Below are 52806 nucleotides of genomic sequence, written 5' to 3' on the forward strand. Positions count from 1 at the left end.
CGTACCACCGGTGTTGAGCGCAACGGGAGCAAACACCAACGGAATCGCGGCCGAGGCACAGACGTGATCCACGGTCATCGTGGCCCGGCAGGGCGATCCGCCGGCTCTTGTGCCAGAGCGGATGATGCGCCCGGCCTTCGATAAAGGTATAGGACTTGCCCGAGTGATAGCCGGTCGCGGTAATGGCCAGCGCATAGAGACGACGCTGGGCGATTGCGCGCCGAATACCCGCCAGCGGCAGCTCACGCTCGAGCAGGGCTTTCAAAGGCGTGGCATCGAGCAACGATTGCATGCGGCCGGCGCCCAGCCACGGTCGTAGCGCCGCATCGCGAAACAGTCGGCCTGCATTGGTGGCCAGCGCTCGCATATCGGTGCGATACACCTGAGCTGCAGTCAGACCCGACCAGAGAGCGGCTAAATGAGACGTGGCATCGTGCAGCCGTTCGCCGCGGGCCGCGATCGCGGCCCCGTTGATCGCGCCCGCCGACGCCCCGGCGATGATATCGAACGGCGCAGGCGCGCCGCGCAAAGCAGGCATTTCGCCGATACGCTTGAGCACACCGGCCTGATACGCGCCGCGTGCACCGCCCGCGGTCAACGCCAGCGCGGTGAGATTGGACGGCACGCCGGGATGGCGAATCACGCGCGCGTTCATGCCGGCCTCGGCAATAAATCGTCATACCCGCACATCGACAACCACACTCCTGCTGTTCACGCCGAACCAGCGCCACGGCATTGGGCCCTTTCGGTCATCAAGCAAGTTGGGTGCCAGTTATGCTGCAGCGCGACAAAACAAATGCCTGCGCGGCGCGCAACTTCGCTGGGGGGTGCCGCGCTAATCGGCCAGGCGTTTGTACATTACCAGCGCATCGACTTCGCCTTCGGTCGGGTGACGAAACGCGCCCGGCAAGCGGCCAGCGATCTCGAAGCCGTGGCGCTGCCAGAGCCGTATCGCACCGGTATTGGTGGCCACGACCAGGTTGTACTGCATGGCACGAAACCCCAGCGCGATCGCTTCACGCTGCGAATGCTCGCAAAGCGCGCTGGCCACGCCCCGTCCACGGGCGTCCCGATCAACGATATAACCGCAGTTGCAGACATGATTGCCGCCGCCGGGCTGGTTGAACTTGAGAAAATAGCTGCCGACTACGGCGCCGTCGGCCGCATTCACGGCGACGAACGTAGCCACCGGCTTGTCCAGCCAGAGCGCGCGTGCGTCCGCTTCTTCGATATCGACCGCGACGGCATAGGTTTCGCCAGCACGAAAGACCGGTTCGATGATCGACCATAGCGCAGGCCAGTCATCGGCCTTGGCGCGGCGTATCGCAATCATGGCGAGATCCCGTTGCCGGCGTGATCGATCACGACATCCGGCGCGCCCTGTTCGAAGCGCTCGCGCAAGTCGTCGGGAATGGGCGTCTTGGCCAGCGGCTCGCCGCTCATCAGCACGTACACGGCCTCGGCACGGCACAAGGGCGTGGCGTCGTCGGCGCGTACGATCGTGTATTCGATGGTGAACGACGTGCGTCCGAGCTTGACCACTTCGACCCGCGCTTCCAGCACGTCGTCGAAATGCGCCGGCCCCTGCCATTCCAGCGTGAGCTTGACCACCTGGTTGTCCAGACCGCGCGCGAGCAACGCGAGATAGTCGCGCCCGAGCGCGCGCATGAACTCGGTCATGGCAAGGTCGACATAATCCGCATAGCGGGCATTGAAGACCACGCGCTGTGCGTCGCATTCGTTGTAGCGCACGCGAAATCGGTAACGAAACGGCATCGAAGACATGGCAATCTGGGCTTTGACGTGGACATAAGCGCTTGAGCGCCGTGCGTACCGGTCGCAGACTCGATGCGACTGAAACCGGCGTGCGCACGTTAGCAGGCCACGCCGGTCGTCGCAGGTTACCCACGAGCGCTCGCTGCCATGAATGATATCGACCCGACATCACCGACACCGGCCCCGCCGTCCGACGCACCCGAGCGGCTTAGTTTCGAAGACGACGGCCGAACGCCCAACAGCCGATATCCGGTGCTGTGCTACCGGGGGCTGAAAACGGCACAGGAATCATCTGCCGAAGCGCTCGAAGCCCTGTTCGAGCGCAATGGCTGGCCGCCCCAATGGCGCGGCGGCGTATTCGACTATCACCACTATCACGCCCGCGCCCACGAAACCCTGGGCGTGGCCACTGGCACGGCAACGCTGATTCTGGGCGGCGAAGACGGGCGTGACATCGACATCCGCGCTGGCGATGTATTGATCCTGCCGGCAGGTACGGGCCATTGCCGCCGCAGCGCCAGCGATGATTTCCAGCTGGTGGCGGCGTATCCGCCCAGCCAGCAGAATTGGGATCTGTGCCGGCCCGGCGAAACGGATATCGCCACGGCGCGAGCCACTATCGAGGCCCTCGCCAACCCGGACAGCGATCCGGTCGGCGGCCCCGGCGGCGCGTTGACGGCCTACTGGCGCGACTAACGCACGCCTTACGCCCGTGATTCATCGAAGGAGCAGCACATGAGTTGGCAGACCGAGCTAACCACGCGACTGGGTATCAAGCATCCGATCATTCAGGCGCCCATGGCCGGCGGCACGACCACCCCGGCGCTGGTGGCTGCAGTCTCCAATGCCGGCGGCCTGGGTTCGATCGGCGCGGGCTATATGGCGCCCGACGATCTGGCGGGGGCCATTGCCGAGACCATGCGTATGACGAGCAAGCCCTTCGCGGTCAATCTGTTCATCCCGCAGCCGTTCCAGATCGACGAAGAGCGTATCGAACAGGCCAATGCGCGACTCGATGTATTCCGACAAGAACTGAATATCGAGCGCCCGGCGCCACCCAAGCACTATGCACAGCCGTTCGAGGACCAGTTTGAAACTGTGCTCGAAGCCGGGGTTGCCGTGTTCAGCTCAACGTTCGGCCAGCTGGATGCGGGCCGTATCAAGGCGTTGCAGGATCATGGTACCTGCGTAATCGGTACCGCCACGACGGTCGACGAAGCGCGTGCACTTGCCGAAGACGGCGTCGACATGATCGTGGCCCAGGGCAGTGATGCCGGCGGCCACCGTGGCACTTTCATGGGCAGCGCCGAACAGGCGATGATCGGCACGCTGTCGCTGGTGCCACAAATCGTCGATGCCGTGGATATACCCGTCATCGCTTCAGGCGGCATCATGGACGGACGCGGCATGGCCGCCTGCCGCATGTTGGGCGCGGCCGGTGTGCAAATGGGCAGCGCGTTTCTCACCTGTACCGAAAGCGGTGCCAAACCGGCCCATAAGACAGCCCTGGTCGAATCCCAGGGCCGAGCGACCACGGTCACCCGGGCATTTTCCGGCAAGGCAGCCCGCGGCCTCACGAACCGCTTCATTCAGCATATGGCGCCGATCGAGGCCACCCTGCCGGACTATCCGGTACAAAATGGCTGGACCAAGGATATACGGGCCGCGGCCGGCAAGGCCGATCGGGACGAATTCATGTCGCTCTGGGCCGGGCAAGCCGCGAGCCTGGCGCGCTCCATGGACGCCGCCGAACTGATCGACACGCTCGTGCGTGAATACGACGCCTGCGTCGAACAGTAACGAACCAGAGCCGATGTTTCATGAGAAACGCCGCTTTAACAACATTTTAAAAAGGGCCCGCCATGATCGACGCGCACGAACGCCCCTATCTCGAGCGCTGCTTAGCGCTCGCCGAACACGCGTTGGCGGCCGGTGACGAACCGTTTGGCTCGGTGCTGGTCGACGGCGAGGGCCGGGTACGCGCCGAAGACCGCAACCGTATTGCCGAAGGCGCTGGCGATGCGACACGTCATCCCGAATTCGCCCTCGCGCGTTGGTCGGCTGAGCATATGAGCGCGGCCGAACGCGCCGCGAGCACGGTCTATACGTCGGGCGAACATTGCCCGATGTGTGCCGCCGCCCATGCCTGGGTTGGGCTGGGGCGTATCGTCTATGCCAGCGGCTCCGAGCAGCTGGTTGCCTGGTTGGACGAACTGGGCGCGTCGCAGCCGCCGGTCACACCCCGCCCGATTCACGACATCGCACCCGACGTAATCGTGGAAGGGCCCGTGCCCGATCTCGCGGAACGCGTACGCGCGCTGCACGCACACCGACATAGCCGCTAGCGCGCGTTACCGGCCGAACAACCAGAACAGCACGGACAGCACCGCGCTGACCAGAATCATCGTGGCCAGTGGAAAATAAAACACGAAGCCGTCGCGGCGAACGACGATATCGCCCGGCAACTGGCCAAGCCCGAGCCGGCCAAGGACGGGCCAGAGCAGACCCGTGACGACCAGCACAACGCCGAGAATAATGAGCGTGCGCGCCATGCGTCAGGCGAATGCGTTCAGCTTTTTTCGTTGAACATCTGGATACGGCCGCCGTCGACGACCAGATCGTGACCGTTGACGAACCCGGCCTCGTCGCTGGCCAGAAACACGGCCGCATTGGCGATATCCACCGCATAGCCGGCACGCGGTAGCGGTGTGGCTTGCGCCAGGTTGCTGGTGAGCTTGTCGAGTTTGGCAGCGTTCTCTTCATCGGATAGCGTTTGCGCACGCGCCGACCCGCCCCAGAAGATGGGCGTGGCGATCGCGCCCGGCGAAATCGCGTTCACGCGAATGCCGTACTCGCCCAGTTCCACGCTGGCGATACGGGTGAAATGCGCCGCTGCAGCCTTGGCACCGGAATACAGATAGCCGCCCTGATTGAGCCGGTGCCCGGCAATGCTGGCATTGTTGATGATGCTGCCGCTGCCCTGATCCTTCATTACGCGCGCGGCGTGTTTGATGCCAAAGGCGACACTGCCGGCCAGCAGGCGCATGAAATGATCGAAACTGGCCTCGTCGATCGTCTCGGCCGTGCTGCGTTCGCCGGCGCCGGCGTTGTTGAACAGACAATCCAGCCGGCCGAAGCGCTCGACCGTGGCATCGACGAGCGCGGCCATTTCATCTTCGTTGCTGACGTCGGTACGCGTGAAGGCGGCGTTGTCGCCAAGCGCCTTGGCCAGCGCTTCGCCCTTGTCCACGCTGCGCGCGGCGAGCATGAGGCTCGCGCCTTCTTCGGCAAACCGGCGCGCCGTGGCTTCACCGATACCGCTGGTGGCGCCGGTGATGATGGCAATCTTGTTTTCGAGTCGTGCTGTCATGTCGGGGCCTCTCTCTCTTCAACGACGAAGCGCCCGCCCAGGCGCGGCCGGGCGGACGCATTTCGCTTTCGGTCGGACTTATTCCTGCTCGAGCTCGGCGAGCGCTTTCTCTCGACGTTCGCTCCACAGGTCGGCGAACTCGTCTTCACCCAGGTCCGAGTTTTCGGCCACCATGTCGCTCCAGGCGGCGCGCAGCGCGTTCAAACGCGCAAGGCGTGCCTCATTCCACTGTTGGGAGGCATCGTCCCAGACGCCGATTTCCTTGAGATAGCGAATCGCGCCCGGATGGAACGGCGCATCGATCGGCGGCACCGCGGCATCCTTGATCGCGTAGCGCGGCGCGGTCGCCGTCGCGTTCTTGTAGATGCCGTAGGTTTCATCGAGCGCCTTGGTCACGGCATAGGCGGTGTCGTCCTTCATGTCCGCACGCACGGTCAGCACCGGATAGCGATAGGCCATGAGTTGCGCCGGGCTCTGTTCCGATAGGCCAGCGCCCTGAGTTTCGGATACCGGTTTGAACAGCGGTGCGACATTGTTCAGACGCTCCCAGCCGGCTTCGTCATTGGCGTCGAGATCGAGCCACTTGATGCCGCGAGACTCGGCGAGCTCGTACATCTGGCCGGTCGCGGTCACCGTGCAGGTCACATCCGCCTTGTTCTCGGACAACGATGCCATGGTGGCGGCATAGGTCGGAAAGGTCACGACTTCGACATCGTCCCGGGTGAGGCCGGCGAAGGCGAGCATGGCATCGCACTTGAGGCTGCTCGAGGGATTGGCGGCCGGATAAGCCACGCGCCTGCCTTCCACGTCCGCAACGGAGTCGATACCCGCATCAGCCGCGACGGCCATGCCGAAGGAATTGACCTTGCCCATGAGCACACGCAGATTCTGCGGGCCGAAGCGCGGCGTGGCGAAATCGAATAATCCTTCGGTGGCAAAGAATGTCTCGTTGCCGAGAAAGCCGATGTCGGCACGGCCGTTGAAAATAGGCTGTAGACGGCCAATCGCCGAACCCGACGGCTGAATACGCACCCGCATGCCGTACTCGCGACCAAACGCATCCGCGATGGCCGAGGCTTCGGCGTAGCCGGACGCGCCCAGATCATAGGCCGTCCATACCATGGTGCGGGGCATGGCATCGGACTGCGCCAAAGCCGAGGTGCTCGAAATCGTCGTCAGGGCCAGGCCCACCATTAGGCAACGCGCCATTGATCGCAGCATCGGTTCTCCTCCGTTCGCTGTAGCTTGTTTTATTGGAATAGCGTTTCGCGAACCTTTACACGAACCTGGCGCGCATGCAATTGCCCTGCCGCAATCACGGCGCCGCTGGTACGTATGCAGTGGTTCGATGAACACTCACGAGCTACTGCTTCATCGCTGCGGCGTGAGTAAGCAACGCTCGATACGTTGCCAAACAGGCACCGTTTTTTTTCCACCCTGGCGCGGCGATAACACGCGCCCCTATTCTGCTTAAGCGCGGACGTCGGGCTCGCTCGGTGCAAGCAACACCCATGTCTGGGCATGAATGCCTGGAAACAGTTTGATGCGTTTAAGAATACGCAGACCGGCTTGTTCCACTTCGGACTCGAATGCGGCACGCGGAATCATCTTGACACGCACTTTCTTGCCTTTGAGCCACATCGCAGCACGCTTGGTCCAGTAGTGCAGCGAGCCATCGTCGTAATAAGTCATCACGATCTGGCGGCCTTCGCCGGCCAGCGTTTGCAACGCGCGCACCCGCAAGTCGGAATGATGCAGGTGCTGAAACAGCCGCACGCATAGCGCACGCGTTGCCGGCTGGGCCCGCACGGGCAGGGGTTGGAGCACGTCTGCACGCTCAGCGTGATCCACCGCGCCGAAACGCTCGTGACCGCTATAGATATCGACCATCGCCTGCGACTGATCCATGGCGCTGACTTTAAGGTTCATCTGCTTGAGCAACGGATAGAAACGCCCGTACCCGCAGGGCAGATCCACAATATGGCCGTTACAACGCTCATAGGGATGCGCCAGCAAACGTGCTGCCAGACGCTGTTCGCGCCAGGCGACGAGCCGTTGAAAAATTCCACGATAACGCCGCTGCGCATAGCGCCGGCCGGCATCAGGATTTTGAAAAGGGCGGGTGGATTCGGCTTGTCGCACGGTGTGTCTCGGTAAGATCCCCAACTCGAGACTACTCGATCGCACACGCACCCACATCAATACTTATTGCGCCATAAAAAGACAGCGATAACCACGCACAACCAATGCCACCGCAGAACCCACAACGCTTTGTTACGAAATATATTTTTATAAACTTTATGGAAAAATTAATAACAATGCCGAGGCCATTATTATGCATGCTTACTATATTTTTTAACATTTATTTAACGCATTCTGCGCAAGCTACACCCGATCTTGGTTTGAACCGCAAATTTCGCATTCGGCGCGCCAACGATTGTTCTTTTCGCCGGACGAATTCGGCCTATCCGATCCACGCGATGGTTACGTCGCACTCGGGCCCAGAATCAGGCCGATGCTAGTTGGTCGGGAATGTCGCTTCGAATCGATCATCAACCCTTATCACGGCGCACGCTCTCCAGCTGTCGACACAGCGTGGTCGCGCCGTCGAGCACACGCATCGTCGCGCGCTGGATGATGTCGGGGGCCACGAAGAAGAGATGGTCGTTCTCGACCGCCTGCAGACCGGGCCAGTCGCGCCAGTCGTCGAGCCAGTCCGGACGCTCGTCGCCCATCCCGCTGGCCACGATCGCCTGCGGATCGCGTTCCAGCACCGACTCGATCCCCACTTTCGGCGCCAGCGATACCGCATCGGCGAAGATATTGCGGCCACCGCACAGGCGAATGACCTGGCCGACGAACTGCTCGCCGGCCAGTGTCTGCAGCGGGTCGTCCCAGACCTGGTAGAACACGCTCACCGGCGAGCGCGTGCTGTAGCGCTCACGAAGCGAAGAGAGCCGACGTTCAAAGCGTGAGGCGGCCGCATCGGCTACCTCGCGGGTATCACCGAGCACGCCCAGATCGCGAATGGCGCGGGCGATATCCTCAAGTTGGCGCGGTCGATCAACATAGACCGGAATACCCAGCGCTTCGAAGCGCGCGAGCGTGGCCGGATCGCCGCCCTGGCCGGATGCCCAGGCCACCACCAGGTCGGGGTCTTTGGAAACGACCGCTTCAAGGCTGATATTGGTATAGCCGCCGACTTCCGGAATTGCACGCGCTGCCGGCGGATAATCGCTATACGACACCGCGCCAACAATGCGATCGCCGAGGCCTGCGCTGTAAAGATTTTCCACCAGATGCGGCGCCAAAGCGACGATACGGGTTGCCGGCGCATCGAGCCGTAGGGTCTCACCGCGAAAATCGGTTATTTCTACGCCGGCCGCCATGCTCGAGACCGGACACAGCAGGCCAACCAGCGCGATGAGCGCGATCGACATCGCTTTACCCGCAGAACGCGTTCGTCGATACACACGCATCAGCACCGTCCTTGTTCGACAACGACATCCAGAGCGGTCACAAGGCGTGTCGCGGCCGGCGCATCGCCGGGCAAACCGAAACGCAGCCAACGCCGATTATCTCCGAGCCGGGTAAGCACGGCCTGGTCCGCGAGCGCCTCGTGAACAGCCGTCGCTTGCTCGGCATCATCGAAAAAAACGGTCACGAAAAGCCCCATCGTGACGATACGCTGTCGCGAGAAATACGCGTCCAGCAGCGTTGTCAGCGAGTGCGCGCCGTCTGCGATACGGCGTTGCTGTTCCGCCTGCCAATCAAGATCGAGCAACGCCCGCCGGCCGATCCAACGCGCCGGATGACTCACGCCCCAGGGCTGCAACTGCGCGCCTACGGCGGCGATCGCCGGCCCGCGGCCCATCATGAAACCCAGCCGCAACCCGGCCAGACCAAAGAATTTGCCCAGCGAACGCAAGACAATGGTGTTGGCCGGCAATCCGTCCATGGCCAGCTCCCCGTGGCAATCCGCGAACGCCGCGTCGACCAGCAAGAGCCCGTCACGCCGTGCCAGCTTGTCCGCCAACACGATCAACGTATCGATCGCGGCCTGTTCGCCGGTCGGGTTGTTGGGGCTGATGACCACGGCATGATCGAGCGTATCGACCAGCGCAAGCAGCTGTGCCAGATCGTCATAGGCCACGACCGCATGACCGGCCGCGGCCCAGGCCCGGGCATGTTCGGCATAGCCCACGGCCGGCACGCCCACGCGGGCCGGGCCGGATGGCGCTGCCACCGCCCATGGCAACTCGCGAATCGCGAACTGGCTGCCTGGCAAGGCGGTGATATTGGCCGCGGCGACGCCGTAGTACTCGGCCGCGGCGGCGCTCAGACCATCGTCGGCTTCCGGTAATCGCGCCCAGACGTGTATGGGCACCTCGGGCACCGGGTACGACCAGGGCGCAATGCCGGTCGATAGGTCCAGCCAATCGCCTGGGGCGATGCCATAGCGCCGACTCGCCTCGGTCAAACGGCCGCCGTGGATCAACGCCATGCCCAATCCACCACTACGATGAGGAACAGCCAGAGCCAGAGCGTGCGGCCGACGAGCGCAATCGTCCGTTCGATATCACCGATCCGTGGTGGACCGCCACAGCCGAAGACCGGTCGCTGCTCATACACGCCGTGGTAGTAGGCGCCACCGCCCAGTTGCAATCGCAAGGCGCCGGCGCCGGCGCACATCACCGGTCCGGCGTTGGGGCTGGGTAGCGCTGCGGCCTGGCAACGCCAGCAGCGCAGGGCCGAGCAGCCATCGCCCACAAGCGCAAACGAGACGGCAGTCAGGCGCGCGCTCGGCCAATTGGCCAGATCGTCGGCCCGTGCGGCCGCCCAGCCGAAACGCTCATAACGCGGTATACGATAGCCCCACATGGCATCGAGCGTATTGATCGCGCGATGGGCGAGTACCGCGGCTACGGCCGCCCCCGGCCCGCCGATCAGGCCAGCGACGACAAACCAGAACAAGGTCGCATGCACGCCGTCGCCGGTGTTTTCCAGCAGCGATTCGAGCCCCGCCCGGCGAATAGCGGCGCCATCCATGGTTTGGGTATCGCGGCTCACCAGCCGACCGACCGCAGCGCGGGCATCGACCATATCGCCACCCTCTAGCGCCGTGGCCACCGCACGCGTATGTGCCTTGAGACTGTGCCAGGCGATACAAAGCCATAGAACGAATGCGCTCACCGCCCAGCCCGCAACCAACGGCAACGCCCAAACCAGCGCGCCCGCCAATACCGCCAGCGGCACGACCAGCGTCAGCCAGGCCACCACGCCGGCCCATCGGCGGCGTGGCAGGCGACGCTCGAGCGCGTCGGCCAGGCGACCGAAACCCACCAGCGGATGCCAGGCCCGTGGTTCGCCTAGCAACGCGTCCAGTGCGATACCGGCAATCACCGCCACGCTCAGGCCCATGCGGCCATCGCAAGCGCCGCGACAACCAGCGCTACGGTTTCCACGAGTTCGATCAGCGCACCGACCACATCACCGGTATAGCCGCCGATACGGCGTTGCCATAGCCCACGCCAGAATAGACCGACCGCCAGAGCGGCGAGCGATACGGCAAGACCGCATGCCGCCCCCGCGAACGCCAGCGTGAGCACCACGGTGATCGCTGTAACCACGCCGGCATCGCGTCGCGACAGGTTCAATGCCAGCGCGCTGGCCAGCCCCTCGCGGCGACGATAGCGCGTGGTCGCCATGAGCAGCGTCGCGGCCGCGCGCGCAATCAGCGGCACAACCAGCAACACGGGGCCGAGCTGCGGCCAGAGGGCGATCAAGGCCGCACTCTTGAGCGCGAGCAGCAAGACAAGCGCGACTACTGCCATCGGCCCTGCGGCCGGATCCTTCATCACCGCCAGCGTGCGCGCCGGGTCGGCGCGGCCATGGCCGGCGAACAGCGCATCCACGCAATCCGCGAGCCCGTCGAGATGCAGCGCCCCGGTCATCAAAACCCACAGTGCGATGACCAACGCCGCGCCAAGTACGGCATCCACGCCCTGCAGCGCCGCGGCCGCGCTTGCGAGCACGGTACCGATTAACAGACCTACTACCGGATAGCACAGCACCGACCGGCCCGAATCGGCCGCAGAAACGGGCGTGGCAATCAGGCGACCCATTGGCAGCGTCGTGAGCAGACCAAGGGCCAGCCAAAGCGGCTGAAAAAACGCGATCAGGCGCTGCATGCGTGGGCGGCTCCGAAGTCGATATTGTGCGCGACCAGCTGTGTGCTGTGCCGCCTGCCATCGCGCACCACACGCAGCCGCGTCAGACAGGCATAAGGCACCTCGATCCGGTGCATGGCCGCCCCCGGCATATCCAGCAGATCAGCCAGCAGCGCACGCATCAGACCGCCGTGAGTGACCAGCAGGACATGACGGCCAGCATGGGTATTAACCGCATCGTTGAATGCCGCGCGGGCACGCGAACGCAAGTCGGTTAGTGGCTCGCCACCCGGCGGGCCGTTGCGCTCGGGGTCGTTGAACCAGGCCTGGGCGGCACTGGCGTCGTCGGCCCAGACGTCGGCGACCGACCGACCTTCCCAACGGCCGAAATGGGTTTCGCGCAGTCGGTCGTCAATATCGATCGCCAGCCCCCGCGCTGCGGCCAGTTGGTCGGCAAAGAAGCGACACCGGCGCAACGGCGACGCGATGATGTGCTGCCAATCCGGCTGCGTATCGGCCTGGGCCTGCATACGGGCCCGGCCGTGCTCGGCAAGCGCCACATCGAGGCTGCCGCGAAAGATCGCGCCGCCTTCGCATTCGCCGTGGCGCAACAGATCCACCACCGTCGAAATGCTTTCAGGCATTGGCGCCACCACTTGTAACCCCGGCCTCGGCGAACGTTGCCATGCCGGCATGCAGCGCAAGCGCATCGCCGATCACACCCAATGCCAGCGCTGCGCCGCTGCCTTCGCCAAGGCGCATGCCCAGGTCCAGCAACGGTTTTGCATCCAGCGTTTCAAGCAGATACCGGTGGCCGGCTTCGGCCGAGCAATGCCCGAACAACTGCCAGCGCCCACAATCGGGCGCGATCTCCCGCGCGCACAGCGCAGCGACGCTGGCAATAAAACCGTCCATCAACACAGGCACGCCGGCCTGTGCCGCGGCCACGAAAGCGCCCGTGAGCCCGGCGATTTCGAACCCGCCGACACAGCGCAACACCGCGAGTGCCTTCGCTGGGCCGTCGAGGCCATCCCAGCTTGGGCGATGACGATCCAGCCCGGCTGCTACCACGGCCTGCTTGCGTGCCAGTCCGCCGGAATCGATACCTGTGCCACGGCCTACGACTTCTGCCGGCGCAGCGCCGGTCAACCCTGCCAGGATAGCTGCCGCAGCCGTGGTGTTGCCGATACCCATCTCGCCGCCGATGAACAACTGCGCCGACGACGACACCCGTTCGCGGCCCGCCTGCAATGCCTGTTCGAGTTCACCCACCTGCATCGCAGGGCTTTCAGTGAAGTCGGCGGTGCCGGCGGCAATACGGGCATCGATCACGCCCGCATAGTTCGCGGGCGGGGCGACTGCGCCGAGATCGACAATCGACAGCCGGGCATCACGACGTTGCGCCAGCACACAGATCGCGGCGCCGCCGGCCGCAAAGTTGGCGATCATCTGGCCGGTCACGGCCGGATCGAACGCCGAGACACCGCGTGCGGCCACGCCATGGTCGGCAGCGAAGACGACGATATCGATATCAGAAAGCGCCGGAACAACACGGCCCTGCCAGCCGGCAAACGCCTCGGCCAGCTGTTCCAGCCGGCCCAACGAGCCGGGCGGCTTGGTCAGTACCCCCTGGCGGGCACGCGCGGCCACCCGTGCCTCGTCATCGATCGCAGCAATCGGCTGTTGCAGCCAGTCGGTCATGACTTTTTATCCTTGAGCGTGAGCGGCAAGCCCGCCACCACCAGCATGACCCGGTCGCAGCGTTCGGCGAGCGCCTGATGCAGGCGCCCGGCCTCGTCGGCAAACCGCCGCGACAGCGCGCCCAATGGCACGATGCCGGAGCCGACTTCATTGGAGACGAAGATCAGCGTGGCACGGCTGTCATCGACGGCGGCGAGCAGGGCCTCGCGTTCCTCGGCCCATCGCTGCGCCTCGTCGCCGAGACAGTTACTCAGCCACAGCGTCAGACAATCCACGAGGATGCAGGTATCCGGCGCGTCCAGACGGCGCAGGCAATCGCCCAGCGCCTGTGGCGCTTCCACGGTCTGCCAGCGTGCATCCCGCTGCTCGCGATGATGCTGGATGCGCGCCGCCATTTCGTCGTCGCCGGCCTGGGCTGTGGCCACATAAACCCAACGTGAGACGGAAAGCGACAACGCCTGCGCTTCGGCATAGCCGCTCTTGCCGCTACGCGTACCGCCGAGCACGAGCTCCTTCATGTTTCACTCCGCTGGCGGAGAAATCGCTCAGCCATGTAGCACCACCGGCGTATGCGTATCCGGATGGGTGATCACCCGGGTTTCGGTATCGAACAGGCATTGCATGCGCTCGGCCGTCACGACCTCGGCCGGCGTGCCGGCGGCAATCGTCTGGCCGTCTCGTAGTGCCAGCATACGATCGGCATAGCGCGCGGCCAGGCTGATGTCGTGGAGCACGCTCACGACAGCCACGCCCTGGTCGGCCAGCGCCGCGACCTGACGCATCACCAGCCGCTGATGGCCGAGATCGAGCGCGGCCACCGGTTCGTCGAGCAGTAGCAGCCGGTCGCCCGCATCCTCGGCCCGCCAGATCTGACTCATCACCCGTGCGAGCTGCACGCGCTGCTTTTCGCCACCAGACAGGCGCGTATAGGGCCGGTCACGCAAATGAGCGATATCAGAGGCGGCCAGCGTTTCGGTCACGATGTCGCGATCGGCAACGGTGCCCGACGCATGCGGGCCACGCCCGAGACGCACCACCTCGGCCACGGTGAACGGGAAATTCAACGCGCTGGCCTGCGGTAGCAGCGCAACGCGACAGGCGCGCTCGCGCACCGGCCAGTCGGCCAAGGCGCGCCCGGCCAGCCGTATCGAGCCGGCGGTGGGAACCAGGTCGCCGATCAGGGCATGAATCAACGTGGATTTGCCGGCGCCATTGGGGCCGATCACGGCCAGATGTTCGCCCGCGGCCAGCGTAAAATCCACGGTCTCGACCACGGCACGGCCGCCCGCGCTGAGTGTCAGCCCCTCGACTTGAAGCATCGGCGCCCTCACAGGCCGTACTCGCGGCGACGCCGCAACAAGGAGATGAAAAACGGCGCGCCGAGCAGTGCCGTGAGCAGCCCCACCGGCAGTTCGGTGGGCGCAACGACAATCCGCGCCAGCGTATCGGCCACCAGCAACAGAATCGCGCCGGCCAGCGCCGAGGCCGGCAACAGCCAGCGATGATCGGGACCAATGAGCATGCGCACGATATGCGGCACGACCAGGCCCACGAAGGTGATCGCGCCGGCAACGGCAACCGATACCCCCACGCCGGCCGCGGTGAGCAATACCAGCCGGCGCTTGATGCGATCCACGGCAATGCCCAGATGTCGGGCCTCGGACTCGCCCAGCAACAAGGCATTGAGCGCATCGGCCTGGCGCGGCAGCACGAAGAATATGACCGCACTCACGCCCGCCACGATCGCCACCCGCGGCCAGTTGGCGCCGTCGAGTCCGCCCATGCGCCAGAGGCTGATCCGCCGCAGCATTTCATTATCGGCATAGAATTCCAGCAGCGAGCCCACGCTGCCGGCCAGCGCGCCGATGGCGATACCCGCCAGCAACATGGTCGCCACCGATGTGCCGCCCGGCCCGGTGGCCAGCCGATACACCAGCAGCACCGCCGCCGTACCGCCGGCAAACGCACCCAGCGACACCAGCGACAGGCCCACGAAGCCGGCCACGCCACCGGCAAAAACAATCACCAGACTGGCGCCCACCGACGCCCCCGCGGTGACCCCAATCAAGGACGGATCGGCCAACGGATTACGAAACAGTCCCTGCATGGCCGCGCCACAGATCGCCAGCAGCGCGCCCACCAGTGCGGTAAGCAAGGCCCGTGGCAGACGCAACTGACGCACGATCAGCGCCAGCCGGTCCATGCCGTCGGCGCGGCCGACGAGTACCGCCAACACATCCAGGGCCGGCAGGCGGACCGCGCCCAGCATCACCGCCGCCAGCAGACACACGGGCAAAGCCACAGCAAGCAGCCACAGCAGGCGTCGCGGACTCATGGTAACGCCTCGATATCGATCGCGGCTTCTACCGCATCGGCCAGACGTTCGAACTGGCGCTCGCGTACGTCGGCCACGTCTTCGGTGACCGCGTTCTGCAAACCGGCCCAGGCGAGCAGCGCCGCACAGCCGGCCGCGCTATCGAACAGGCCATGCAGATAGGTGCCGGCGACCTGGCCATCGGCGCTGGTCGCGCCGTCCGCGCCGGTTTCGAGTTCAACAAACGGGCGGACCCGGTCGGCGCCTTGGGTGACACCGCAATGAATCCGGTAGCCGGCAACCGCCGCGTGCGTATCCGAAGCGCCCGCGGCGACAAGCCGGCCGGCCACGTTCTCGAGATGTTTTTCGGGCCGAATCTCGGTGGTGATATCGAGCAGACCCAGGCCCTCGACCGAACCCGGCGTATCTTCGACGCCGTACGGATCGTCGATCACGCGTCCCAGCATCTGATAGCCACCACAAATGCCGAGCACGCGCCCGCCGTAGCGCAGATGACGCGCGATATGGCTATCCCAACCGTTGGCCGTGAGCCATTGCCGGTCGGCACGCACGTTCTTCGAGCCCGGCAAGACGATGAGATCGGCGCCGCCCGGACGCTGACCGGGCCCGACCCATTGCAGATCCACGCCCGGCTGCAGGCGCAACGCGTCGAGATCGGTATGGTTGGAAATACGCGGCAACGCCGGCACCTGCACCACGAAGCGGGCATCCTCATCCAGGCGTTGGTCGCGGGCGATGGCATCCTCGGCTTCGAGATAAAGCCCGTCCAGCCAGGGCAGCACGCCGAACACCGGCTTGCCGGTTTCGCGTTCGAGCCATTCCAGGCCGGGTTCGAGCAGGGCGATATCGCCGCGAAACCGATTGATGACAAAGCCGGCAATACGCGCCCGCTCGGATTCGGACACCAGCGCAAGCGTGCCCACGATCTGGGCAAAGACGCCGCCCTTGTCGATATCCGCCACCAGCACCACCGGGCAATCCACGGCCTCGGCAAAGCCCATATTGGCGATATCGTTCTCGCGCAGATTGATCTCGGCCGGGCTGCCCGCGCCTTCGACGAGCACACGCTCGTACTGGCTGATCAGGCGCGCATGCGAAGCCCGCACCGCGGCCATCGCGGTCGGCTTGTAGTGGTGATAGTCGCTGGCCGACATGCCGGCCACGGCCTTGCCGTGAATGATCACCTGGGCGTTGCGATCGCTGGACGGCTTGAGCAGCACCGGGCTCATGTCGATGGTCGGCGCCAGTCCGCAGGCAGCGGCCTGCACCGCCTGGGCGCGAGCGATTTCGCCGCCGTCGCACGATACGGCGCTGTTCAACGCCATATTCTGCGGCTTGAACGGGGCGACCGATACACCGCGCCGATACCAGGCCCGGCCCAGCCCGGCGACCAGCGTCGATTTGCCGGCATCGGTCGCCGTGCCCTGAATCATGAGCGTTCTAGCAGCCATCGGCCCAACGCGCGTCCGGCTGAATGGCATCGGTGAGCGCGTCGATGACCAGACGCGCCGCATATTCTCCGAAAAGAGTGTGTTTTCCCGTGTATGGCAGTGGTTCCCCGTCGCCGGCACAGAACACGGCCGTGGCATCGGTGCCGGTCCCCGTCGCAACCTGATCCGAAACAGGGCTGCGTATATCCAGCGCTTGCAACGCCGCGGCCTTGGCCTCGGTGAGCATCGCCAGGGTTTCGACCTGTGCCGCCGATGTAAGCGACAGCGTGGTCGCCAAGGCGAGATTGATGGTGCCCGGATCGCAAGGGCCGGGCCGCAACGCATCGCAGTCCGCCGCATCGCCCGCACGGCGGGCATTGGATAGCCCCGCAGTCACGAATACACACAAACGCTCGTTTTCAATATCGACGGCCGCTACACGCAGGCTGCGCATCGAGGCCGCGGTGAGCATGCCAACATGGTTCGCTGCCAGCCCGCGCCCGCTCGCGAACTCGGCGGCAAGCCCGGCCGGCGTATTCAGGGCGGCGCGATCGGAATCGCCGACATGGCGGTTGGCAAAGCCTTGCGGTTCGGCCCAGCCGCCACCGACGACGGCCGAACTCAAGCAGCACATGGGCCGATCGAACCCGATCGCCAGACCGCTATCGGCCACGCCAGCCTGCCAGCCCGGCGGCAGCAGCGCCGCCGGAATCGCCTGCACGGCAGACGAGGGCAGACATTGGCGTGCAGACCAGCGCAGCCATGCACCCTGGCTCTGCGCGGTCACGGCCATGACTAGTAATCGACGCCCTTGCGCGCCTTGATGCCGGCCTTGAAGGCGTGCTTGATGTCCTTGATCTCGGAGACCGTATCCGCCAGTTCACGCAGGGCCGAGCCACCGCCGCGGCCGGTGACCACCACCGACTGTTCGCGTGGGCGATTGGCCAGCGCATCCAGCACTTTCTGTTCGTCGAGATAGCTGTAGCCGATCATGTAGGTCAGCTCGTCGAGAACCACCAGATCGAAGCTGGGGTCGGTAAGCATCGGCTCGACCTTCGCCCAGGTCGCCTCGGCAGCGGCGATATCGCCGCTGCGATCCTGGGTGTTCCAGGTAAAGCCGGTGCCCATCTGGTGAAAGGCCACCTGCGGGCAATGATCACGAACATAGATCTCTTCACCGGAGAGCTGCTGGCCCTTGATGAACTGCACCACGCCGACACGATGACCATAGCCCAGCGCACGCATGACCATGCCGAACGCCGAGGATGACTTGCCCTTGCCGTTGCCGGTGAGCAGCAACAGTACACCGCGTTCGGTGTCGGCGGCTTCGATGGCGGCGTCCACACGGGCTTTTTGTTTCTGCATCGTTGCCTTGTGGCGCTCGGCCTTGGCATCGTCGCTGCGGGTATCGTCGCTCATGAGGACTCCGTTGGTAGCGCGGCCCGAGTGTGGGCCGCGCGGGTTAAGGCTACTGCGGCTGGTAGCGCAGCGTGAAGAAGACGTTGCGGTCAGCCTGATTGTAGAACCGCGCGGTCTGGTACTCCTCGTCGAAGACGTTGTTCAACGTGGCCTGTACCAGCCAGTCGCGCGCCACCTGCATCGAGGCCCGCAGGTCGACGAGCTGATAGCTGTCCAGTTCGTTGTCGTTGGCGGCATCGTCGTAGCTCGAATCCGCGATGGTCAGGCTCGCCCCCGCACTGTAGCGCCCGAAGGCACGATCGACATCGAACTGGGCCGAATGCGAGGGCCGGCGTGGCAGGTCGTTGCCCTTATTCGGCCCCGAAGTGCGGTTCTCGGCTTTGAGCCAGGTGAACTGGGCATTGAGCTGCCAGTCCGCCAGCACGGTGCCAGCACTGGCTTCCACGCCGCGGATACGAGTGTCCTCGATATTGGCCGGCGCGAAGGTGGCCGAATCATAGGCAATCAGGTCGTCGATTTCGGTCTGGTAAGCATGCAACGACCAGCGGCCCCAGCCGTGATCGCCGTCGAGGCCCACTTCAACGCTGTCCGACTCTTCCGGATCCAGCTCGGGATTGCCGTAGTTGGGAAAATACAGCTCGTTGAAGGTCGGTGCCTTGAACGCGGTGCCGTAGGAAATGCTGGCGGTATAGTTTTCGGCGAAGTCGATGCCGTAGGCCGCGCTGCCGGTGGCATGCTCGCCGAATTGTTCGTTATCGTCGCCACGGCCTGAAAGCTGGACATGATGGCGGCCCCAGTCGCCCAGGTACTGTACGAACACGCCTTTGTTATCGCGGCTGTCCTCGCGCCCCGCGCCGCCGAAATCGTTGCGACGATCGCCGTTGTTATCGCCGTCGACACTTTCATGCTTGTAGTCGAGGCCGAGCGTGAACAGATCGTCGTTGGGCAGGGTGATGTCGTTCTGCCAGCTCAGCTGATGGCGCTGGGTTTCGAAGGCTGTAACGTATTGGCCGTCCAGAAAGTTATCCGAATCGTCCCGGCTGTTGCCGTAGGCGAGTTTGGTACGCCAGGTTTCGATCGGTCGCCAACTCAGCGACGTGCCAATGATCTGCTGGATCGCGTCGCTCGAATTCTGGGCCGTACCGTCGAAGTCGACGCTGCTTTCGGCACGCAGAAAATTCAGCTCCCATGCGACGCCGTTGTCGAAGATGTGACCGTAGTTGAAGGCCACCGAGACGCGGTCGTAGCCGTCGTCGTCCGGCTCGTCGGTAAAACAGCCGCCGGTGCCGGCGGCATCGGCCGTACAGGCATCGAAGCCGTCGGTACGCTGGCCGCTCACGCTCAGGTTGTAGTGTGAATTGTCGTCGCTGCCGGACAGGCCGACCTGGCCTTCATACGTGCTATCGCTGCCGGCGCCGATCTGGAAATATGGCCGGGTGCCGCTCACGCCGCGTCCGTTGCGGGTGAATATCTGAATCACGCCGCCTATCGCATCCGAGCCATAGAGCGACGACCGTGGACCGCGTACGATCTCGATGCGCTCGATCTGCTCGACCGGCAGATCCTCGATCGCCGCTTGCCCAGCGGTGGCCGAGCGGTATTCCACCCCATCGACCAACACCAGCGTGTGGTCGGATTCGGTACCACGCAGAAAGATCGACGTGGATTTACCAGGCCCACCGTTGTTGGTAACAGTCAGACCCGGCGTACGCCGTAGCAGATCGCGTACCGAGCGCGCCTGCAGGCGCTCGATGTCGTCACGGTCGATGACCGTCGTCGCAGCGAGTGTATTGCTCACGCGCTGCGGGGTCCGTGTTGCGGTAACCTGAATATCGTCGAGGCGGGCCGCACTGGCTGTACTCGTGGAATCGAAATTGCTGCCTTGGGCAGAGGTTTGGGCCGCTGTCTGCGCGGCAGCGGGCCCGGCCACAAATGCCGCGCACAGCAATACGGCACGCACTGGCACGCCGGTAAAAAGACGATTAATGAACATGGTTCCCCCAGGAATCCCTAGACGCACACGCCCGTGCGCCGCGATAGAAGCGGCCACGACAGCGTGTCGAAAAGAGAAACGGGGGCGTCGACGCGCCAGAACACACGCATCGCCGATTTGCCGTCTCATCGCCCGCCGCGATGTCGTTGCCTCGTATCGCAGGCCGGTCTCCGGACTTGCGAGCGCCCTTGCAGGCCATTCGACACGCCTTCCCGGGCCAAACGCCCAGTGGCCGATGTGTCGAACCCAACTCGCTTACCGTTGCGGGGGCAGTGCCGGCCTTGTCGACACGATTTCTCGTGGCAACGCACCGGCTTCCCGTTTCACCCAGGCGCTTGCACGCCTGGACACCTGCGATAGCGCGAAGCCTAGCAGGCCGGCCCCTGCCGTCAAGCGCCACAAGACCCCAGCACCGGTTTGAAGGCGTAACCAGGCGAGCGCCGGGTTCCTGTCTATCCGGATAAACGGATATACTGCGCCCCTATACACACATTCAAGGTATCCATGAGCGATCTGATAGACGCGCTGGCCGAGCGCATCCTGGTACTCGACGGCGCCATGGGCACGATGATCCAGAACCACGACCCGAACGAAGCCGACTATCGCGGCGAGCGTTTTGCGGACTGGGAAAGTGATCTCAAGGGCAACAACGACCTGCTCACGCTCACCAAGCCCGAGCTTATTCGCGATATCACGGCGCAATATGCCGCCGCCGGGTCGGACATCCTCACGACCAATACCTTCTCGGCCACGACCATCGCGCAGGCCGATTACCACATGGAAGACCTGGCGGTGGAGCTCAATATCGAAGCCGCGAAGATCGCGCGCAGCGTGGCCGAGGAATACGCCACCGCCGACAAGCCGCGCTGGGTAGCCGGCGTAATCGGGCCGACCAACCGTACCGCCTCGATCTCGCCGGACGTCAACGACCCCGGCAAGCGCAATACCGACTTCGACGAACTGGCCAAGGCCTATGGCGAAGCGGCCGAAGCGTTGCTGGAGGGTGGGGTCGATATCATTTTGATGGAAACCATCTTCGACACGCTCAATGCCAAGGCTGCGATCTATGCCTATCGCAAGATCCTGCGCGAGCGAAACATCGACGTCCCCCTGATGATCTCGGGCACCATCACCGACGCGTCCGGTCGCACCCTGTCCGGCCAGACCACCGAGGCCTTCTACAACTCGGTGGTCCATGCGCGCCCGCTCACCGTGGGCCTGAACTGCGCGCTGGGCCCGGACGCACTGCGTACCTACGTGGCCGAAATGTCGCGCATCGCGCCATGCTATGTGCATGCCTACCCGAACGCGGGTCTGCCCAACGAGTTCGGCGAGTACGACCTCACGCCCGACGAAATGGCCGAACATATCGGCGAATGGGCGGATTCCGGGCTGCTCAACATGGCCGGCGGTTGCTGTGGCTCCACGCCTGAGCATATCGGTGCGATTGCCCAGGCCGTTGAGGGCAAGGCACCGCGCCAGCGCCCCGACATCAAGCGTGCGATGCGTTTGTCCGGACTCGAGCCGTTTACGGCATCGGCCTGATGAACGGCGCTCTGGATACCCGCAACTCGGTCGGCGTCTCGCATGGATGATCGCGATCCCGAAACCTACGCCATTATCGGCGCCGCCATGGAAGTGCATCGCACGCTCGGCAATGGTTATCCGGAAGGCGTCTATCTGGAGGCGCTCGCACTCGAATTCGGCGAACGCGATATCCCGTGCGCGCGCGATGTCGCGCTGCCCGTGCGCTATAAGGGCCGCGATCTGAACTGTGACTACGGCGCCGATTTCATTTGCTACGAGAACGTGATTGTCGAACTGCGGTCGGTTGCCGATCTGGCCAAGCACGAAAAGGCGCAGACCATTCATTATCTGAAGGCGTCCGACGCCTCGGTGGGCCTGCTTCTGAACTTTGGCCAGACCACCCTGCAATACCGACGCTTCATCCGATCGAGCGACTGACCGCTTTTTTCAAATCTGCGAAATCTGCGTAATACGCGGATAGAACCGACTTATGACCTCAGCAATCAACTTCATCAATATCGGCGAGCGTACGAACGTCACCGGCAGTGCGCGTTTCAAACGGCTGATCAAGGAAGAAGATTACGACACCGCGCTCTCGGTCGCCCGCGAGCAGGTCGAAAACGGCGCCCAGATCATCGATATCAACATGGACGAGGGCATGCTCGACTCGGTCGAGGCCATGCGCAAGTTCCTGAACCTGATCGCCGGCGAACCGGATATCGCCAAGGTGCCGGTCATGGTCGACTCCTCGAAATGGGAGGTCATCGAAGCCGGGCTGAAATGCATCCAGGGCAAGGGGATGGTCAACTCCATCTCGCTCAAGGAAGGCGAAGACAAGTTCCTGGAACAGGCCCAGGCCTGTCTGGACTACGGCGCCGCCGTGGTGGTCATGGCCTTCGACGAAGCCGGCCAGGCGGATACCGAAGACCGCAAGGTCGAGATTGCCGAGCGCGGCTACGCCTTGCTTGTGGACAAGCTCGACTTCCCGCCCGAAGACATCATCTTCGATCTCAATATCTTCGCGATCGCCACCGGTATCGAAGAACACAACAACTACGCCGTGGATTTCATCAACGCGACGAAGCGCGTACGTGAATCCTGCCCCGGCTGTCACGTCTCCGGCGGTCTGTCGAACGTATCGTTTTCCTTTCGCGGCAACGAAACCGTGCGCCAGGCCATGCATTCGGTATTTCTCTACCACGCCATTCCAGCGGGGCTGGACATGGCGATCGTCAACGCCGGCCAGCTGGAAGTCTATGACGACATTCCGGACAAGCTGCGCGAGGCCTGCGAGGACGTCGTGCTCAACCGGCGCGACGACGCCACCGAACGTCTGCTGGATCTGGCCGAGGAATATAAAGGCAAGGGCAAGAAAAAGGATTCCAAAGAAGACCTGGCCTGGCGCGAATTCGAAGTCAATAAGCGTCTCGAGCACGCGCTGGTCAAGGGCATCGACAGCTATGTGACCGAAGACACCGAAGAAGCCCGCCAGAAGGCCAGCCGGCCGCTGGATGTCATCGAAGGCCCGCTCATGGACGGCATGAACGTAGTGGGCGATCTGTTCGGCGCCGGCAAGATGTTCCTGCCGCAGGTGGTGAAATCCGCGCGCGTGATGAAAAAGGCCGTGGCCTACCTGCTGCCGTTCATCGAAGAAGAAAAGGAAGAGGCCGACAAGGGCTCCAACAACGGCACCATCATCATGGCAACGGTGAAGGGCGACGTACATGATATCGGCAAGAACATCGTCGGCGTGGTGCTCCAGTGCAACAACTTCGAGGTGATCGATCTCGGTGTGATGGTGCCGATGAACGACATTCTCGACGCCGCCGAAAAACACAACGCCCATGTCATCGGCCTGTCCGGCCTGATCACACCCTCGCTCGACGAAATGGTGAACGTGGCCGCCGAAATGCAGCGTCGCGGCATGAACACGCCGCTGCTCATCGGCGGCGCGACCACCTCACGCGCCCATACCGCGGTCAAGATCGACCCGGCCTACAACGGCGCGGTCATGTGGGTAAAGGATGCCAGCCGCTCGGTGCCGGTGGCCTCGCGCATGGTCAGCAAGGATGCGCGCGCCAAACTCGAAGCCGAACTCAAGGACGACTACGACAAGCTGCGCGAGCGCCATTCCAACAAGAAGAAGGACAAGTTCCTGACCCTGGCCCAGGCCCGCGCGAACGGCGTAGCACTCGATTGGGACAACTACGAGCCGCCGCGGCCGAAGCTGCCCGAGACCACCGAATATGCCCTGCGCGAAGCCCCGCCTTATATCAGCGGCGAAGCCAGCGACGAGTCCGGCATCTATGTGTTCGAGGATTTCCCGCTCGAGCAGCTCGTGGATACGATCGACTGGACGCCGTTCTTTTTGTCATGGGAGATGAAGGGGCGCTATCCCAATATCCTCAACGATCCGAACAAGGGCCCGGAAGCACGCAAGCTCTTCGACGAAGCCCAGGCCATGCTCAAGCAGATCGTGGACGAGAAATGGCTTACCGCGAAGGGCGTTGCAGGGATTTTCCCCGCTCAGCGTGTGGGCGACGATATCCATGTTTTGAACGACGATCGCAGCGAAACCGTGCACGTTATGCACAACCTGCGCCAGCAGAGCGAGCATCGCGAAGGCGTGCCCAACCGCTCGCTGGCCGATTTCATCGCGCCCGAGGATGCCGGCAAACCCGACTGGGTAGGCGCGTTTGCGGTCACCGCCGGACTCGGCTCGAAAGACATCGTCGAACGCTACAAGGCTCAGAACGACGACTACAACGCCATTCTGGTCGAAGCGCTCGCGGACCGGCTGGCCGAGTCATTCGCCGAATGGTTGCACAAGTTCGTGCGTACCGAACTCTGGGGTCATGCCGCAGACGAAACGCTGGCCAACGAAGATCTTATCGGCGAGAAGTACAAGGGTATCCGGCCCGCGCCGGGCTACCCAGCCTGCCCGGAACATACCGAGAAGGACACGCTCTGGGAGATGCTCGACGTGGAGGCACGAACCGGTATCGAACTGACCGAATCGCGTGCAATGTGGCCGGGTGCGGCGGTATCCGGCTGGTATTTCAGCCACCCGGAATCGCGCTATTTCGTGGTCGGGCGCGTGGCCAAGGATCAGGTCAAGGACTACGCCAAGCGCAAGGGCTGGGATATCGCCACCGCCGAAAAATGGATCGGCCCCAACCTCGGCTACGAACCGGGCGGCGGCGAGGAATAGCGCCGCCCGGCTGTTGCATTGCCGCGCGTCACCCGTCTGACGCGTCTTCGCTCAGACGTTTACGTACGTCGGCCGGCAGATTATCCGGTTCATAGTCGGGGCGCCGTTGCAGGCGTTCGCCGACTGACCGATGGAACGCGTCGTCGCGTTTCGGGCGACGCACATAGCGACCGAGCACACGCCAGAGGCCGTCGTAGGAGTCATGCAGCTTGCCGGCGGGATCGCCTTGCAGCCGGTCGAATGCCTCCGGCTTCAGTTCCAGGCCCTGTGCCTTGGCTTGTTCCAGCATCCAGCCTAGAGTGAGATCGGCCAGACCACGCTCTTCATAGCCGCCGCCGACATCGCTGTGCACGCCCGCGAACCAGAGCTGGCGGGCATGCTGGCCCGGTTTGAGCTCTTGCTCGTTCCAGGGCGTGGGTTCGAACTTGCGCCGCTGTTCGTCGATCGCCAGTGCGTGGACCGCATGGCATACACCGGGGCTGAGCTTGTTATTGCGAAAGCGACGCAACCGAATCAGAACGCCCAGTGCGCCAACGGTTTCCCAGACACCAACGAAATGCGGCGCACAGCGCGTCAACGGCTGCTGGTAGCGCTCTACGGCCGACGTGTCGCCATCGAGCCAGGCTTTGATGGTTTCCCGGGCACGATCGCGATCGCCCGGCTCGAGTATGCCCACCTGGTCGATGAGTGCCGCCAGCGTGCGCGCCGCGAACGCACCCCGGCTGAAGCCAAACAGGAACACACGATCACCGGGTGCGTAGGTGTCGATAAGAAAACGATAGGCGCGTTCCAGATTCTGGGTGATGCCATAGCCGAACGCCGCGCCCAGCCCCTTGCCCAGGGTCTTGCCGACGTTCAGGCCAAAGAACTTGGCGCCAAAGGTACCCACGCCCGGTTCATAGAACGCACGTTGATCCGGCGCGTCCGTCACGAGCGCCTTGTAGAGATGAACGACATTGGTGTTCGAGCCACCAAACTGGCTGTTCGTGCCGTCACAGCATACGACGATGTTCTTGGCCATGGGGCGATCGCCCGAGGGGAAATAGGACGGCCACGGTCACAGCGATTACCACTCACTACAATCCGGATGTGTGCCTACACCGCCAGCCTGCGGCCGGTCGAAAGCGCGCCGGGCGGGCGCTAGAATAGCGCCCGCCGTCAGCCGTAGACGCTTGAACGCGTTCGCCCACCGCGACACACGCCGCAACACGCCGCAACGATGTTCGACCTGCCGAAATTATCCGTGTTTGTTCCCACCTTCATGCTGGTCTCGCTGACCCCCGGCATGTGCATGATGCTGTCGCTGAGCCTGGGCATGAGCATCGGCGTGCGCCGCACGCTTTGGATGATGGCCGGCGAGCTGGTGGGCGTGGGGCTGGTGGCCATTTCCGCGGTCATCGGCGCCGCGACGCTGATGTTGAGTTATCCGATGCTGTTCACGGCACTCAAGCTCGTCGGCGGCGCCTATCTGGTGTATCTGGGTATCGCGATGTGGCGCGCCAGCGGCGAATCGGCCTTGCCGGCCGCCAACCGGAACGGCGACACACTACGCCCGGCCGGGCTGATCACCCAGGGCTTTGTCACGGCCATTGCAAACCCCAAGGGCTGGGCTTTCTTCATCGCTTTACTGCCGCCGTTTCTCGACCGCGACAACGCCCTGGCGCCCCAGCTTCTGGTGCTGGTCGGCGCGATTCTGACCATCGAATTCTGTTCGTTGCTGGTCTATGCCAGCGGCGGCCATGCCGTGCGTAGCTTCCTGCGCGAGCCGCGAAACGTGGTGCGCCTCAACCGCGTGGCCGGCAGCCTGATGATGGCCGTCGGCGTGTGGCTGGCGCTGGACTGAAACCCGCCTGCGGCGCGCAGACAGCGGGCTCAATCCGACGGCATGCGCGTAATCAACCAGATGGCGATCGTCTGAACGACCAGCCCTGCGGCCAGCAGCAGCCATGCCGACGAAACCACCATCGAGGCGATATAGAGCAGCCCGGCCACGGCCGCCGGCACCAGCGCATAGGGAATCTGCGTACGCACGTGGGCGATATGATCCGATCCCGCGAAGATCGACGACATGACCGTGGTATCCGAAATCGGCGAGCAGTGATCGCCAAAGATCGAGCCCGAGAAGATCGCGCCGATTGCCATGTGCACGAGCGTAATATCGCCGATGTTGTAGGCCAGTGGTACCGCGACCGGCGTGAGAATGGCCATTGCGCCCCATGAGCTCCCGGTCGCAAACGAGATGACCATCGCGATCGCGAAGATCAGCACCGGCAAGAGCCCGGGCGAGAGCCAGTCGCGCGTTGCTTCGATCACGTGCTCGCCCGTATCCAGCGCGCCGGTGACGGTGCCGATGGTCCACGCCAGCACCATGATCACCAGCGCGGGCAGCATGGTACGAAAACCGGCCAGCAGGGTTTGTTCACAGGCTTCGAGCGTATGCCGTTGCAGCAGGGCCAGGCCCAAGGCTGTGCACACCATGGCAAACGCGGCCCAGGACAGCGACACGGCCACATCGGTATCAGCCAGTGCATCCATGAGCGGCTTGCCCTCGGCGCCGCCGCCGGTATACCACAGCGCCCAGCAGGCCACGCCAAGCAGTACGCCCAGCGGCAACAGGAAGTGATATAGCCGCCCGTTTTCGGTATCCGCTTCGCCGAGATCGTTTTCGATCGACGATAGCGGCGTATCGCCCGGCGCCACCAGATCGCCGTCGTCATCGGCACGTTTTTCCGCAGCACGCATGGGCCCGAAGTCCCCGAGGAGGATGATCGTCGGCACCGCCACCAGACACAGCAGCGCATAGAAATTCCAGGGAATCGACTGCAGGAAAGCCATATAGGGTTTTTCCGTAGTCAGGCTTAACGCCGTGAACGCAGCCGCGATCAAAGACACCTGATAGCCGATCCAGTCCGATACCGGGCCCAGCGTAGCCATGGGCGCTGAGGTCGAATCCAGCAGATAAGCCAGTTTTTCACGCGAGACGCGATGTTCGCCGGTCAGATCCCGTGTCGCGTTACCCACGATCACCGAATTGACGTAATCGTTGAAAAAGATAACCAGCCCCAGCAGCCAGGTCAGCAGCTGAGCGCTGCGCCCGGTGGAGATACGCCGCGACAGCCAGCGCGATACCGCGTGCGAACCGCCGGTGCGATACATGAACGCCGCCCCGGCGCCCAGCAACGAGACCAGCACCAGAAAACGGGCGTTCCATTCGTCGGTCATCACCTCGGCGAACCAGTCGAAGGTCTGGCCGACCGCAGCTACCGGGTTGCCGGCCACGAACCAGCCGCCGATCCAGATGGCAAGGAACAACGAGATATTGACGCGACGCGTCGCGAGCGCCAGCAGCACCGCCGCCAGCGGCGGCGTGAGAGAAATGATCAGATCCATGCAATAACTGCCCCGCGGCGCTCGTTGCGCAGGCGCCCCTCCAGAATGTCTTTATTCAGGTTGGCATTATTTTTATGCATGTTGAAGGCATACGTCGGTGATCCGCGCGACAGCGGCGACTGTGTTTTAATCGACCTCAGGTGTTCCCGCCGTCTTTCGACACGAGTGCCCCATGCTGCAAAGGCTCCAGCAATTCGGCCCCGGACTTCTGGTGGCTGCGGCCTTCATCGGCCCCGGCACGGTTACCACGGCGAGCGTGGCCGGCGCCGAGACCGGCTATGCGCTGCTCTGGGCGCTGGTGTTCTCGATCTTCGCCACGCTCGTGCTACAGGAAATGAGTGCGCGGCTGGGTATCGTCGCGCGGCTAGGCCTGGGTGAAGCGTTGCGCCAGAGCTTCGACTCTCCATTGCTGCGTTGGGCTGTGATCGTACTCGTGGTCGTGGCGATCGGCTTCGGCACGGCGGCGTTCGAGACCGGCAATATCACCGGCGCCGCGCTGGGCCTGGAGACCATCGCCGGCCTATCCACACGCGTCTGGGCGCTGATCGTCGGCGCCGCGGCATTGGCGTTGCTCGCCACCGGCCACTACAAACTCATCGAACGGGTACTCGTCGCACTCGTACTGACCATGAGCGTGGTGTTCATCCTGACCGCCATTATCGTGCGGCCCGATATCGGCGCCATACTCGCCGGCATTTTCACGCCCAGCCTGCCGCAAGGCTCGGTGCTGACCCTGATCGCACTCGTTGGCACCACGGTGGTCACCTACAACTTCTTCCTGCATTCGGCTGCGGTGCAGGACAAATGGCCGCGCGATGTGTCCACCGAACGCGCCTTGACCGAATCACGCCTGGACAGCGGCCTATCGATCGCACTGGGCGGGCTGATTACGCTGGCCATCGTGATCACGGCAGCCGCGGCGTTTTTTAACAGCGAGACGGCGATCGAGGACGCCGGCCAGATGGCCAGCCAGCTTGAGCCGCTGCTCGGCCCGGCAGCGAAATGGTTCTTTGCGATTGGCCTGTTTGCGGCCGGCATGACCAGCTCGGTGACTGCACCCCTGGCCGCGGCCTACGCGGTGTCTGGCGCGCTCGGCGTCAAACCCGATCTGGCCAGTCATCGCTTTCGCGCGATCTGGGCCGCAATTATCGTCATCGGCATGGGTTTCGCCTGGTTCGGCACGAAGCCGGTTCAGGCGATCGTGATCGCCCAGGCCGCCAACGGCATATTGCTGCCGCTGATCGCGGTATTCCTGCTCGTGGTCATGAACCGCCGCGACCTGCTTGGCGAACACCGCAACGGGCTCGTCGGCAATCTGCTGGGCGCATTCGTCGTGGTCGTCGCTACCGGCCTCGGTCTGTATACGCTACTGAGCGTGTTCGGCGTGGTTTCCAGCTAGCGGGTTGCCGTCGCCGCCACGGCTGGCCACAATCGAGCGCCTGACATTTGTTTCAGGACATTGTGATGGCGCTGTCACCTTTTCATTTGGCCATTCCGGTTCATGATCTGCCCGCCGCGCGTCGTTTTTATGGCGAAACGTTCGGCCTGAGCGAAGGCCGCTCGAGCGATCAGTGGGTGGATTTCGATTTCTATGGCCATCAGCTGGTCATTCACGAACACCCGAAAACGCCGTCCCAGGACAATGCCCATACCAATCCGGTCGACGGCCACGACGTGCCGATTCCCCATTTCGGCATCGTGCTCGAATGGGCTGAATGGGAAACGCTGGCCGATCGCCTGCGCGAACGCGGTACCGATTTCGTGATCGAGCCGCATATTCGTTTTCAGGGTCAGCCCGGCGAACAGGCCACGATGTTTCTACTCGACCCCTGCGGCAACGCGCTCGAATTCAAGGCGTTTGCCGACCGCGCCCAGCTGTTCGCCAAGTAAGCTCACAACCGATCGATCTCCATGCCTGATTTACACATTCGCACGGCCGAACGCGCCGACGTGCCCTTGATTCTGCGCTTCGTGCGCGAACTGGCCATCTACGAAAAAGCCCTCGACGAAGTAGTAGCCACCGAGGCCACGGTCGAACAATCGCTGTTCGATGACGGCGCGCGGGCCTTTGCCTTCATTTGCGAAGACGCGGGCGATCCGGTCGGTTTTGCGGTGTGCTTCTACAGCTATTCCACCTGGCTCGCCCGCAACGGCCTCTATCTCGAAGACCTCTACGTGACGCCCGAAGCCCGCGGTCGCGGTGCCGGCAAGGCGCTGCTGCAATATCTGGCCCGCCTGGCGGTCGACCAAGGCTGCGGGCGCTTCGAATGGAGCGTGCTGGACTGGAACACGCCCGCGATCGATTTCTACGAATCGGTGGGCGCACGGCCGCAGTCGGAATGGACCACCTATCGGCTGGCCGGCGACGCACTCGCCCGCTTCGCGGCCGGCTGAGCGTTTTTTCGCGAACCGCTTCAGGCGCCCGTGATCGCCCAGTGCCCGGTGCGGGTACGCCAGACCACCGCTACCATGCGGGTAACCAGAAACATCGTCAGCCCGACCCAGATCCCGGCCAGCCCCCAGCCGAACGCCCAGGACAGCCAGATCAACGGCAAAAAGGCGCCCAGGGCACAGGCCAGCGTGGTGGTTCGCAGAAAACGCGTATCCGCGGCCCCGAGCAGCACGCCGTCGAGCGCGAATACGATGCCGGCCACCGGCTGTTGGGCCACGAACAGCCACCAGGCATGGGGAATCTGGGCGAGTACGGCCGCGTCGTTGGTGAACAGGCGCGGCAGCACACCGGCGAGGGCGGCGAACAGCACGGCGAGACACACGCCCAGGCCGAACGAATAACGGGTGATCTGCCAGGCCACTGCCTTGGCCCGATCGACGCGGGCTGCGCCCAGTTCGGCGCCAATCAGCGCCTGGGCCGCGATCGCAAGCGAATCCAGAATGAGCGATAGAAACACCCAGAGCTGATAGACGATCTGGTGCGCGCCCAGCGCTGCGGCGGATTTGCGTGCAGCCACCGCCGCAGCCGATAGAAAACAGATCTGAAACGATGCGCTACGCAGAATCAGATCGCGGCCAAGCACCATCTGCGCTTTCATGATCGCCCAGCGCGGGCGCACCATCGCGCGCTCGACCCGCAGCGCCCGCAAGAACAGCGAGGCCGCAGTGTATTGGGCCAGTACGTTGGCCATGGCCGAGCCTTCCAACCCGAACCCCAGCGGATAAACCAGTACGGGGCAGGCGATGGCCGATAAAATATTGCCGGCAAGAATGTAATAGAGCGGTCGGACCGTATCCTGCACGCCGCGCATCCAGCCATTACCGGCAAGCGTGATCAGAATCGCCGGCGCGCCGATCAACGCGATCCGCAGCCAGGACGCGGCCGCATCCGCCACATCGGGATTGCCGGCCAGGGCCGACAACATGGAATGGGCGAACAGCTGACCGAGCGCCAGCACCGTCAAACCAACGAAAATCGCAAGCCAAGTCGCCTGTCCGCCTTCGGCGACCGCCTCGGCGCGACGCCCTGCGCCATAAAGACGGGCGGTGCGTGCCGTCGTGCCATAGGAAAGAAACGTCAGCTGGCTGGTAAGCACCGACAACACGGTGCCGCCGAGCGCCAGCCCGGCCAACGGCTTTGCACCCAGATGGCCCACCACGGCCGTATCCACCAGTACATAAAGCGGCTCGGCTGCGAGCACGCCCAGCGCCGGGATCGCCAGCGCAAGAATCCGGCGGGCGGTGACCGGGGCCTGTGTATCGGTGCCTGTCATGGCGCGACCTGTCGATGCGAAATGGCGGGGGCGCTTAACGCCGCGCGTGCCGGGGCCGCGCAATTTATCATCTCGTGCGACACGCGCTGAGCGTCACGCATTGAATTCGCGGCGCGCCGCACGCATTTTGTCGGTTGATCCGAGGAGAACACCAATGTCCGCCATGCCCACCGATCGACTGCAGCGCTTTATTTTCGACGATACCCAGGTTCGCGGCGAGATCGCACAGCTGCAAGACACCTATCAGCATGCGATCGCCGACCACGGCTATCCGCTGGCCGTGGAACGCCTGCTGGGTGAGTTGCTGGCAGCCTGCGCGCTGCTGACTGCGACGATCAAGTTCGATGGCACGCTGAGTATCGAATTTCGCGGCAAGGGCGCGTTGAAACTGCTCATGGCCGAATCGAACCCCGGCGTGGGCGAGCGCGCCCAGCGCCTGCGCGGCGTCGCCCGCTTCGACGACGACGCGCTGGCCACGATCGAAGAACCCACGCTGCAGGCGCTGGCCCAAGGCGGACACGTCGTGATTACGCTCGACCCCGAAGAGGGCCAGCGTTATCAGGGTATCGTCGCGCTCGATAAACCGAGCATTGCCGGGTGCCTGGAAGCGTATTTTGCCCAGTCCGAACAACTTCCGACCCGGCTATGGCTGGCCACCGATGCCGAGCGCGCGGCCGGCCTGCTCATTCAGAAGCTACCGGAAGACAACCCGCAAGCGCAGGGCGAACGCGACGACGACGCCTGGGATCGCATCAATCATCTGGCGGATACGATCACCGGCGACGAGTTGACCGGCCTCGGCGCGGAACAGGTGTTGCACCGGTTGTTCCACGAGGAACACGCGCGGGTGTTCGATCCGGCGCCCGTGAAGTTCAGCTGTACCTGTACACGCGAGCGCTTTGGCCGCGCGTTGCATCAACTTGGCGCCGACGAACTACGCAGCGTGCTGGAAGAACAGGGCCAGATCGAAACGCAGTGCCATTTCTGCAACACGGTTTATGTATTCACGCCGGCCGACGTCGAAGCGCTGATCGACAACCCCGACGCCGAACCGCCGACAGTGCACTAGATACGGTTTTGGCCAAAGCGGGCTCGCGCGCCACGCTAGCCATGGCCGACCACGCAATTGCGGCCAGCCCGCTTCGCCGCGTACAAGCGCTCATCGGCAGCAGCGATCACCGCCTGGATATCCTCGTCGGCGCCGGGCATTTTAACCCCGGCGCTGAAGCTCGATGTAAAAGACTCGCTGCCGGCACTGAATTGAAACTGCGAAAACGATTCTCGCAGCTCGTCGATGATTTCCACGGCCTTGGCTTCGCCGCAATCGGGCAGTGCCACGACGAACTCTTCGCCACCGTAGCGGCCGAGCATATCGGACACGCGCAGACGACGACGCAACAGATTGGCCAGCGCACGGATGACTTCGTCACCGACCAGATGGCCGTAGGTATCGTTGACGCGCTTGAAGAAATCGATATCGAGCATGACCACGGCAATCGGTTCGTCACGGCGACGCGCTTGCGCCAGCGCGGTGGCCATACGCTCCTTGATATCGGCATGCTTGAGTAGGCCGGTCAGACTGTCGCGCGAGAGTGCCGCCGACAGCTCGCGGGCGCGCCGCGCGCGCGCCTGAACGGAGGCGACGAACGCATTGGGCGTGATCGGCTTGATCAGGAAATCGTCGCCGGCCTTGGTCATGGCCTCGAGCTGGGCGTTGGCATCCTCGATTGCCGATAAGTACATGATCGGAACCTGCAACCAGCGCGGCTGGTAACGCACCATCTGTGCAAGCTCGGGCCCGCTGCAGCGGGGCATGCGCACGTCGAGCACGAGCACGTCCGGATTGAAGTGCTCCATGACCGCGAGCGTGGCATCCGGCTCGCTGAGCGTCTTCACCGTGAAGCCGGCACTTTCCAACACAAGCCGATGATAATCGAGCATGGCCTTGTCGTCGTCGACCATGAGCACGCGTAGCGGAGCGGCGCGGTGCGCACGCATATGGCTTTCGAGCAGGGCCGTCACCCGAATCGGGTCCAGCGGCTGCGCCAGAAAACCGACCACGCCTGCCCGCACCGCGCGCAGCTGTGTTTCGAAATCGGTGGACTGTTCACTGGCAAACATCGGCAGCGGCTTGTCCATCCCTGCCTGAATGGACTCGCCGACTTCCAGACCGCCGATGTCATCCGCGCCGGTGAAGTGCAGATCCAGAATCAGCGCGTCCGGTCGCTGCGTGCGACACGTGGCGCGCAAGGCACGGCTATCGTCGAACAATCGTACGCGATAATCGAAGCTCTCCAGAATCTGGCTCAGGTGCGCGCCGGTTTCAGGCTCGTCTTCGAGAACATAGATCAGAGGTTCCTCGACATCCCCTGCCGCGCCACCCAGGGATTCAACGACCTCGTATTCGCCGTCCGGGCCGACCTCGGCGCCAGCAAGCAGCTCCGGCAGAGCGGCCAAACGTTCGATGATACCGTCGTAAACGGCGGGCGCGCGGCCACCGAGAATCGCGTCCAGCTCACGCTCGCAGACGCGACAACTCTGACCGACCTCGATAAAACCGAAGGTCGATGAACCTCCCGCGATCTTGTGCACACGATCGCGCACGGCCTGCCACTCGGACGCACTGTCGCACCGGCTCGCAGCCGTCTGCGCCCACGTCGAGAGTTCGGCCAGCTCCTGACGCAGGCCAACACCATAGTCCCGGCGCATCTGCGCCAGCTGTTGTGCGACATCAATCGAGGGCGTCGGCATCAAACTTGTCCCATATTTCCTTGAGCTGTTCGCCGAGTTTCAGCGGATCGAACGGTTTGACGATAACCGCCGCAGCCCCCAACGCATAGTAGCTCGCATGATCTGCAGGCTGCGTCTTTGCGGTCATGAACACAACCGGGATGCGATCGAGATCGATTACATCGGCAAGGGCGACCAATGTAGTCGGCCCGTCCATACCCGGCATCATTACATCGAGCAGGAGAAGCTCGGGATCGAACGCCGGCGCCTGTTCGAGCGCATCGTTGCCGTTGCTGCAACTAAGCACTGTCAGCCCGCCCAACGTCTCCAAGGCTACACGCGCGATCGCGATGATTGATTCATCGTCCTCGACATGCAATACCCGTTGTAAAGCCACGATTACCTCGCCTGTCACTGCCGTGATCCTCGTTTGCTTTTAAATCTTGTTTTGAAGCGGCAAGTTCACGCGGAATGTGGTACCTACGCCTTCCACGCTTTCGAAATCGATCTGGCCGTGCATGTATTCGACCAGTTGTTTGGTGATCGCGAGTCCGAGACCGGTCCCGCCCTGGCGCCGCGTATTGCCGCTTTCCGCCTGCGCAAACAGCTGGAAGACGTTCGACTGGAACGCGGCCGGTATGCCCGAGCCGTTATCAGCGACGGTAACCACGGCGCACTCGGCTCCTTGCCCATAGGTAACCGTGACTTGCTCGCCCGCCGGCGAGAACTTGATCGCATTGGACAGGAGATTGGCCATCACCTGGCCGAAACGCAACGCATCGACAGTGACGCAAACGGATTCGTCGCCGTCCAATACGACGCGCACATCAAAGCTACCGGCATAACCGCTGTTGCTGATCACCGCTTCTTCAAGCAAGCCGCGCAGATCGTGGGGTTGTAGATCGAATGCCACCTTGTCTGCCGCCAGCTTTTCCCAGTCCAGCAGATCGTTGACCAGAAGCCCCAACCGATCGGCGTTACGTTCGGCGACCGACATCATTTCCTGGAAACCAGCCGGCATCGCGCCGAGCGCGCCCGAGTTGATCAACCCCAACGCGCCCTTGATGGAGGTAATCGGCGTACGTAGCTCATGGCTGACCACCGCCACGAACTCGCTTTTCATGCGATCGAGCTGGCGCTCGGCCGTAATATCCTCGATCTGGGCAACGAAGTTCATCGGCCTGCCGCGGCTGTCGCGCGTGAGCGATACCGAAAGCCGCGCCCACACCACATCGCCGTTGCTGGCGAAATAACGCTTGGCCAGCTGATAGGAGCTGATTTCCCCCTTGATGAGGCGATGCACGTGATGGAGATCATTATGAAGATCGTCGGGGTGGGTCAGCGTCTGGAAATCCGTCGCCAATACCTGTTCGCGCGTACAGCCCCACATTTCGCACAGCGATTGGTTGACCTCAATGAATTTTCCTGTGAGCGAAACCAGCGCCATACCCTGCGGAGCACTGTCGAAGGCGGCACGAAAGCGCGCTTCGCTGCTGTGCAACGCCTGCTCCATGGCCAGCAGTTGACTCCGATCGATGGCGATGCCGAGAAATCCTATTACGCCATTGGTATGATCGCGAATGGCACTGAGCACAAGCCGCAACACGCGGCGGCTCGCATCGGCGCAGAGAAAGTGCCAGTCGCGGCTTTCAATCTGGCCGCGCAAGGGTCGGGCCGTGATCGCCTCGAGCGGTGTGAGTGCCCGCCCGGTTTCGAGCTCCACTTCGGCCACAAACGCGGCCAGTTCATCCGGAGCGTGAAGGTCGATCAGGTTCATATGGCCGACCGCATCGGCCCAGCTGTAACCCAGCAGCCGTTCCGCGCCGGGGTTGAATAGGGTGATAAGCCCCTCGTTATCAAGAGCCATGATGGCGACTTCGGTCGAGGCATCGACCACTGCCTGCAGGTACAGGCGTACCTGGGCGATCTCCCGCGCATGCGCCTTGCGGGCCGTGATATCGAACATGGCCGCTACAGCACCGAGCAGATTGCCCTGAGAGTCGAAAAAAGGCTGGCCGCTGCAAAGGACATCGCGCGGCGCCAGTCCGCTGGCCTTGATACACATTTCGAGATCACGCACATGCTCACCCGCCAACGCACGCACCAAAGGCACGCCTTCGGACCGGAATAGTGTTTCACCATCGGCTTCATACAGATCGAAGTGCTCGGCCCACTGTTCCTGCGGTATCTGCATCGGATCGCTTTGGTGCCACTTGCGCGCTCGCGAGTTGAACAGCGTAAGTTCACCTTCGGCGTCGCAGGCGACCACGCCACCGGGCAACGCTTCGAGCAGGCTGCCGAGCATGGCTTCGCGCGTTTCTGCAGCGCGCCGGGCCACGCGCCGCTCGATCAGGGCGACGGCCAGTTCTGCAAGGTCCTCCATCCCCGCACGCTGGTAATCGGACATTGGCCCGGCATTGGAGTCGAATACGCACAGCGAGCCCAACCGATGACCGCCTTCGACCTTGAGAATAATGGTGCAGTAAAAACGCACATGCGGCGCGTCGGTCACCATCGGGTTCTCTGCGAACCGCGGGTCACCGCTGGCGTCCGGGATCTCAATCAGCCCGTCTTCGCCAAGCAATTGAGCACACATCGAAATCTCACGCGGCGCTTCAATTGTCTCGACGCCGTAGCGGCTCTTGAACCACTGGCGTTCGGAATCGATGAACGTGATCAGCGCATGCGGCACATTGCACAGCCGCGCGGCCAGGCGCGTGATGGCATCGAACTCGGGTTCCTGTTCGCTATCGATCAGCGCGTACTTATCGAGTACACGTAGCCGCTGTGCTTCGTCGATCATCGTCGCATCCGACATCTCGTTTGCAGGTACAGCCATTGCTCATCACGCCGTGTTTTTCGACCCCGGCGCTCAATATCGGCGGTTTTATCGATATTCTGTAGAAAGACGCGCATCCCGAGCTGCATTGTTAGCGCGCGCAGACTTTCCCGGCAACGGCATGGCGGGTCAGCAGTTGCGCCGATGTGCGGCTCCTATCGGCAGGGTCGCGTCAAATCGCATCGTGTGCGTGGCTCGCGGCCGCTTAGCGATCGGGCGCATCACTGCATGGCCTGCGCTCCACAGCGAATATCGGGACGGGACGCAGGCGGCAGCCGCGTATTTCGCTGGCCTGGGCTATAAGGCGTAAAAAAACCAGCGCGCTAGTATTCACGCGCGTTTTCCAGCCCGCCCTCGTAAACCGGTGTACCGCCGGTATCGTGAATCAACGCTTCGGCCATAGGCCTTACGCTGTCGTCGTTGACCGTGTAGGGCACCTCGAAATCGGCCGATTCGACCATCGCGGGCGTCGGAAAACTGTGGGCACTGTTGAGGTTGAAGGCACGAATGAAGCGAGTGCCCTCGAACAAGCGTGCGGAGTAGATGGCTTCGCCCACCGCCTCCGCTTTTGTTGCGATCTTGCCATCGCGATGCTCGAAGGCATTATCCACATCGACTAGCACCTTGTTCTTCATCGCCACTGCGTGCGCCCTGGCGATCGCCGGCTCGGCGGCATACGGCACCGCGAGCACGATTATGCCCGCCTGCTCGATCGCGTCGGCCACCGTGGCGGCGCGGGCGCCATGCCCAGCGCGCTCGACCACATCACCCAGCGTGTCCGGATGACGCGTAGCGAAAATCACGCGATAACCGGCGGCAGCCCACAGATTACCCAGCGCTTGCCCCATATCACCCGCACCGATCACGGCGATGGTGCTCGAGATCGGCGCCTTTTCAGCGGCCGGGGCGGCCTGTACGGCCGTACTCACGAGCACCACCCCGAGCAGGAGCATGCTCAGCCAGCGCAGCGACCGGCAGACTCGGGCGGATTGGGCTCGTCGGCTATACGGCGTGGTCATGGCAGGCTCATCGCGAAATTGAAGGTGCGCCTTGAGTCTACGCATAGCCAGCGTTCAGCGGCGAACCCGTGCGTTTTTCCTGCGTTTTACACGCGCCATGCACAGGTGAGCGGCGGTCTGAAACACCGCCGGCGGCCGCCTGGCAGGGCCCTTAATGGCCGCCACTTTCGCGCAGACAAAATATCTTTTCAGATCAGCGCATTAGACGATAGTTTCCGGATACAACGATTACCTCACGAAAACAGGTGCTTCCGGGGCACTCATCGTCGAACGTGGCCTATTTGCACAAAAATGCTGCATAGGCGCAAACCAATCCCTAGACTTTCCGCCTTTCCAGCCCCCAGCACAAGAGCAGTCGATGAGCAAGAAAGCAATCAGTATCACTACGGTCGTGATACTGCTGATACTGGTCGCGGTCGTTGCACCCTATTTCATCGGCGCCAAGGTCGAGACCGAGTTCCGTGAGGGCATTGCCCAAGCGAAGACCGAGTACGGCTACCCCATCGAGCTCACGGATTACGAGCGCGGCTGGCTGCATTCGCATGCCGTCACCCGGGTACAGATCGAGGACACGACGTTCGATGTCGAGCACGAGATCACCCACGGTCCGCTCTTCGTATTCGGCTGGGCACGTATCCATAGCGCGTTGCCCAACGATATCTCGCCCGAGATGGCCCACTTCTTCGACGAGTCGCCGTTGGTGGCAAACACCAAGCTCGGTTTTGGCGGCGGCTACCGTATCGGCATTCAATCGCCGGCGTTCGACAAGGACTTGCCCGACGAGCCCGGCGTTCACCTGACCTGGCAGGGTCTGAAAGGCTATTACGCCCGCCATGACAACGAGGTGGATCTACAGCTCAACGGTGGCGGCCTGAAGCTGGACGCAGAAAACCGTCATCTTGTTGTCGATGATATTCAGGTAAGCGGCGATGGCAGCGCCATGGAGAATATCGAAGAAGCCGATGCGAAGCTGGACTGGGACAGCCGGTTCGAAGCCAAGTTGGGCCACTACCGCATGTATGACGATGCCGGCGCGTTCGACCTCGCCTACGGCATGCGGCTGCACGCCAACACCGCCAATGGTGACAACGATACCGTCGAATTCCACGCCGGCTACGACATCACCGATCTGCAGCTCAAGGCGAAACCCGACGATGGCGACCCCATCGATGTGTCGGTCGACCAGGCTGCCATCAAACTGGGCCTGACCGGTCTGAAGGCTGGCCCACTGCAAGAGGCCGTCGTGGCCCTGCGTGAAATCGACCCGTCGCAGCATTCGCCCGAGCGCGTGCAAGCGTTGTCGGCGCGTGTATTCACCGAACTCGCGCCGGAAATCCTGGCCGGCACACCCAAGCTGAGCGTGACGATTCCCCCCGTCGAGACCGGCCACGGCGAGGCCCAGGGCAAGGTGAGTGCGGGCCTGATTTCAAACGACGAGCTACCGCCGGAAGTCGCCGACATGCGCCGCCGCATGCCCATGCTCGCGATGGCACAGCGTTTGACGCTCGACGCCGATGTGTTTGTCGACGAGCAGCTGATCGACTGGGTGACCAAGAATCTCGCCAGCGAAAACCCGGCCATGGCGCGCGAGCTGCCGATGCAGATCACCGGCATGGTTCGACAGGGCTTTCTCATGCGTGAAGACGACGCGGTGGGCGTGCGCCTGCATGCGGGCAAGGATGAGGTCGTACTCAACGGCCAGACCATTCCGGCACGCCAGCTGCAACCGCTATTCGAAAGCCTGATGCGCTAATCCGGCAGGCACGGCGCGCTGTACCGACGATGAGTTCGTACAGCGCGCCTGTGCTGGCGTGTGCTGCTCAAGCGGCCCGGCAGGGGCAAGCACGCACCGGCGATTGACGGCCCGAGCCGACGCCCGGGCGTTCGCGAGCCCTTACATGAACGCCCTGGCCCAATCGGCCAGGCGCAGGTCCGGCATCGACCACCATTGAATCGGCACCGCGGCGTTTTCGACACCGCACCGGCTCAAAGGGGCTAGGGTGAGCGCAACGCATCCGCGCTGTTGCGCGCCACGTAGCCCAAACATGAACGAACACCCGATATCCGATCGCGCGCGATACCTCGCTCGCGGCATTCTGCTGGTCGCGCTGAGTATGGGCACGCTCAGTGGCTGCGCAGTCGTCAGCGGCCAGAACGACAAAGCGCAAACGGCCAACGATGCCGAAAGCCGGACAACGCGCGGCGAGCTCAATGCCGGCTACAGCGATCTCTATTCCAGTGCGAGCGGCCTATCGGAAGTCGACAAGATCTTTTATGTGAAGGTGGAATCCGACGATGTCGAGAAAGTCGTCACCGACGTGACCGACTACTGCGGCCAGCTCGCCACGCGCCTGAAAGAACTCACGGCGGACTACCCCGCGCTGGCTATCAACCGTGAAATCGACCCGCCGATCATCAAGGCCGCGCGCGACGCGCAGAAGAAAGCCACGCTCAAGCGCTTCGCCCCGGTCGTGGGCGATTCGGGTACCGCATTCGAGCGCGGGCTGCTTATTCGCCTGCTCGGCGCGGTCGATCAGCAGCACTACATGGCGGCCACGCTGGCCGAGCGCGAACCCAATCCCGCGCTATCGAAGATCATGGCCAACGCCGCGGATCGTTTTGCCGGTTTCTATGACGAAATCGACACGCTGCTCAAGGCGCGTTTCTATCGCTGAGCGCGACTCAGGGCGTCGTGGTCAGTGCCCGCGGCGCAGCGGCGCCAGCAACGACTTCAGGCCGTTGTGGTCGATCTCGTGCATGAGCGCCAACAGACGTCCGACCTCACCGGACGGAAAGCCGCTACGAGCAAACCAATTGAGATAGTGGCCCGGCAGATCGGCAATCAGTCGGCCTTCGTACTTGCCGAAGGGCATCGTGCGCGTTACCAGCTTTTGCAGATCCGCACTATCCATCGGCAATTGTCAGGCGGTTCCAAGCGCGCGTTCGACAGACCAGGGCATATGCTCTAGTGGCGCGCGTCGAGCGTGTCGAGAAAGCGATCATAGCCCGCGACGAACGCGTCAAGCTGCTGAAAATGCGGCAGGGCGCCCGTGTCGAACGACACCACGGTCGACGCGGTGTGCTGTTCGACGATATCGCGCGCGGCGGCGTCGGAAAAATCGCTGCGCGTGCCGTAGGCCAGCCATACCGGCTGGCTCAGGCGCCGATACAGACCGGCCGCGTCCGCACTGAACAGATACCCGGATAAGAACGACCACGGCGCATGACGCGCACCCGGCTGGTGGGCACTGCGGTAGGCATAATCCACGAGCCCTTGATCGACGTCCTTGCCGCCAAAGGTCTTTTCCAGAAAGTAGCGAATGCTCCGCCGGCTGGCGAGCCCGGCGAACAGCGTTTTGGATACGGCCGTCGAGCCGGTAATCGCGCGATACAGCCACGGCTTGCCGCGCGTGGCTTCGGCATTTTGTCCGGCCTGGGCGTCAGAGTCGACGCCGGCCGGGCTGAGCAAACCAACACTGCGATAGCGCTCGGGACGTTCTTCGGCCGCCCGGGCCAGATACTGGCAAGCGACCGAACAAGCCACGGCGTCTACCTGACCCGCGCCGGTCTCGGCTGCGATCTGTTCGATCCATGCATGGATCGCATCGGTCATGATGCGCGGCGTATAACGTATCGCGCGGCGCGTGCTGAAACCGTAGCCGGGCAGATCGATCGCGGCGACCGGCCGCGCACCGCGGTAGTGATCGTAAATCGGTTTCACTTCGTATGCCGAAGCCGCCGCGTTAATGCTGTGAATAAGCACCAGCGGAACACCGCTACCGCATGTGCGGTCGACATAATAGCTGATCGTACCGCTATCGGTATCGAACGTGCGGCGCTCACCTTTCAACGCTATGGGCAATGTACTGGTTGTGGTCATGGCGACTCGTCAATCCTGGCAGCGGCCGGCTTCGGGTAGGCCTGCATGCTACGCCACAGCCGGGCTACGGATGCACGCTAGCTACAAACGCGCGAGCAGCACCTGTTTCTTGGCAGCGAATTCGGCCTCGGTGAGCACGCCCTGACGCTGGAGTTCACCCAGACGCTCCAGCGCATCGAGAATATCGCTGCTCGACGAACCAGCAGGCGCCGCCGATTCAGCCTCCGTGTTCGACGGAACCTGCGCCAATTCAGCCAGGGCGACTTCGCCGATCTGACTGGTGAACACCACGTCGCTCGCGTCTTCATACTGCGATTGCGCTACGCCGGTTATGCGATGTGTGCCCGTCTCGTAGAGCGTCACCCGCTTGCCGCGGCGGATCGCAAGCCGCCGGGCCGCATCGAAATAGGCATAGGCCAATTGGTTCTGTTCGCCAACGGCCGCAGGCTCGCCCAGTTCGGCCGGCCACCAGTTTTCGCGTTCGACGGCCACCGTGTCCCATGCCCGCGCATGGGCGTTGATCCTTCGATGGCCGGGCTGGGCCGCATCGCCACGCTCTCGATACAGGCGAGACAACTCGTTACACAACGCATCGATGCGGTTCTTGAGCACATGATTGCCGGGCTCGGTGATCATGATCAGGCCGCCGCGCATCCACTGCCCCGGCCCGGCGAACTCGGGGTGGTCGAACATCGCCATATCGCCGCCGCCCTGGGCCACCGTCTCCCAGAGATGCTGCACGGCCGGGAGGTTGAAGCCGAACCGTTCGGCATAGTCGTCCAGAAGGCCGTTTGCATAAGAATCGATCATGGTGCGTCACCAGCCGAATGAGTTATTGCGTTCATTCTAGAGCCGAAGCGGGGTCGTCAGCTTTCGTTAGATCGCGCGATTTAAGACATGCGACATACTATCGCGCGCAATCGAACATATTACGCATCCCGGCGATTCATTTTGGCGAACAATTCCGATGTAGAGGCCTGCTTCACCCGCGTCAACAGCGCGCTCGGCTACGAACTGGACAACGACACTGCACGCGCCGTCGCGCAGACATTGTGTGAAGCGGACTGGCACCCGCACTACATCGCGGGCATCGTGGATCAGGTAAACGACCTCGATGCAGACAACCTATTCGTGCGCAAGCTCGGCGCGGCTCTCAAGCGCGACCCGGTCGACAACGAAATCGAATACGCGAAAAAACGCCGTCAGGAAGGCGCAGACCCGGACGCAGTCGCCACCGAAGTCCGCGAAGACGATGAAGCCATCGCCGTACGCAACCCGCCGCGCGCATCGCCCTGAGTCGACGGTTAGCCCAAAGCGGCCGCCGTGCCAAACGGTGCCGCGGCTCGGTTCAAGCGGTGTGCGCAACGGCATGCGGGTTCCGCGCTTTTGAATCCGGTATGTGACGCGCGGGCAGCTATGATGGAATACGCGCATCGGTCCATCGCCGTGCAACACACGGCACCGGACTACTCTCGGGAGCTTTCATGCGCTTTCGCATGCCGTACGCGACGATCGATAGCCCGTATGAGGTCACGCTCGAAGTTAAAAAAAGCCAGTTCATCGGCTGGTGTGCGGCCATCGACAGCGTGGACGACGCCCAGCAGTTGATTGCCTTGGCACGCGAGCGCTATCCCGATGCCTCGCATCATTGTTCGGCCTATATTGCCGGCCCGCCGGGCGAGGATCAGGCGATCGGCTTTGCCGACGACGGCGAGCCGGGCGGCACAGCCGGCCGGCCGATGTATCAGGTGCTCGAAGGCAGCGGTCTGGGTCGGATCGCCTGCGTGGTCACGCGCTATTTCGGCGGCACCAAGCTCGGCACCGGCGGCCTCGCGCGGGCCTATTCACAAACAGTGAGCGCGCTACTGGCCGATCTGCCCGCGCGCGAATACGTGCCACGGCAGCGTCTGGCCCTGCAGCTGGCCTTCGCCGACGAGCAACCCGCTCGGGCATGGCTGGAGGAACACGAAGGCGACATCGTCGACGCCGAGTATCACGCCGAGGGCGTCACGCTGGCCGTCGACTGGCCGCTGGATGCCAGCACGCCACTGGCAGAACTGGACGCGCGGCTCAATGGGCGTTTGCTCTGCTCTGAAGCACAGACATGACGCGCGCTACGCCCTACCTGCACGCCGACCGACTCGCTTCAGGCACAGCCCCGGGCCGCGCAGCTGAAGCAAGCCGTCGTCGCAAAATCGGGGCCGACCGTTGCCGCGCGGCCCGACGGCATCAGCCGCGCTCGGTGACTTCCAGCAGGTGGTAGCCGAACTGGGTTTTCACCGGGCCCTGAACTTCGTTGATCGGCGCACTGAACACTACTTCATCGAACTCCGGCACCATCTGGCCACGGCCGAAGGTGCCCAGCTCGCCGCCCTTGCGGCCGGACGGGCATGAGGAATGCTCACGTGCGACTTCGGCGAAATCGCTGCCGTTTTCAATGTCTTTCTTGAGTTCGAGGCACTTGTCTTCGCTGTCGACGAGAATATGACGGGCGCTGGCTTTGGCCATGGCAGATACTCCTGCTTTGAAAGATAGGCCCGCCATAGTACGGCAATTTCAGCGCCGACGGCCGCCGGTACGCGCCGCCAAACGGGCCCGACCATGTCTCGACCGAACCCGTCCCGGGTATGCCTAATCGCGCAGGGCGTTAATGTCGGCGATCAACTGCCGAAGAATGTCATCGAGTGCTGCCTTGGTGGATTGCTGAACGGCATTTTTCTGGCCGAATGCGCCGGCAAGCATCATTTTGCCCATTTGCGATTTGCCGCTCGATTCGTACACCTTCGACAGCCGTTCTCGGCCAGCCGATTGCAAGCTCACGCGCATGGAAACCTGGGCAGAAAAATCGTTGAATGAATATGTTTGTAACGCGAAGGTCAGCAGTCCGCCTGTTGTCGCGGCCGGGTCCGCTGTCTTGCGAAGCCCGTTGAAGGCTGCCTGCACATCGCTCGACTGCAGCGTATCGTCGAGCATTTCGCCGATATCCACGACCCACTTGTTGGCTACACCGGTACTGAACGCTCGAAATTCGTAGCTCAAATCGGCCGTTCGGGGCGTCAGATAATATGCCGAGGCCCGGTCAGTGGACGACAGGTTCGAATCGCCGGCGTTCTTTTGAAGATACTGCGGATAGTCATTCGCAACGTGGGTCGCGCAGCCGCCCGAAAGAATGACAAACGCGATCAATCCGCACAGCAGGACATGACGGCTTGGCCGTCGAGTGGATACAAACATCTTTTCCCCCAATGAATACGCATACGCCCGCCGCACCTTGGAGCCACCCCAGCTCGTCGACGTCGGTACCACGTAATCTAGCCGTAGTCGCGGTTTAAACCAAATACGAAACGCGAGCGACAGACCGTCTCTATGGGTGACAGACCCATCGACTAAAATGGCGGTTTGTTTGCCCTCAGAATCGCGTCCATGATCGAACTCGCCGCCCAACGCTGCCAACTGCCCCGCTGGCGCGATCGCCTGCAAAGCGCCGACGAGGCGGCCGCACTCATCCACGATGGCATGACCGTGGGCATGAGCGGTTTCACGCGTGCCGGCGAGGCCAAACAGGTGCCGCTGGCGCTGGCCCGCCGCGCCGAGCACGAACCGTTCCAGATCACGCTGATGACCGGCGCATCGCTGGGCCACGATACCGACGGCATCCTGGCCGATGCCGGCGTGTTGGCCCGGCGTATGCCGTTTCAGGTGGATCGGCGCCTGCGGGCGGCAATCAATCGCGGCGAGGTGATGTTCGTCGACAGCCATTTGTCGGAAATGTCGGAACAGCTGCGCCACGACCAGCTCGGCGCGCTGGATATCGCGGTGATCGAAGCCGTGGCGATCACCGCCGACGGCGGCATCGTACCCACCGCGTCCGTCGGCAATTCCGCCAGCTTCGCGGCCCAGGCGGACAAGGTGATCATCGAGTTCAACGTCGCCGCGCCCGAGGCGCTGATCGGGCTCCACGATATCTATGTGCCGGCCAAGCGCCCCGGCCGGCAACCGATTCCCATCAGCGCGCCGGATACACGTATCGGCACGCCCTATATTCCGGTCGACCCGGACAAGATCGCGGCCATCGTGCTCACGCAGGAGCAGGACAGCCCGGCCGATATCACGCCCGCCAACGAAGCCACTCAACGCATTGCCGAGCATCTGATCGGCTTTTTCGAAAGCGAAGTGGCCGCGGGGCGGATGAGTTTGTCGCTCATGCCCCTACAGGCCGGGATCGGCAGCGTCGCCAATGCCGTGTTGCACGGCTTGATGGCCGGGCCGTTCGAAGATCTGACCATGTATTCGGAAGTGCTGCAGGACAGCACCTTCGAACTGCTCGACCACGGCACGCTGCGTTTTGCCTCGGCGAGCGCGATCACGCTATCCGATGCCTACGGAGCCAAGGTATGGAACAACCTCGAACGCTATCGCGATCGGGTGGTTTTACGGCCGCAGGAACTGTCCAACCATCCCGGTATGTCGCGCCGGCTGGGCGTGATCGCCATCAATACCGCGATCGAGTTCGATATCTACGGCAACGTGAATTCGACCCATATCAATGGCACGCACATGATGAACGGCATCGGCGGCTCGGGCGATTTCGCGCGTAACAGCCACCTGTCGATCTTTGTGACCACATCGACCGCCAGGGGCGGCGCGCTGTCGAGCGTGGTGCCTTTCGTCAGCCACGTAGATCACGTCGAGCACGATGTGGATATTCTGGTCACCGAACATGGGCTGGCCGATCTGCGCGGGCTCGCCCCGCGCGAGCGGGCCCGCGTGATCATCGATCGCTGCGCAGACCCGGTTTACCGCCCGGCACTGGCGGCATATTTCGACAATGCCTGTGCACGCGGCGGGCACACGCCGCATTGCCTGGAGCAGGCACTGGCATGGCATGTGGCCGCGCAACGCGACGGCTCCATGCGCGCGCTGGTCGACCAGCCGACATAGCAACGCGTTTGCCCGGCTTGCCAAGATGATCCGCGCTTGGCTAACGCTCGCGACATCGCGGCCGATAGTTGCTTGATAGATCGCTCGTCGCACCACAACCACTGGCGCGATGGGCTGCCGCTATTGATTCAAGACACCGTTTGCAGACATCGTTGAGCCCAAGCGGCCCCACCCAGGCCGGTCGGATCGCAGCCGTGCGATCGCCCGAGAATACGCCGCCGTCGGAGACATCAGCACCCATGAGCAACGCAACTCGCGCCCGCGTGGCCGATATCATGACCCGGGGCGTCCTCAGCCTTCGTGACGACCAGACTCTCTTCGAGGTTCGTGAACTGATGGGCGAACACCAGATTCGCAACGTGCCGATACTCGACGACACCGGGCGACCGATTGGTCTGGCCACACAGAAAAATGTGCTGCGCGAGGTGCTTACTGTTACCGATCAGCACGGCTACGCACAACTCGACCACCATCTGGCCCAGATACCGCTATCGCAGGTACTCGAGCCCGACTTCAACACCGTGTCCAGCGATACGCCGCTGGTCGAAGCCGGTCGTTTGCTGCTCAACTATCGCCAGGTGAGCTTGCCGGTGGTCGACGACGGCACGCTGGTGGGCATTCTCTCGCTGGTGGATTATGTGCGCGTGTTCGTCGACCGGCTGGAAGCCGAAGAGCTTTCGCTGGCCTGACCGCCCTGCTCGCCGCGATCGTTACGGCAACGCCACGCCGACACGCGCCACGATATCGTCGACCTGGCTTATCTCAGTGGTACTCAGCGAATCGCGCCAGCTCTCGATACGCTCGCGCGCGCTCAGATGTGCGCGATGGGCCGACGTCGTGCTGCTGTTGAAGCCGGTGGGGCGAGCGCCCCGGATATCCACCCCGTCATGCGCCAGCCGTTCGGCGAGATCGAACGCGCCGGTCGCCAGCGCTTCGTACGGGATCATTGTGTAGTGCTCGGCGTGGGCATCCACGAATTTTTCGGTGAATGCCCAGTAGGCGATCAGTCGCTGGTTGGCGTCGCCCTTGTCGAGCTCGTCGATCAGCGCCGCCATCGGCTCGAAGAACGCCGCACGCCCGTCGTCGATATCCAGCAACAGTCGGCGCAGGCCGATACGCTCGGCTTGGAAGTCGTTCCACCGCGCGCTCTTGTAGCTGGCGAGCACGCCATGCGGCCGGCGCCGGATATGGTAGACAGACAGGCCAAAGCGCTCGCGCAACGCCGGTACCAGCAAGGCGCCGCGTACGAATTTGGCCACCACACGGGGACGCGCTGCCAAGCCATGCTGCATGGCGATCTGAGGTACAGCGCGCGGCCGCCGGCCATGCGCGCTCAGATTGGAGCGCGATCGCTGAACACGAACATCGACGATGCGATAACACAGCCCCCGACTCACGTACTGCGCCAGCGCCTCGTCGAGCGCATACGGCATGAGATAGAGATCGGTATCGCGGCGATCCATATTCGCCGGGACGATCTTGTCCAGTACCGCGCGATACGCAGCCAGCTCCGGCTGAAAGGGCTCGAACACCGGTTTGGCACGCCATAGCTGCGTCAACTGTTCCAGCAAAAACGTGGTGCCGCTACGCCAGAAGCCGGTCACGACCAGGCTGTTGCCCGCACGCAGGAAATGGCTCATCGCCCAATCCACGGCACCGCCGCCCGCCAGCCCAAACCTGACGGATTGCCAATCGTTACGCTGCATCGTCGCTCTCATATCGGTTGCGCGGGCCGCCCGGTCGCGGCTTCACGCACGGGCATCAATCCGGCAACGCGAGTTCGTCGAAGCGTTCGGCCAGATCCTTCAGACGCTCGTGAAGCTCATCGCCGCCCATCGCCATGCCATGCCCAGTCATCGCCACGGACGGTTCCAGCGCGGCCAGGCGTTCGACCGATGCTTTCGCCTGGGGCCAGTCTTCGGTGAGATAGCGCGGCGGACCGCTGATTTCACGCTGCTGCGTAAACACCTTGTACAGCGATTCCTGCTGCACGGTGACGAACGCATCGCCGGCGATCAGTGCGCGGTCGGCCTGGCGAAACAGCGACACATGGCCCTGGGTATGGCCGGGCGTGGCCACCCAGCGCCAGCCCGGCAGCTCGGCGATCGTGCCGTCATCCGGCAACGCGCGTACATACTCGCCAAGATCGACGGGCTCGGTCGGAAAGAACGGCGATACCCGGGCCACCATGCCACCGCCCACGCTCGGGTCCGGCTTCGGGTAGGCCTTCTGCCCGGTCACAAACGGCAGTTCGTCAGCGTGCACATAGACAGGCACGTTCCAATGTTGCGCGAGTTCGACAACGGCACCCACATGATCGAAATGCCCGTGCGTGAGTACGATCGCCCGCGGCGGCACACCTTCGCCAAAACGCTGTTCGGCGGCTTTTCGAATCGTATCCTCGCTTTTGGGCATGCCGGCATCGACCAACACCCAGTCCTCGGGTGACGCCGGGCTGCCCACGAAATAGACGTTCACGATCTGAACCGGCAGGCAGTAAACGTCATCAAGCACTTCGTGACCGTCACCGCTGCGCAGCGATGTAACCGGCAGCGTCTTGTCGTGTAGCGGATTGAACGGCATGAGCGACTCCTGAACTTGCGCGAAGCTGTTTTCGGATCGCCTACCTTGCGCGCTGGAGAACCGGCGCGCCTATCCGTAGTTATGCGGCTGCCTTCTCACCACGGCCCGACAACGCTGAATGGCGCGCATTTCCATCCCTAAGAAAACAAGGTGCGCGAAATGCCGGCTGCACGCGGTACTTGCTTCAAGGGCGTTTGCTGCCTCAAATGACGGATGAGGCATGCATCACACAACGCGGGGCGAAACGGATGATCAAACTGCCGATCGGCCCACTCTGGATCGCCCTGATGTTCGCTTTGGCCCTGGCTTTCAGTGCGACCGCCTTCGCGGACGGCCCGCCGGTCAAGAAGAGCAAGAACGGTATATGTCATGCCGTGGGCACAACCTACTATTCGCGCACGAAGCATTACACGCCGTACGCGAGCATGGCGGCATGTCTGAACAGCGGCGGGCGACGCCCCAAGCGCTAGCAACACACGCGACGTATCCTAATTCGCTGCTGGCCGGCGCTTATCTGACAACCAATATGGGCGCCTCAGGATTTATCGGTATTTCACGGGCAGCCGGGGCCGTCCAAGGTGGCTGTCATATTCCCACCGGCGCGTGCCCGATCCCGCCGCGAACAAGGACGTTCAATATGCAAACCGATCGTTTCATCGCCCGCGTTTATGACGCCTGTCCGCAGCTCGATCCGGACGTTGTCCATCAGGGCACGCTGATCACGCTCGATACCCTGTGCGAGCATCTGCCGAAAGGCCAGACCAAGGAAATGGCCTCCCAACTGCCGGACGAGATATCAGACGCGGTCATCGCCGGCGGTAATCGCAGCGAAACAACCGACGTGCCCATCAGCCTGGAAGAGTTCTATTCCAAATTGATGTTTCGCGCCGAGCTGGAACAGGCCGACGTGGAAGCGCTGGCGCGCGCCGTCGCCCGCACGCTCAACGAAGCACTTAGCGAAGGCGAAGCCAAGAACACCGCGCTCGATCTGCCGGGCGAACTGTCGGATTTGCTCGCCAGCTAACCGACCCGTGGCTGCCAACGTGCGGCAACGACCGCACGTTGGCTCGCCAGTCGTGCGATAAGCCGGCAGCATGGTGGTTTTCCAACTGCTGCCGTACCCATGCCAAACCTGAGCCCATCTGGCCGCGCGCTTGTTGAGGCCAAGCGATGAGTCATCCGGATATTCTCGTCGCCGGGCGGATGCCGCCGAACGTACTCGACCAGTTGGAGGCTTCGTTTACCGTTCACTGCCTGCCCGAGGCGGCCGACGAAGCCCAGATGATGATCGACGCAGTAGGCGAACGGATTCGCGGCGTGGCGACCAATGCAGTCCAAGCGCCGCAAATCGAGATGCTAGAGCGCTTGCCCCGGCTTGAAATCATGGCGTCCTCGGGTATCGGCACGGACGCGCTCAATGTCGATTACGCTGGCAAACGCGGCATTCACGTCACGAATACGCCCGACGTGCTCACCGACGACGTCGCCGATGCCGCCATCATGCTCATGCTGGCCACATCCCGTCAGCTGGTGCTGGCCGATCGCAATGTACGAGCCGGGTGCTGGCTTAAGGGTCTGTCACTGGCGCGCCGAGTCAGCGGCAAGCGCTTGGGCATACTCGGGCTTGGGCGCATCGGCCAGGCGATCGCTAAACGCGCCGCGGCCTTCGATATGCCCATCGGGTATCACCAACGCCATATCAATCCGGATGTCTCGTACACCTACTACCACAGCCCGACCGCGCTCGCGGCCGATAGCGACTTTCTTGTCGTGGTCGTGCCCGGCGGCAGCGAAACCGACCGGATGGTGGACGCACTTGGCCCCGAGGGCATTCTCGTCAACATCGGGCGCGGCACGACCGTGGACGAACCCGCATTGATCGAAGCGTTGACCGAAGGCCGAATCCGCGGCGCCGGCCTGGACGTTCTCGCCGACGAGCCGAACGTACCCGACGCGCTGCGCACGCTGGATAACGTCGTTCTAGCGCCGCACTACGCCAGCGCCACGGTGGAAACCCGTCTGGCCATGGGCCAGCTGGTGGTCGATAACCTGCGCGCGCATTTCGACGGGCGGACGCTGCTGACACCGGTTGGGTAACGCCACTCAACGCCTGCCCAAAAGCCTGCGTTCACCGCGCGCGTAAAGTCAGCCGATCTTCTGCGCCACCGCGTCGAGCAACGACCCATCGGGATCGAGCCCGGCGACGATGCCGAGACCCATGGATTCGTGATCGTTCTTGTGCTGAATGAAGCGCGCGCGATAGGCGATCAGCGCGCCCACGCGGTTCGCGCTGCCGCAATGCACGAGCGCCGGCAGCGCGCCCGGCACGAGCGCTTCGTCCAACAGGCGCGCGTTCGCCTCGTTGATATCGTTCGGGCCGGCGACCGGGATATGCACATAGTTCATGCCGGTTTTCTTCACCAGCGCCGCCTCGTCGAAGTCCTTCATCTCGCCGTCCGACCGCAGATTGACGACCGTCTTCACGCCCTGTGCCTGTGCGGCTTCGAGCTGCGCTGCCGTGGGCTGGCCGGCGGTGATGATGCCGGGTTCGAACCGGTTCGCGTTTGCAAGGCCTTCCGTGTAATCCGCCATGTGCTTTCCTCTTGCCGATGCATCGAATGCGCGTGCGCTATCGATCAACGGGCCGTGATTCAGTGTCCCGACATGATACTTACCATCGGGCAATGTGAAAGTCCCAGCGCGGCCACACCGACGAACACGCGGCGCGTATTGGCGCGCCCGGTTTGCGACCGGCGCTTACGCCCCG

53 protein-coding genes, 3 pseudogenes and 1 riboswitch (1 of these 57 running past the window's edge) are annotated in these 52806 nt (G+C 63.2%); of the genes and pseudogenes, 20 read left to right on the forward strand and 36 right to left on the reverse strand.

The window, feature by feature from the left end:
- From SSPSH_RS19510 to SSPSH_RS10700, 4 genes and pseudogenes are all read right to left on the reverse strand, one after another.
- On the reverse strand, positions 1-78 hold the start of the coding sequence (locus SSPSH_RS19510) for a Phospholipase patatin family protein (protein ID WP_021031688.1). Its footprint begins 582 nt before the window's first position; 78 of the gene's 660 nt are visible here — the first part of the coding sequence; the start codon lies at positions 76-78; its stop codon lies beyond the left edge, outside the window.
- 175 nt (positions 79-253) lie between these two features.
- Positions 254-655: pseudogene (locus SSPSH_RS19910) on the reverse strand (patatin-like phospholipase family protein); the annotation flags it as partial.
- A gap of 180 nt (positions 656-835) precedes the next feature.
- Complete coding sequence (locus SSPSH_RS10695) at positions 836-1333, reverse strand: GNAT family N-acetyltransferase (protein WP_006914505.1); 498 nt, start codon at positions 1331-1333, stop codon at positions 836-838.
- The gene (locus SSPSH_RS10700) at positions 1330-1785 is read right to left on the reverse strand and encodes an acyl-CoA thioesterase (protein ID WP_006914504.1); all 456 of its coding nucleotides are present in this window, start codon (positions 1783-1785) and stop codon (positions 1330-1332) included. The genes SSPSH_RS10695 and SSPSH_RS10700 overlap by 4 nt, the downstream gene beginning before the upstream one ends.
- A 138-nt stretch (positions 1786-1923) precedes the next feature.
- Between SSPSH_RS10700 and SSPSH_RS10705 the strand changes: the two genes are divergently transcribed.
- The 3 genes from SSPSH_RS10705 (at position 1924) to SSPSH_RS10715 (ending at position 4121) form a co-directional block, all read left to right on the forward strand.
- Positions 1924-2472 (forward strand): cupin domain-containing protein, encoded by a 549-nt coding sequence (locus tag SSPSH_RS10705; protein ID WP_006914503.1) that lies wholly within the window; start codon positions 1924-1926, stop codon positions 2470-2472.
- A 39-nt stretch (positions 2473-2511) separates the two neighbouring features.
- Positions 2512-3576, forward strand: coding sequence for an NAD(P)H-dependent flavin oxidoreductase (locus tag SSPSH_RS10710; RefSeq protein ID WP_006914502.1), 1065 nt, complete (start codon positions 2512-2514; stop codon positions 3574-3576).
- 62 nt (positions 3577-3638) lie between these two features.
- The gene (locus tag SSPSH_RS10715) at positions 3639-4121 is read left to right on the forward strand and encodes a nucleoside deaminase (RefSeq protein ID WP_006914501.1); all 483 of its coding nucleotides are present in this window, start codon (positions 3639-3641) and stop codon (positions 4119-4121) included.
- Between the two features lie 6 nt (positions 4122-4127).
- On the opposite strand, the gene SSPSH_RS10720 is transcribed toward SSPSH_RS10715, so the two are convergent.
- The 17 genes from SSPSH_RS10720 to btuB all read right to left on the reverse strand — a co-directional run bounded on the left by SSPSH_RS10720 (position 4128) and on the right by btuB (position 20194).
- Positions 4128-4328, reverse strand: coding sequence for a DUF2905 domain-containing protein (locus SSPSH_RS10720; protein WP_006914500.1), 201 nt, complete (start codon positions 4326-4328; stop codon positions 4128-4130).
- A gap of 17 nt (positions 4329-4345) precedes the next feature.
- Complete coding sequence (locus SSPSH_RS10725) at positions 4346-5146, reverse strand: SDR family NAD(P)-dependent oxidoreductase (protein ID WP_006914499.1); 801 nt, start codon at positions 5144-5146, stop codon at positions 4346-4348.
- A 78-nt stretch (positions 5147-5224) separates the two neighbouring features.
- Positions 5225-6367 carry a TAXI family TRAP transporter solute-binding subunit gene (locus SSPSH_RS10730; protein WP_021031690.1) on the reverse strand — a complete coding sequence of 381 codons (1143 nt, stop codon included), beginning with the start codon at positions 6365-6367 and terminating at the stop codon, positions 5225-5227.
- Positions 6368-6616: 249 nt separating this feature from the next.
- Positions 6617-7288 (reverse strand): class I SAM-dependent methyltransferase, encoded by a 672-nt coding sequence (locus tag SSPSH_RS10735; protein ID WP_040607970.1) that lies wholly within the window; start codon positions 7286-7288, stop codon positions 6617-6619.
- Between the two features lie 410 nt (positions 7289-7698).
- Positions 7699-8586, reverse strand: a complete 888-nt coding sequence (locus tag SSPSH_RS10740) for a cobalamin-binding protein (RefSeq protein ID WP_152522795.1) — start codon at positions 8584-8586, stop codon at positions 7699-7701.
- A gap of 38 nt (positions 8587-8624) precedes the next feature.
- The gene (gene cobD, locus SSPSH_RS10745) at positions 8625-9650 is read right to left on the reverse strand and encodes a threonine-phosphate decarboxylase CobD (protein ID WP_006914495.1); all 1026 of its coding nucleotides are present in this window, start codon (positions 9648-9650) and stop codon (positions 8625-8627) included.
- On the reverse strand, positions 9641-10567 hold the full coding sequence (cbiB, locus tag SSPSH_RS10750) for an adenosylcobinamide-phosphate synthase CbiB (protein WP_006914494.1): 927 nt from the start codon (positions 10565-10567) through the stop codon (positions 9641-9643). The genes cobD and cbiB overlap by 10 nt, the downstream gene beginning before the upstream one ends.
- The gene (cobS, locus tag SSPSH_RS10755) at positions 10558-11337 is read right to left on the reverse strand and encodes an adenosylcobinamide-GDP ribazoletransferase (protein ID WP_006914493.1); all 780 of its coding nucleotides are present in this window, start codon (positions 11335-11337) and stop codon (positions 10558-10560) included. The genes cbiB and cobS overlap by 10 nt, the downstream gene beginning before the upstream one ends.
- Positions 11325-11960, reverse strand: a complete 636-nt coding sequence (locus tag SSPSH_RS10760; RefSeq protein ID WP_006914492.1) for a histidine phosphatase family protein — start codon at positions 11958-11960, stop codon at positions 11325-11327. Before SSPSH_RS10760 ends, cobS begins: the two co-directional genes overlap by 13 nt.
- Entirely contained in the window at positions 11953-13017 is a 1065-nt protein-coding gene (gene cobT / locus SSPSH_RS10765; protein WP_006914491.1) for a nicotinate-nucleotide--dimethylbenzimidazole phosphoribosyltransferase, read from the reverse strand. Before cobT ends, SSPSH_RS10760 begins: the two co-directional genes overlap by 8 nt.
- Entirely contained in the window at positions 13014-13535 is a 522-nt protein-coding gene (cobU, locus tag SSPSH_RS10770; RefSeq protein ID WP_006914490.1) for a bifunctional adenosylcobinamide kinase/adenosylcobinamide-phosphate guanylyltransferase, read from the reverse strand. The genes cobT and cobU overlap by 4 nt, the downstream gene beginning before the upstream one ends.
- A gap of 27 nt (positions 13536-13562) precedes the next feature.
- Complete coding sequence (locus SSPSH_RS10775) at positions 13563-14336, reverse strand: heme ABC transporter ATP-binding protein (protein WP_006914489.1); 774 nt, start codon at positions 14334-14336, stop codon at positions 13563-13565.
- Between the two features lie 8 nt (positions 14337-14344).
- Positions 14345-15352 carry a FecCD family ABC transporter permease gene (locus tag SSPSH_RS10780; RefSeq protein ID WP_006914488.1) on the reverse strand — a complete coding sequence of 336 codons (1008 nt, stop codon included), beginning with the start codon at positions 15350-15352 and terminating at the stop codon, positions 14345-14347.
- Positions 15349-16803 carry a cobyric acid synthase gene (locus SSPSH_RS10785; RefSeq protein ID WP_040607973.1) on the reverse strand — a complete coding sequence of 485 codons (1455 nt, stop codon included), beginning with the start codon at positions 16801-16803 and terminating at the stop codon, positions 15349-15351. Before SSPSH_RS10785 ends, SSPSH_RS10780 begins: the two co-directional genes overlap by 4 nt.
- Positions 16793-17575: an adenosylcobinamide amidohydrolase gene (locus SSPSH_RS10790; RefSeq protein ID WP_006914486.1), complete on the reverse strand. Its 783-nt coding sequence runs from the start codon at positions 17573-17575 to the stop codon at positions 16793-16795. Before SSPSH_RS10790 ends, SSPSH_RS10785 begins: the two co-directional genes overlap by 11 nt.
- A gap of 2 nt (positions 17576-17577) precedes the next feature.
- Positions 17578-18201 (reverse strand): cob(I)yrinic acid a,c-diamide adenosyltransferase, encoded by a 624-nt coding sequence (gene cobO / locus SSPSH_RS10795; RefSeq protein WP_006914485.1) that lies wholly within the window; start codon positions 18199-18201, stop codon positions 17578-17580.
- A gap of 49 nt (positions 18202-18250) precedes the next feature.
- Entirely contained in the window at positions 18251-20194 is a 1944-nt protein-coding gene (gene btuB, locus SSPSH_RS10800; protein WP_006914484.1) for a TonB-dependent vitamin B12 receptor, read from the reverse strand.
- Between the two features lie 144 nt (positions 20195-20338).
- Positions 20339-20564: riboswitch (cobalamin riboswitch) on the reverse strand.
- Positions 20565-20698: 134 nt separating this feature from the next.
- Here btuB and SSPSH_RS10805 point away from each other — a divergent pair.
- The 3 genes and pseudogenes from SSPSH_RS10805 to metH form a co-directional block, all read left to right on the forward strand.
- A pseudogene (locus SSPSH_RS10805) lies at positions 20699-21733 on the forward strand (homocysteine S-methyltransferase family protein); the annotation flags it as partial.
- A 48-nt stretch (positions 21734-21781) separates the two neighbouring features.
- Positions 21782-22159 carry a GxxExxY protein gene (locus SSPSH_RS10810; RefSeq protein WP_006914482.1) on the forward strand — a complete coding sequence of 126 codons (378 nt, stop codon included), beginning with the start codon at positions 21782-21784 and terminating at the stop codon, positions 22157-22159.
- A gap of 70 nt (positions 22160-22229) precedes the next feature.
- Positions 22230-24932, forward strand: a pseudogene (gene metH / locus SSPSH_RS10815) (methionine synthase); the annotation flags it as partial.
- Between the two features lie 28 nt (positions 24933-24960).
- Here metH and SSPSH_RS10820 read toward each other — a convergent pair.
- The gene (locus tag SSPSH_RS10820) at positions 24961-25953 is read right to left on the reverse strand and encodes a DUF2235 domain-containing protein (RefSeq protein WP_006914480.1); all 993 of its coding nucleotides are present in this window, start codon (positions 25951-25953) and stop codon (positions 24961-24963) included.
- 198 nt (positions 25954-26151) lie between these two features.
- Between SSPSH_RS10820 and SSPSH_RS10825 the strand changes: the two genes are divergently transcribed.
- On the forward strand, positions 26152-26775 hold the full coding sequence (locus SSPSH_RS10825) for a LysE family translocator (RefSeq protein WP_006914479.1): 624 nt from the start codon (positions 26152-26154) through the stop codon (positions 26773-26775).
- A gap of 29 nt (positions 26776-26804) precedes the next feature.
- Here the strand turns inward: SSPSH_RS10825 and SSPSH_RS10830 are convergent, their stop codons facing one another.
- Positions 26805-28322, reverse strand: a complete 1518-nt coding sequence (locus tag SSPSH_RS10830; RefSeq protein WP_006914478.1) for a Na+/H+ antiporter NhaC family protein — start codon at positions 28320-28322, stop codon at positions 26805-26807.
- A gap of 172 nt (positions 28323-28494) precedes the next feature.
- Here SSPSH_RS10830 and SSPSH_RS10835 point away from each other — a divergent pair, with 172 nt between their 5' ends.
- The 3 genes from SSPSH_RS10835 to SSPSH_RS10845 all read left to right on the forward strand — a co-directional run bounded on the left by SSPSH_RS10835 (position 28495) and on the right by SSPSH_RS10845 (position 30716).
- Complete coding sequence (locus SSPSH_RS10835) at positions 28495-29721, forward strand: Nramp family divalent metal transporter (RefSeq protein ID WP_006914477.1); 1227 nt, start codon at positions 28495-28497, stop codon at positions 29719-29721.
- Between the two features lie 65 nt (positions 29722-29786).
- Positions 29787-30212, forward strand: a complete 426-nt coding sequence (locus tag SSPSH_RS10840; RefSeq protein ID WP_006914476.1) for a VOC family protein — start codon at positions 29787-29789, stop codon at positions 30210-30212.
- A 21-nt stretch (positions 30213-30233) separates the two neighbouring features.
- Positions 30234-30716, forward strand: a complete 483-nt coding sequence (locus tag SSPSH_RS10845) for a GNAT family N-acetyltransferase (protein WP_006914475.1) — start codon at positions 30234-30236, stop codon at positions 30714-30716.
- Positions 30717-30736: 20 nt separating this feature from the next.
- Here the strand turns inward: SSPSH_RS10845 and SSPSH_RS10850 are convergent, their stop codons facing one another.
- The gene (locus SSPSH_RS10850) at positions 30737-32047 is read right to left on the reverse strand and encodes an MATE family efflux transporter (protein WP_006914474.1); all 1311 of its coding nucleotides are present in this window, start codon (positions 32045-32047) and stop codon (positions 30737-30739) included.
- Positions 32048-32201: 154 nt separating this feature from the next.
- Here SSPSH_RS10850 and hslO point away from each other — a divergent pair, with 154 nt between their 5' ends.
- A complete protein-coding gene (gene hslO / locus SSPSH_RS10855; protein ID WP_006914473.1) occupies positions 32202-33116 on the forward strand; it encodes an Hsp33 family molecular chaperone HslO in 915 nt (304 codons plus the stop codon).
- Positions 33117-33151: 35 nt separating this feature from the next.
- Here hslO and SSPSH_RS10860 read toward each other — a convergent pair whose 3' ends face one another.
- From SSPSH_RS10860 to SSPSH_RS10880, 4 genes are all read right to left on the reverse strand, one after another.
- The gene (locus tag SSPSH_RS10860) at positions 33152-34798 is read right to left on the reverse strand and encodes a GGDEF domain-containing response regulator (RefSeq protein ID WP_006914472.1); all 1647 of its coding nucleotides are present in this window, start codon (positions 34796-34798) and stop codon (positions 33152-33154) included.
- A complete protein-coding gene (locus SSPSH_RS10865; protein WP_040607995.1) occupies positions 34779-35177 on the reverse strand; it encodes a response regulator in 399 nt (132 codons plus the stop codon). The genes SSPSH_RS10860 and SSPSH_RS10865 overlap by 20 nt, the downstream gene beginning before the upstream one ends.
- A 36-nt stretch (positions 35178-35213) precedes the next feature.
- The gene (locus tag SSPSH_RS10870; protein WP_006914470.1) at positions 35214-37616 is read right to left on the reverse strand and encodes a PAS domain S-box protein; all 2403 of its coding nucleotides are present in this window, start codon (positions 37614-37616) and stop codon (positions 35214-35216) included.
- 323 nt (positions 37617-37939) lie between these two features.
- Positions 37940-38635, reverse strand: coding sequence for an NADPH-dependent F420 reductase (locus SSPSH_RS10880; protein WP_021031693.1), 696 nt, complete (start codon positions 38633-38635; stop codon positions 37940-37942).
- Between the two features lie 358 nt (positions 38636-38993).
- Between SSPSH_RS10880 and SSPSH_RS10885 the strand changes: the two genes are divergently transcribed.
- Together SSPSH_RS10885 and SSPSH_RS10890 are read left to right on the forward strand one after the other, a co-directional pair.
- Positions 38994-40388: a YdgA family protein gene (locus tag SSPSH_RS10885; RefSeq protein WP_006914468.1), complete on the forward strand. Its 1395-nt coding sequence runs from the start codon at positions 38994-38996 to the stop codon at positions 40386-40388.
- A gap of 292 nt (positions 40389-40680) precedes the next feature.
- On the forward strand, positions 40681-41310 hold the full coding sequence (locus SSPSH_RS10890; RefSeq protein WP_006914467.1) for a hypothetical protein: 630 nt from the start codon (positions 40681-40683) through the stop codon (positions 41308-41310).
- Between the two features lie 21 nt (positions 41311-41331).
- Here the strand turns inward: SSPSH_RS10890 and SSPSH_RS10895 are convergent, their stop codons facing one another.
- The 3 genes from SSPSH_RS10895 to SSPSH_RS10905 form a co-directional block, all read right to left on the reverse strand.
- Complete coding sequence (locus SSPSH_RS10895) at positions 41332-41547, reverse strand: DUF3820 family protein (RefSeq protein WP_006914466.1); 216 nt, start codon at positions 41545-41547, stop codon at positions 41332-41334.
- A 53-nt stretch (positions 41548-41600) separates the two neighbouring features.
- A complete protein-coding gene (locus SSPSH_RS10900) occupies positions 41601-42515 on the reverse strand; it encodes an alpha/beta fold hydrolase (protein ID WP_021031694.1) in 915 nt (304 codons plus the stop codon).
- An 81-nt stretch (positions 42516-42596) separates the two neighbouring features.
- Positions 42597-43325, reverse strand: coding sequence for an SHOCT domain-containing protein (locus tag SSPSH_RS10905; RefSeq protein WP_006914464.1), 729 nt, complete (start codon positions 43323-43325; stop codon positions 42597-42599).
- 141 nt (positions 43326-43466) lie between these two features.
- On the opposite strand from SSPSH_RS10905, the gene SSPSH_RS10910 reads away from it, so the two are divergent.
- Together SSPSH_RS10910 and SSPSH_RS10915 are read left to right on the forward strand one after the other, a co-directional pair.
- Positions 43467-43811 (forward strand): hypothetical protein, encoded by a 345-nt coding sequence (locus tag SSPSH_RS10910; RefSeq protein ID WP_152522796.1) that lies wholly within the window; start codon positions 43467-43469, stop codon positions 43809-43811.
- A gap of 188 nt (positions 43812-43999) precedes the next feature.
- The gene (locus SSPSH_RS10915) at positions 44000-44623 is read left to right on the forward strand and encodes an IMPACT family protein (RefSeq protein WP_006914462.1); all 624 of its coding nucleotides are present in this window, start codon (positions 44000-44002) and stop codon (positions 44621-44623) included.
- A 121-nt stretch (positions 44624-44744) separates the two neighbouring features.
- Here the strand turns inward: SSPSH_RS10915 and SSPSH_RS10920 are convergent, their stop codons facing one another.
- Together SSPSH_RS10920 and SSPSH_RS10925 are read right to left on the reverse strand one after the other, a co-directional pair.
- Positions 44745-45023 carry a peptidylprolyl isomerase gene (locus SSPSH_RS10920; RefSeq protein WP_006914461.1) on the reverse strand — a complete coding sequence of 93 codons (279 nt, stop codon included), beginning with the start codon at positions 45021-45023 and terminating at the stop codon, positions 44745-44747.
- Between the two features lie 123 nt (positions 45024-45146).
- The gene (locus SSPSH_RS10925; RefSeq protein ID WP_206772391.1) at positions 45147-45968 is read right to left on the reverse strand and encodes a hypothetical protein; all 822 of its coding nucleotides are present in this window, start codon (positions 45966-45968) and stop codon (positions 45147-45149) included.
- Between SSPSH_RS10925 and SSPSH_RS10930 the strand changes: the two genes are divergently transcribed.
- Both SSPSH_RS10930 and SSPSH_RS10935 read left to right on the forward strand, forming a co-directional pair.
- On the forward strand, positions 45939-47456 hold the full coding sequence (locus SSPSH_RS10930) for an acetyl-CoA hydrolase/transferase family protein (RefSeq protein WP_006914459.1): 1518 nt from the start codon (positions 45939-45941) through the stop codon (positions 47454-47456). The two genes, SSPSH_RS10925 and SSPSH_RS10930, sit on opposite strands and share 30 nt — an antisense overlap.
- Positions 47457-47695: 239 nt before the next feature.
- Positions 47696-48145 carry a CBS domain-containing protein gene (locus tag SSPSH_RS10935; RefSeq protein WP_021031695.1) on the forward strand — a complete coding sequence of 150 codons (450 nt, stop codon included), beginning with the start codon at positions 47696-47698 and terminating at the stop codon, positions 48143-48145.
- 21 nt (positions 48146-48166) lie between these two features.
- Here SSPSH_RS10935 and SSPSH_RS10940 read toward each other — a convergent pair whose 3' ends face one another.
- Both SSPSH_RS10940 and SSPSH_RS10945 read right to left on the reverse strand, forming a co-directional pair.
- Entirely contained in the window at positions 48167-49162 is a 996-nt protein-coding gene (locus SSPSH_RS10940; protein WP_006914457.1) for a hypothetical protein, read from the reverse strand.
- A gap of 55 nt (positions 49163-49217) precedes the next feature.
- Positions 49218-50039 carry an MBL fold metallo-hydrolase gene (locus SSPSH_RS10945; RefSeq protein WP_006914456.1) on the reverse strand — a complete coding sequence of 274 codons (822 nt, stop codon included), beginning with the start codon at positions 50037-50039 and terminating at the stop codon, positions 49218-49220.
- Positions 50040-50326: 287 nt separating this feature from the next.
- Here SSPSH_RS10945 and SSPSH_RS10950 point away from each other — a divergent pair, with 287 nt between their 5' ends.
- From SSPSH_RS10950 to SSPSH_RS10960, 3 genes are all read left to right on the forward strand, one after another.
- Positions 50327-50509 (forward strand): hypothetical protein, encoded by a 183-nt coding sequence (locus tag SSPSH_RS10950; protein WP_161627831.1) that lies wholly within the window; start codon positions 50327-50329, stop codon positions 50507-50509.
- A gap of 167 nt (positions 50510-50676) precedes the next feature.
- Positions 50677-51063, forward strand: a complete 387-nt coding sequence (locus SSPSH_RS18995; protein WP_006914454.1) for a DUF2267 domain-containing protein — start codon at positions 50677-50679, stop codon at positions 51061-51063.
- A 146-nt stretch (positions 51064-51209) separates the two neighbouring features.
- The gene (locus SSPSH_RS10960; protein ID WP_006914453.1) at positions 51210-52136 is read left to right on the forward strand and encodes a 2-hydroxyacid dehydrogenase; all 927 of its coding nucleotides are present in this window, start codon (positions 51210-51212) and stop codon (positions 52134-52136) included.
- A 48-nt stretch (positions 52137-52184) separates the two neighbouring features.
- On the opposite strand, the gene SSPSH_RS10965 is transcribed toward SSPSH_RS10960, so the two are convergent.
- Positions 52185-52631 (reverse strand): protein tyrosine phosphatase family protein, encoded by a 447-nt coding sequence (locus tag SSPSH_RS10965; protein ID WP_006914452.1) that lies wholly within the window; start codon positions 52629-52631, stop codon positions 52185-52187.
- Between the last annotated feature and the right edge of the window lie 175 nt (positions 52632-52806).

Origin of the sequence: Salinisphaera shabanensis E1L3A (assembly GCF_000215955.2) — a bacterium.
Classification (GTDB): domain Bacteria; phylum Pseudomonadota; class Gammaproteobacteria; order Nevskiales; family Salinisphaeraceae; genus Salinisphaera; species Salinisphaera shabanensis.

Excerpts from the sequence above, each read along its gene's own strand:
- SSPSH_RS10825 (WP_006914479.1), top strand. The coding sequence starts at position 26,152 with ATGTTCGACCTGCCGAAATTATCCGTGTTTGTTCCCACCTTCATGCTG.
- SSPSH_RS10870 (WP_006914470.1), bottom strand. The coding sequence starts at position 37,616 with ATGGCTGTACCTGCAAACGAGATGTCGGATGCGACGATGATCGACGAA.
- SSPSH_RS10785 (WP_040607973.1), bottom strand. The coding sequence starts at position 16,803 with ATGGCTGCTAGAACGCTCATGATTCAGGGCACGGCGACCGATGCCGGC.
- SSPSH_RS10790 (WP_006914486.1), bottom strand. The coding sequence starts at position 17,575 with ATGGCCGTGACCGCGCAGAGCCAGGGTGCATGGCTGCGCTGGTCTGCA.
- SSPSH_RS18995 (WP_006914454.1), top strand. The coding sequence starts at position 50,677 with ATGCAAACCGATCGTTTCATCGCCCGCGTTTATGACGCCTGTCCGCAG.
- SSPSH_RS10900 (WP_021031694.1), bottom strand. The coding sequence starts at position 42,515 with ATGACCACAACCAGTACATTGCCCATAGCGTTGAAAGGTGAGCGCCGC.
- cobD (WP_006914495.1), bottom strand. The coding sequence starts at position 9,650 with ATGGCGTTGATCCACGGCGGCCGTTTGACCGAGGCGAGTCGGCGCTAT.
- SSPSH_RS10885 (WP_006914468.1), top strand. The coding sequence starts at position 38,994 with ATGAGCAAGAAAGCAATCAGTATCACTACGGTCGTGATACTGCTGATA.
- cobU (WP_006914490.1), bottom strand. The coding sequence starts at position 13,535 with ATGAAGGAGCTCGTGCTCGGCGGTACGCGTAGCGGCAAGAGCGGCTAT.
- SSPSH_RS10905 (WP_006914464.1), bottom strand. The coding sequence starts at position 43,325 with ATGATCGATTCTTATGCAAACGGCCTTCTGGACGACTATGCCGAACGG.
- SSPSH_RS10940 (WP_006914457.1), bottom strand. The coding sequence starts at position 49,162 with ATGCAGCGTAACGATTGGCAATCCGTCAGGTTTGGGCTGGCGGGCGGC.
- cobT (WP_006914491.1), bottom strand. The coding sequence starts at position 13,017 with ATGACCGACTGGCTGCAACAGCCGATTGCTGCGATCGATGACGAGGCA.
- SSPSH_RS10895 (WP_006914466.1), bottom strand. The coding sequence starts at position 41,547 with ATGGATAGTGCGGATCTGCAAAAGCTGGTAACGCGCACGATGCCCTTC.
- SSPSH_RS10835 (WP_006914477.1), top strand. The coding sequence starts at position 28,495 with ATGCTGCAAAGGCTCCAGCAATTCGGCCCCGGACTTCTGGTGGCTGCG.
- cbiB (WP_006914494.1), bottom strand. The coding sequence starts at position 10,567 with ATGGGCCTGAGCGTGGCGGTGATTGCCGGTATCGCACTGGACGCGTTG.
- SSPSH_RS10775 (WP_006914489.1), bottom strand. The coding sequence starts at position 14,336 with ATGCTTCAAGTCGAGGGGCTGACACTCAGCGCGGGCGGCCGTGCCGTG.
- SSPSH_RS10945 (WP_006914456.1), bottom strand. The coding sequence starts at position 50,039 with ATGCCGTTCAATCCGCTACACGACAAGACGCTGCCGGTTACATCGCTG.
- SSPSH_RS10695 (WP_006914505.1), bottom strand. The coding sequence starts at position 1,333 with ATGATTGCGATACGCCGCGCCAAGGCCGATGACTGGCCTGCGCTATGG.
- SSPSH_RS10960 (WP_006914453.1), top strand. The coding sequence starts at position 51,210 with ATGAGTCATCCGGATATTCTCGTCGCCGGGCGGATGCCGCCGAACGTA.
- SSPSH_RS10950 (WP_161627831.1), top strand. The coding sequence starts at position 50,327 with ATGTTCGCTTTGGCCCTGGCTTTCAGTGCGACCGCCTTCGCGGACGGC.
- SSPSH_RS10830 (WP_006914478.1), bottom strand. The coding sequence starts at position 28,322 with ATGGATCTGATCATTTCTCTCACGCCGCCGCTGGCGGCGGTGCTGCTG.
- SSPSH_RS10740 (WP_152522795.1), bottom strand. The coding sequence starts at position 8,586 with ATGTCGATCGCGCTCATCGCGCTGGTTGGCCTGCTGTGTCCGGTCTCG.
- SSPSH_RS10725 (WP_006914499.1), bottom strand. The coding sequence starts at position 5,146 with ATGACAGCACGACTCGAAAACAAGATTGCCATCATCACCGGCGCCACC.
- SSPSH_RS10880 (WP_021031693.1), bottom strand. The coding sequence starts at position 38,635 with ATGACCACGCCGTATAGCCGACGAGCCCAATCCGCCCGAGTCTGCCGG.
- SSPSH_RS10930 (WP_006914459.1), top strand. The coding sequence starts at position 45,939 with ATGATCGAACTCGCCGCCCAACGCTGCCAACTGCCCCGCTGGCGCGAT.
- SSPSH_RS10715 (WP_006914501.1), top strand. The coding sequence starts at position 3,639 with ATGATCGACGCGCACGAACGCCCCTATCTCGAGCGCTGCTTAGCGCTC.
- SSPSH_RS10890 (WP_006914467.1), top strand. The coding sequence starts at position 40,681 with ATGAACGAACACCCGATATCCGATCGCGCGCGATACCTCGCTCGCGGC.
- btuB (WP_006914484.1), bottom strand. The coding sequence starts at position 20,194 with ATGTTCATTAATCGTCTTTTTACCGGCGTGCCAGTGCGTGCCGTATTG.
- SSPSH_RS10710 (WP_006914502.1), top strand. The coding sequence starts at position 2,512 with ATGAGTTGGCAGACCGAGCTAACCACGCGACTGGGTATCAAGCATCCG.
- hslO (WP_006914473.1), top strand. The coding sequence starts at position 32,202 with ATGTCCGCCATGCCCACCGATCGACTGCAGCGCTTTATTTTCGACGAT.
- SSPSH_RS10965 (WP_006914452.1), bottom strand. The coding sequence starts at position 52,631 with ATGGCGGATTACACGGAAGGCCTTGCAAACGCGAACCGGTTCGAACCC.
- SSPSH_RS10720 (WP_006914500.1), bottom strand. The coding sequence starts at position 4,328 with ATGGCGCGCACGCTCATTATTCTCGGCGTTGTGCTGGTCGTCACGGGT.
- SSPSH_RS10850 (WP_006914474.1), bottom strand. The coding sequence starts at position 32,047 with ATGACAGGCACCGATACACAGGCCCCGGTCACCGCCCGCCGGATTCTT.
- cobO (WP_006914485.1), bottom strand. The coding sequence starts at position 18,201 with ATGAGCGACGATACCCGCAGCGACGATGCCAAGGCCGAGCGCCACAAG.
- SSPSH_RS10860 (WP_006914472.1), bottom strand. The coding sequence starts at position 34,798 with ATGCCGACGCCCTCGATTGATGTCGCACAACAGCTGGCGCAGATGCGC.
- cobS (WP_006914493.1), bottom strand. The coding sequence starts at position 11,337 with ATGCAGCGCCTGATCGCGTTTTTTCAGCCGCTTTGGCTGGCCCTTGGT.
- SSPSH_RS10840 (WP_006914476.1), top strand. The coding sequence starts at position 29,787 with ATGGCGCTGTCACCTTTTCATTTGGCCATTCCGGTTCATGATCTGCCC.
- SSPSH_RS10915 (WP_006914462.1), top strand. The coding sequence starts at position 44,000 with ATGCGCTTTCGCATGCCGTACGCGACGATCGATAGCCCGTATGAGGTC.
- SSPSH_RS10820 (WP_006914480.1), bottom strand. The coding sequence starts at position 25,953 with ATGGCCAAGAACATCGTCGTATGCTGTGACGGCACGAACAGCCAGTTT.
- SSPSH_RS10845 (WP_006914475.1), top strand. The coding sequence starts at position 30,234 with ATGCCTGATTTACACATTCGCACGGCCGAACGCGCCGACGTGCCCTTG.
- SSPSH_RS10920 (WP_006914461.1), bottom strand. The coding sequence starts at position 45,023 with ATGGCCAAAGCCAGCGCCCGTCATATTCTCGTCGACAGCGAAGACAAG.
- SSPSH_RS10935 (WP_021031695.1), top strand. The coding sequence starts at position 47,696 with ATGAGCAACGCAACTCGCGCCCGCGTGGCCGATATCATGACCCGGGGC.
- SSPSH_RS10700 (WP_006914504.1), bottom strand. The coding sequence starts at position 1,785 with ATGTCTTCGATGCCGTTTCGTTACCGATTTCGCGTGCGCTACAACGAA.
- SSPSH_RS10760 (WP_006914492.1), bottom strand. The coding sequence starts at position 11,960 with ATGCCTGAAAGCATTTCGACGGTGGTGGATCTGTTGCGCCACGGCGAA.
- SSPSH_RS10810 (WP_006914482.1), top strand. The coding sequence starts at position 21,782 with ATGGATGATCGCGATCCCGAAACCTACGCCATTATCGGCGCCGCCATG.
- SSPSH_RS10705 (WP_006914503.1), top strand. The coding sequence starts at position 1,924 with ATGAATGATATCGACCCGACATCACCGACACCGGCCCCGCCGTCCGAC.
- SSPSH_RS10780 (WP_006914488.1), bottom strand. The coding sequence starts at position 15,352 with ATGAGTCCGCGACGCCTGCTGTGGCTGCTTGCTGTGGCTTTGCCCGTG.
- SSPSH_RS10730 (WP_021031690.1), bottom strand. The coding sequence starts at position 6,367 with ATGCTGCGATCAATGGCGCGTTGCCTAATGGTGGGCCTGGCCCTGACG.